The 56,903-nt window shown below is 69.3% G+C and carries 51 protein-coding genes (1 of these 51 running past the window's edge); 26 read left to right on the top strand and 25 right to left on the bottom strand.

The genetic code is table 11. The features are described 5' to 3' along the window. On the top strand, positions 1-705 hold the final stretch of the coding sequence (groL, locus tag Q9R08_RS19715) for a chaperonin GroEL (RefSeq protein WP_308869892.1). 915 nt of this gene lie to the left of the window's left edge; 705 of the gene's 1,620 nt are visible here — the last part of the coding sequence; its start codon lies off the left edge, out of view; the stop codon is at positions 703-705. Between the two features lie 75 nt (positions 706-780). On the opposite strand, the gene Q9R08_RS19710 is transcribed toward groL, so the two are convergent. The 4 genes from Q9R08_RS19710 to Q9R08_RS19695 all read right to left on the bottom strand — a co-directional run bounded on the left by Q9R08_RS19710 (position 781) and on the right by Q9R08_RS19695 (position 4,460). Next, a complete protein-coding gene (locus tag Q9R08_RS19710; RefSeq protein ID WP_308869891.1) occupies positions 781-1,068 on the bottom strand; it encodes a WXG100 family type VII secretion target in 288 nt (95 codons plus the stop codon). A 141-nt stretch (positions 1,069-1,209) separates the two neighbouring features. Next, a complete protein-coding gene (locus Q9R08_RS19705) occupies positions 1,210-2,793 on the bottom strand; it encodes a sensor histidine kinase (RefSeq protein WP_308869890.1) in 1,584 nt (527 codons plus the stop codon). Between the two features lie 190 nt (positions 2,794-2,983). Continuing rightward, the gene (locus tag Q9R08_RS19700; protein WP_308869889.1) at positions 2,984-3,676 is read right to left on the bottom strand and encodes a response regulator transcription factor; all 693 of its coding nucleotides are present in this window, start codon (positions 3,674-3,676) and stop codon (positions 2,984-2,986) included. A 64-nt stretch (positions 3,677-3,740) separates the two neighbouring features. After that, positions 3,741-4,460, bottom strand: coding sequence for a helix-turn-helix transcriptional regulator (locus Q9R08_RS19695; protein ID WP_308869888.1), 720 nt, complete (start codon positions 4,458-4,460; stop codon positions 3,741-3,743). A gap of 104 nt (positions 4,461-4,564) precedes the next feature. Here Q9R08_RS19695 and folE point away from each other — a divergent pair, with 104 nt between their 5' ends. Genes folE through Q9R08_RS19675 form a run of 4 tightly spaced genes read left to right on the top strand, consistent with a single transcriptional unit; the run spans position 4,565 to position 8,040 of the window. After that, positions 4,565-5,164: a GTP cyclohydrolase I gene (folE, locus tag Q9R08_RS19690; RefSeq protein WP_308869887.1), complete on the top strand. Its 600-nt coding sequence runs from the start codon at positions 4,565-4,567 to the stop codon at positions 5,162-5,164. Positions 5,165-5,192: 28 nt separating this feature from the next. After that, entirely contained in the window at positions 5,193-6,431 is a 1,239-nt protein-coding gene (locus Q9R08_RS19685; RefSeq protein ID WP_308869886.1) for an NAD(P)/FAD-dependent oxidoreductase, read from the top strand. Beyond that, positions 6,428-7,336 (top strand): dihydropteroate synthase, encoded by a 909-nt coding sequence (gene folP / locus Q9R08_RS19680; RefSeq protein ID WP_308869885.1) that lies wholly within the window; start codon positions 6,428-6,430, stop codon positions 7,334-7,336. Before Q9R08_RS19685 ends, folP begins: the two co-directional genes overlap by 4 nt. Beyond that, positions 7,336-8,040 carry a pyrimidine reductase family protein gene (locus tag Q9R08_RS19675; RefSeq protein ID WP_308869884.1) on the top strand — a complete coding sequence of 235 codons (705 nt, stop codon included), beginning with the start codon at positions 7,336-7,338 and terminating at the stop codon, positions 8,038-8,040. The genes folP and Q9R08_RS19675 overlap by 1 nt, the downstream gene beginning before the upstream one ends. Before the next feature lie 18 nt (positions 8,041-8,058). Here the strand turns inward: Q9R08_RS19675 and Q9R08_RS19670 are convergent, their stop codons facing one another. Beyond that, complete coding sequence (locus tag Q9R08_RS19670) at positions 8,059-8,610, bottom strand: TetR/AcrR family transcriptional regulator (RefSeq protein ID WP_308869883.1); 552 nt, start codon at positions 8,608-8,610, stop codon at positions 8,059-8,061. Between the two features lie 70 nt (positions 8,611-8,680). Between Q9R08_RS19670 and Q9R08_RS19665 the strand changes: the two genes are divergently transcribed. Next, positions 8,681-9,553, top strand: coding sequence for an alpha/beta fold hydrolase (locus Q9R08_RS19665; protein ID WP_308869882.1), 873 nt, complete (start codon positions 8,681-8,683; stop codon positions 9,551-9,553). A gap of 10 nt (positions 9,554-9,563) precedes the next feature. Here the strand turns inward: Q9R08_RS19665 and Q9R08_RS19660 are convergent, their stop codons facing one another. After that, positions 9,564-9,944: a VOC family protein gene (locus tag Q9R08_RS19660; protein ID WP_308869881.1), complete on the bottom strand. Its 381-nt coding sequence runs from the start codon at positions 9,942-9,944 to the stop codon at positions 9,564-9,566. 177 nt (positions 9,945-10,121) lie between these two features. Here Q9R08_RS19660 and Q9R08_RS19655 point away from each other — a divergent pair, with 177 nt between their 5' ends. Beyond that, positions 10,122-11,981, top strand: coding sequence for a bifunctional metallophosphatase/5'-nucleotidase (locus Q9R08_RS19655; protein ID WP_308869880.1), 1,860 nt, complete (start codon positions 10,122-10,124; stop codon positions 11,979-11,981). A 60-nt stretch (positions 11,982-12,041) separates the two neighbouring features. Here the strand turns inward: Q9R08_RS19655 and Q9R08_RS19650 are convergent, their stop codons facing one another. From Q9R08_RS19650 to Q9R08_RS19640, 3 genes are read right to left on the bottom strand one after another with little or no spacing between them, the layout of a single operon-like run. Then, positions 12,042-13,682: a DNA repair helicase XPB gene (locus Q9R08_RS19650; RefSeq protein ID WP_308869879.1), complete on the bottom strand. Its 1,641-nt coding sequence runs from the start codon at positions 13,680-13,682 to the stop codon at positions 12,042-12,044. Between the two features lie 50 nt (positions 13,683-13,732). After that, positions 13,733-15,454 (bottom strand): helicase-associated domain-containing protein, encoded by a 1,722-nt coding sequence (locus Q9R08_RS19645; protein ID WP_308869878.1) that lies wholly within the window; start codon positions 15,452-15,454, stop codon positions 13,733-13,735. A gap of 5 nt (positions 15,455-15,459) precedes the next feature. Next, positions 15,460-15,723: a multidrug ABC transporter ATPase gene (locus Q9R08_RS19640; RefSeq protein WP_308869877.1), complete on the bottom strand. Its 264-nt coding sequence runs from the start codon at positions 15,721-15,723 to the stop codon at positions 15,460-15,462. A 144-nt stretch (positions 15,724-15,867) separates the two neighbouring features. Here Q9R08_RS19640 and Q9R08_RS19635 point away from each other — a divergent pair, with 144 nt between their 5' ends. Both Q9R08_RS19635 and Q9R08_RS19630 read left to right on the top strand, forming a co-directional pair. Beyond that, on the top strand, positions 15,868-16,251 hold the full coding sequence (locus Q9R08_RS19635) for a cold-shock protein (RefSeq protein ID WP_308869876.1): 384 nt from the start codon (positions 15,868-15,870) through the stop codon (positions 16,249-16,251). After that, positions 16,235-17,365, top strand: a complete 1,131-nt coding sequence (locus Q9R08_RS19630; protein WP_308869875.1) for a DUF3027 domain-containing protein — start codon at positions 16,235-16,237, stop codon at positions 17,363-17,365. Before Q9R08_RS19635 ends, Q9R08_RS19630 begins: the two co-directional genes overlap by 17 nt. A gap of 77 nt (positions 17,366-17,442) precedes the next feature. On the opposite strand, the gene Q9R08_RS19625 is transcribed toward Q9R08_RS19630, so the two are convergent. From Q9R08_RS19625 to Q9R08_RS19600, 6 genes are all read right to left on the bottom strand, one after another. Continuing rightward, positions 17,443-19,737: an exo-beta-d-1,3/1,6-glucosidase gene (locus Q9R08_RS19625; protein WP_418001384.1), complete on the bottom strand. Its 2,295-nt coding sequence runs from the start codon at positions 19,735-19,737 to the stop codon at positions 17,443-17,445. A gap of 107 nt (positions 19,738-19,844) precedes the next feature. After that, positions 19,845-20,903: an ABC transporter permease gene (locus tag Q9R08_RS19620; RefSeq protein ID WP_418001382.1), complete on the bottom strand. Its 1,059-nt coding sequence runs from the start codon at positions 20,901-20,903 to the stop codon at positions 19,845-19,847. Positions 20,904-20,905: 2 nt separating this feature from the next. Next, positions 20,906-21,985: an ABC transporter permease gene (locus tag Q9R08_RS19615; RefSeq protein WP_308869873.1), complete on the bottom strand. Its 1,080-nt coding sequence runs from the start codon at positions 21,983-21,985 to the stop codon at positions 20,906-20,908. Beyond that, positions 21,982-22,791 carry an ABC transporter ATP-binding protein gene (locus tag Q9R08_RS19610; RefSeq protein ID WP_308869872.1) on the bottom strand — a complete coding sequence of 270 codons (810 nt, stop codon included), beginning with the start codon at positions 22,789-22,791 and terminating at the stop codon, positions 21,982-21,984. The genes Q9R08_RS19615 and Q9R08_RS19610 overlap by 4 nt, the downstream gene beginning before the upstream one ends. Continuing rightward, positions 22,788-23,612, bottom strand: coding sequence for an ABC transporter ATP-binding protein (locus tag Q9R08_RS19605; RefSeq protein WP_308869871.1), 825 nt, complete (start codon positions 23,610-23,612; stop codon positions 22,788-22,790). Before Q9R08_RS19605 ends, Q9R08_RS19610 begins: the two co-directional genes overlap by 4 nt. A 75-nt stretch (positions 23,613-23,687) precedes the next feature. Next, positions 23,688-25,340 (bottom strand): ABC transporter substrate-binding protein, encoded by a 1,653-nt coding sequence (locus Q9R08_RS19600; RefSeq protein ID WP_308869870.1) that lies wholly within the window; start codon positions 25,338-25,340, stop codon positions 23,688-23,690. Positions 25,341-25,543: 203 nt separating this feature from the next. On the opposite strand from Q9R08_RS19600, the gene Q9R08_RS19595 reads away from it, so the two are divergent. Then, positions 25,544-26,221, top strand: coding sequence for a TetR/AcrR family transcriptional regulator (locus Q9R08_RS19595; RefSeq protein WP_308869869.1), 678 nt, complete (start codon positions 25,544-25,546; stop codon positions 26,219-26,221). Here Q9R08_RS19595 and serC read toward each other — a convergent pair. Then, positions 26,197-27,312 carry a phosphoserine transaminase gene (gene serC / locus Q9R08_RS19590; RefSeq protein ID WP_308869868.1) on the bottom strand — a complete coding sequence of 372 codons (1,116 nt, stop codon included), beginning with the start codon at positions 27,310-27,312 and terminating at the stop codon, positions 26,197-26,199. The two genes, Q9R08_RS19595 and serC, sit on opposite strands and share 25 nt — an antisense overlap. A gap of 147 nt (positions 27,313-27,459) precedes the next feature. Between serC and Q9R08_RS19585 the strand changes: the two genes are divergently transcribed. From Q9R08_RS19585 to Q9R08_RS19575, 3 genes are all read left to right on the top strand, one after another. Next, the gene (locus tag Q9R08_RS19585) at positions 27,460-28,161 is read left to right on the top strand and encodes an iron-dependent transcriptional repressor DtxR (protein ID WP_308869867.1); all 702 of its coding nucleotides are present in this window, start codon (positions 27,460-27,462) and stop codon (positions 28,159-28,161) included. A 527-nt stretch (positions 28,162-28,688) separates the two neighbouring features. Next, the gene (locus Q9R08_RS19580; RefSeq protein ID WP_308869866.1) at positions 28,689-29,429 is read left to right on the top strand and encodes a M23 family metallopeptidase; all 741 of its coding nucleotides are present in this window, start codon (positions 28,689-28,691) and stop codon (positions 29,427-29,429) included. Positions 29,430-29,820: 391 nt separating this feature from the next. Beyond that, positions 29,821-30,318, top strand: a complete 498-nt coding sequence (locus Q9R08_RS19575) for an HNH endonuclease (protein ID WP_308869865.1) — start codon at positions 29,821-29,823, stop codon at positions 30,316-30,318. Positions 30,319-30,359: 41 nt separating this feature from the next. On the opposite strand, the gene Q9R08_RS19570 is transcribed toward Q9R08_RS19575, so the two are convergent. After that, the gene (locus Q9R08_RS19570) at positions 30,360-30,893 is read right to left on the bottom strand and encodes a MarR family winged helix-turn-helix transcriptional regulator (protein WP_308869864.1); all 534 of its coding nucleotides are present in this window, start codon (positions 30,891-30,893) and stop codon (positions 30,360-30,362) included. A 40-nt stretch (positions 30,894-30,933) separates the two neighbouring features. On the opposite strand from Q9R08_RS19570, the gene Q9R08_RS19565 reads away from it, so the two are divergent. The 6 genes from Q9R08_RS19565 to Q9R08_RS19540 all read left to right on the top strand — a co-directional run bounded on the left by Q9R08_RS19565 (position 30,934) and on the right by Q9R08_RS19540 (position 38,443). After that, a complete protein-coding gene (locus tag Q9R08_RS19565; protein WP_308869863.1) occupies positions 30,934-31,221 on the top strand; it encodes a hypothetical protein in 288 nt (95 codons plus the stop codon). Next, entirely contained in the window at positions 31,152-31,835 is a 684-nt protein-coding gene (locus tag Q9R08_RS19560; protein ID WP_308869862.1) for a DMT family transporter, read from the top strand. The genes Q9R08_RS19565 and Q9R08_RS19560 overlap by 70 nt, the downstream gene beginning before the upstream one ends. A 70-nt stretch (positions 31,836-31,905) precedes the next feature. Beyond that, positions 31,906-32,745 (top strand): hypothetical protein, encoded by an 840-nt coding sequence (locus Q9R08_RS19555; protein WP_308869861.1) that lies wholly within the window; start codon positions 31,906-31,908, stop codon positions 32,743-32,745. Between the two features lies 1 nt (position 32,746). Then, entirely contained in the window at positions 32,747-34,435 is a 1,689-nt protein-coding gene (locus Q9R08_RS19550) for a Y-family DNA polymerase (RefSeq protein WP_308869860.1), read from the top strand. 106 nt (positions 34,436-34,541) lie between these two features. After that, complete coding sequence (locus tag Q9R08_RS19545; RefSeq protein WP_308869859.1) at positions 34,542-37,946, top strand: error-prone DNA polymerase; 3,405 nt, start codon at positions 34,542-34,544, stop codon at positions 37,944-37,946. A 68-nt stretch (positions 37,947-38,014) separates the two neighbouring features. After that, on the top strand, positions 38,015-38,443 hold the full coding sequence (locus Q9R08_RS19540; RefSeq protein WP_308869858.1) for a VOC family protein: 429 nt from the start codon (positions 38,015-38,017) through the stop codon (positions 38,441-38,443). Between the two features lie 111 nt (positions 38,444-38,554). On the opposite strand, the gene Q9R08_RS19535 is transcribed toward Q9R08_RS19540, so the two are convergent. Together Q9R08_RS19535 and Q9R08_RS19530 are read right to left on the bottom strand one after the other, a co-directional pair. After that, positions 38,555-38,908 (bottom strand): hypothetical protein, encoded by a 354-nt coding sequence (locus Q9R08_RS19535; RefSeq protein ID WP_308869857.1) that lies wholly within the window; start codon positions 38,906-38,908, stop codon positions 38,555-38,557. Between the two features lie 134 nt (positions 38,909-39,042). Next, entirely contained in the window at positions 39,043-40,776 is a 1,734-nt protein-coding gene (locus Q9R08_RS19530) for an L-aspartate oxidase (protein WP_308869856.1), read from the bottom strand. Between the two features lie 76 nt (positions 40,777-40,852). On the opposite strand from Q9R08_RS19530, the gene Q9R08_RS19525 reads away from it, so the two are divergent. Further along, a complete protein-coding gene (locus tag Q9R08_RS19525; protein ID WP_308869855.1) occupies positions 40,853-41,785 on the top strand; it encodes a LysR family transcriptional regulator in 933 nt (310 codons plus the stop codon). 60 nt (positions 41,786-41,845) lie between these two features. Here the strand turns inward: Q9R08_RS19525 and Q9R08_RS19520 are convergent, their stop codons facing one another. Then, complete coding sequence (locus tag Q9R08_RS19520) at positions 41,846-43,240, bottom strand: glutamate decarboxylase (RefSeq protein ID WP_308869854.1); 1,395 nt, start codon at positions 43,238-43,240, stop codon at positions 41,846-41,848. 17 nt (positions 43,241-43,257) lie between these two features. After that, on the bottom strand, positions 43,258-44,703 hold the full coding sequence (locus Q9R08_RS19515; protein ID WP_308869853.1) for a glutamate/gamma-aminobutyrate antiporter GadC: 1,446 nt from the start codon (positions 44,701-44,703) through the stop codon (positions 43,258-43,260). A 218-nt stretch (positions 44,704-44,921) separates the two neighbouring features. Between Q9R08_RS19515 and Q9R08_RS19510 the strand changes: the two genes are divergently transcribed. Next, positions 44,922-45,815 (top strand): GAP family protein, encoded by an 894-nt coding sequence (locus tag Q9R08_RS19510; RefSeq protein WP_308869852.1) that lies wholly within the window; start codon positions 44,922-44,924, stop codon positions 45,813-45,815. A gap of 141 nt (positions 45,816-45,956) precedes the next feature. On the opposite strand, the gene Q9R08_RS19505 is transcribed toward Q9R08_RS19510, so the two are convergent. The 4 genes from Q9R08_RS19505 to Q9R08_RS19490 all read right to left on the bottom strand — a co-directional run bounded on the left by Q9R08_RS19505 (position 45,957) and on the right by Q9R08_RS19490 (position 50,705). Then, the gene (locus Q9R08_RS19505) at positions 45,957-46,274 is read right to left on the bottom strand and encodes a hypothetical protein (protein ID WP_308869851.1); all 318 of its coding nucleotides are present in this window, start codon (positions 46,272-46,274) and stop codon (positions 45,957-45,959) included. A 78-nt stretch (positions 46,275-46,352) separates the two neighbouring features. Beyond that, a complete protein-coding gene (locus tag Q9R08_RS19500) occupies positions 46,353-47,090 on the bottom strand; it encodes an alpha/beta hydrolase (protein WP_308869850.1) in 738 nt (245 codons plus the stop codon). A gap of 220 nt (positions 47,091-47,310) precedes the next feature. Then, positions 47,311-48,357: a LacI family DNA-binding transcriptional regulator gene (locus Q9R08_RS19495; protein ID WP_308869849.1), complete on the bottom strand. Its 1,047-nt coding sequence runs from the start codon at positions 48,355-48,357 to the stop codon at positions 47,311-47,313. A gap of 143 nt (positions 48,358-48,500) precedes the next feature. After that, positions 48,501-50,705, bottom strand: a complete 2,205-nt coding sequence (locus Q9R08_RS19490; protein WP_308869848.1) for an alpha/beta hydrolase-fold protein — start codon at positions 50,703-50,705, stop codon at positions 48,501-48,503. Between the two features lie 247 nt (positions 50,706-50,952). On the opposite strand from Q9R08_RS19490, the gene Q9R08_RS19485 reads away from it, so the two are divergent. From Q9R08_RS19485 to Q9R08_RS19465, 5 genes are all read left to right on the top strand, one after another. Then, positions 50,953-51,588: a DUF305 domain-containing protein gene (locus Q9R08_RS19485; RefSeq protein ID WP_308869847.1), complete on the top strand. Its 636-nt coding sequence runs from the start codon at positions 50,953-50,955 to the stop codon at positions 51,586-51,588. A gap of 240 nt (positions 51,589-51,828) precedes the next feature. Beyond that, positions 51,829-52,554: a Type 1 glutamine amidotransferase-like domain-containing protein gene (locus Q9R08_RS19480; RefSeq protein WP_308869846.1), complete on the top strand. Its 726-nt coding sequence runs from the start codon at positions 51,829-51,831 to the stop codon at positions 52,552-52,554. A gap of 176 nt (positions 52,555-52,730) precedes the next feature. Then, positions 52,731-53,819 (top strand): VanZ family protein, encoded by a 1,089-nt coding sequence (locus Q9R08_RS19475; RefSeq protein WP_308869845.1) that lies wholly within the window; start codon positions 52,731-52,733, stop codon positions 53,817-53,819. Positions 53,820-54,298: 479 nt separating this feature from the next. Next, a complete protein-coding gene (locus Q9R08_RS19470) occupies positions 54,299-54,829 on the top strand; it encodes a hypothetical protein (RefSeq protein WP_308869844.1) in 531 nt (176 codons plus the stop codon). Between the two features lie 145 nt (positions 54,830-54,974). Beyond that, a complete protein-coding gene (locus Q9R08_RS19465) occupies positions 54,975-56,735 on the top strand; it encodes a CocE/NonD family hydrolase (protein WP_308869843.1) in 1,761 nt (586 codons plus the stop codon). Positions 56,736-56,903 lie beyond the last annotated feature (168 nt).

Here is a 56,903-nt window from a genome sequence, read left to right as displayed (position 1 = left end):
AAGCTCGAGAACGCCACCCTCGACCTGCTCGGCCGTGCGCGCAAGGTCATCGTCACCAAGGACGAGACCACGATCGTCGAGGGTGCCGGCGAGGCGGACCAGATCGAGGGTCGCGTGACCCAGATCCGCCGCGAGATCGACAACACCGACAGCGACTACGACCGCGAGAAGCTCCAGGAGCGCCTCGCCAAGCTCGCAGGCGGCGTCGCCGTCATCAAGGCGGGCGCGGCCACCGAGGTCGAGCTCAAGGAGCGCAAGCACCGCATCGAGGACGCCGTTCGCAACGCGAAGGCGGCCGTCGAGGAGGGCATCGTCCCCGGTGGTGGTGTCGCCCTCATCCAGTCCGGCAAGAAGGCGCTCGACGCCCTCGAGCTGACCGGTGACGAGGCGACCGGTGCCAACATCGTGCGTGTCGCGATCGAGGCCCCGCTGAAGCAGATCGCCCTCAACGCCGGCCTGGAGCCGGGTGTCGTGGCGAACAAGGTGTCGGAGCTCCCCGCGGGCCACGGCCTCAACGCCGCCACGGGCGAGTACGGTGACCTGTTCGCACAGGGCATCATCGACCCCGCCAAGGTGACCCGCTCTGCGCTGCAGAACGCCGCGTCGATCGCGGGCCTGTTCCTCACGACCGAGGCCGTCGTCGCCGACAAGCCGGAGAAGGTCTCGGCTCCGGCCGGCGACCCGACCGGCGGCATGGACTTCTGATCCTGCCTTTCGCGTAACGCGTTCACAGAACGGCCCCTCCTCGCGGAGGGGCCGTTCTGCGTCCGCCTGGGGGGATCAGCGGAACAGGCTCGTCGTCGCCAGCTCGGTGTCGGCGTACTGCCGGCCGGCCGCGGCGAGTGACGCGTTGATGTTCGCGAGAGACTCCTCGACCTGTCGCTGGGTCGCCCGCCACTGCTCGACGACACCCGTGAACGCCACCGAGGCGGAGCCGGTCCACGAGGACTGCAGCTGGGTCAGCTGTGCGAGCATCGCGTTCGACTCCGCCTGCAGTCGGTCGATCGTGCCGCGCACCGTGGCGGTCGAGGTGAGGATGCTGTCGCTGTCGACGGTGAAGACGGCCATTCGGGACTCCTGATCAACGTGCGGCGGCCGGATGCCGAACCCGCGGTGCACGACACGCTAGGGGGCGGCGCTGCGCGGGGATCGGCATCCCTCGTCATCTGGGGAGGGAGCGGCGGAACCGCCGATGGGGGAGGAGGGGCTTCACTCCGACGCGTCGGCCAGGCGCGGCATCGGCTGCGTCAGGACGTCGAGGTGCTCCGAGGCGGCGCGGGCGTCGGCGAGCGGGAACGCGACACGGAAGGTCGCACCGCCGCCAGGCGTGTCGACGACGTCGACCGAGCCGTGCAGCGCCTCCACGATCGACGCCACGATCGACAGGCCCAGCCCGGAGCCGCCCGTCTCGCGCGTCCGCGACGTGTCGGCACGCCAGAAGCGCTGGAAGATCTTGTCCTTGATCTGGTCCGGCACGCCCTCACCGTGGTCGACGATCTCGATCCAGCCCATGCGGGAGCGCGCGTCGGTGCCCACGCGCAGCTCGATGGGCGAGTCCTCGGCGGTGAACCGTCGCGCGTTGCCGAGCAGGTTCGTCACGACCTGACGGATGCGGTTCTCGTCGCCGAGCACGATCGGCGGAAGCCCGTCCGCCGGCGCGGCGCCGTCGGCATCCGGCAGCAGCGGCGGCAGGGCGCCGGCCGCCGCGCCCGCTGCGGGCACCGGCTTCGGGCGCCGTCGCAGCAGCGACAGGGTGGCGCCGGCGCGGGAGATCGCCGAAGGCCCTCCGGCGCGCCGCTTCTCGTCGGCGGCGCCCGCCGATTCCTCCTCGACCGGCGGCGTCGGATCCTCGATCGTGGTGTCGATCACCGTGACCGGGCGTGCGGGGGAGGCAGCACGGACGTCGAGCGCGGCATCCCGGGCGACAGGGCGCAGATCGACCGGACCGATGACGACGTCGCGGCGCTCGTCCAGGCGAGCGAGGGCCAGCAGGTCCTCGACGAGCAGCCCCATGCGGATCGCCTCCTTCTCGATGCGCTCCATCGACTGCGCGACGTCCTCGTCGCCGCGGACGGCCCCCATGCGATACAGCTCGGCGTAGCCGCGCACGGTCACCAGCGGGGTGCGCAGCTCATGACTGGCGTCGCCGATGAAGCGCCGCATCTGTCGCACGGTCGCGTCGCGCTGCGTGATGGCGGCGTCGACGCGGTCGAGCATCGCGTTGATCGCGGTCTTGAGGCGCCCGACCTCGGTCGTCGTCGGCTCGATGTCGGTCATACGCAGGCTGAAATCTCCCGCGGCGATCGCGTCGGCGGTCGATTCGACCTGGCCGAGGCTGCGGAAGGTGAGGGTGACGAGGTAGCGAGTGGCCACCGCCCCGCCCACGAGGATCAGGATGGCGAGGATGCTGTAGATGCCGATGTACGAGGCGATCGTGCGGTTCACCGTCGCGAGGGGGACCGCGACCATCTGCGTGTAGAAGAGCCCGGTGTTGCCGAGTTCCTCCACGGTCACGGTGCCGCGGAACTCGGTGTCGCCGTCGACGGATGACAGCGTGACGATGTCGAGTTCCTTCGGCAGCGCGTGGTCGAGCGGATAGGTCTCGGGGAACGCCGGTTCCGGGCCGCCACGACCACCCGCGACCGCGATGAGATCACCGTTCTCCGGCTCGTACACGGCGACGAAGTAGTCGGTGGACGGCGGATTGTCGACCGGCTCGGCGACGAGTCTGCCGTTCTCGGAGGTCAGTTCGAGGAGCGGGCTCGCGGCATCCGTGCTGGCGAGGGCGTCCACCTGTGTGTCGACGCCGTCGATGAGCGAGTTGCGCAGGAACGCCGCCGTGCCGACGCCGGCGGCGATGAGGCCGACTGCGAGGAGCGCGACAGTGACCCCGGTGACCTTCGCGCGCAGGCTCGTGCCGCGCCACCACCGGGTGATCGCGTCGGGCTTCTGCGCCAGAACGTCTCCCTTGCTCGCGGCCGCGCTAAGCGGTCTTGCCGGCCTTCAGCATGTACCCGAAGCCGCGCTTGGTCTGGATGAGCGGCTCCGACGAGTGTGGATCGATCTTGCGTCGCAGGTAGGAGATGTAGCTCTCGACGATGCCGGCGTCGCCGTTGAAGTCGTACTCCCAGACGTGGTCGAGGATCTGCGCCTTCGACAGCACGCGGTTGGGGTTGAGCATGAGGTAGCGCAGCAGCTTGAACTCGGTGGGGCTGAGGTCGATGGAAGCCTCGCCCACCTGCACGTCGTGCGTGTCCTGGTCCATCGTGATCTCGCCCGCGCGGATGACGGACTCCTCGTCCGCCTGCATCGTGCGGCGCAGGATCGCCTGGATGCGGGCCACGATCTCGTCGAGGCTGAAGGGCTTCGTGACGTAGTCGTCGCCGCCGGCGTTCAGGCCGGTGATCTTGTCCTCGGTCTCGTCCTTCGCGGTCAGGAAGAGGATGGGCGCCGTGTAACCGGCGCCGCGGAGGCGCTTGGTGACGCTGAACCCGTTCATGTCGGGCAGCATCACGTCGAGGATGATGAGGTCCGGCTCCTCTTCGAGGACGGCCGAGATCGTCTGAGCGCCGTTGGAGACGGCCCGTACCTGGAATCCGGCGAATCGCAGGCTCGTGATCAGCAGGTCGCGAATGTTCGGTTCGTCGTCCACGACGAGGATGCGCGGTGCGGTCATGCCCTCATTATGTCGGCGGAATCCATGTGGCGTCTGGATATCTACGACGCGGCCCCGAATTCGTTCACTCGTCGTCGCGGCGGATCTCGACGCAGCAGCGGCCCGCTGCGGGCGCGAGGACGGCGGTGCGCGGGTCGGCGGTCGCGCTCACCAGGCCGCGGACGAGCTCGAGGTTCGCGCCGCAGATGAGGTCGGTGTGCCGGGTCGCCAGGGCATGGAACGGACAGTTCTCGAGCACCAGATCGGGCGACGCCTCGCTGCGTGCAGCGCCCGTTTCGGCGGGAGGGGCCGAGCCTGTATGCGGCTCGGTCGCCGGGGTCGCCCGCGGTTCGTATCCGCACGCCGTGAGCGCGTCTTCGAGGCCTTCGCGTCCGGCGCCGATCGCAGCCCCGGCAGCGAAGGCCTCGGCGGCGAGCGCGATGCGCACCGGGATGCCGTTCTCGTCCGCCTGCTGCGCGGCGGCGGCCAGCAGCTCGCTCGCGAGTTCGTAGTGGCGTTCGGGGATGGTGGCCGCCAGCTCCGCCACGCTGGCGCGGTAGAGCTTCGCGGGGCGCCCGGCGCCCGGCCCGCTCCGGCCGGAACGCCGGACGTACTCGACGGTCAGGAGGCCGGCACCCGCGAGCCTGTCGAGGTACAGCGCCGCCGTGCTGCGCGGGATGCCGAGCGCTGACGCGGCGTCGTCGCGGCTGATGGCGCGGTGCGCCGCCAGGCGATACAGCTCGCGTCGACGCGGGTCGCTCAGCGCGGCGACCGCATCGGCGCGGTTCGGAGTGAGACTGCTCACGGTGCGAGTCTACCTCTAAAAGCAGGATCCTTGACAAAAGAATGCGCAGGTCCTAGCGTCGAGGCCAGGCGAGCCTCTCGTGCTCACACCAAGGAGTGGCGATGATGTCGACCCCGGTTTACGCGACGCCGCTGCACGCCCTGACCGACGATGCGCGGGTCGATCGCGACGCCGCGATGACGGCCGTCGCGGACCTGCTCCTGGCGCTGGGGCACGATCCCGACGCGGGTGACCTCGTCGAGACGCCGCGCCGGGTCGCCGACGCCCTCATCGAGATGCTGTCGCCCGAGCCGTTCGAGATGACGACCTTCCCGAACGACGACGGCTACGACGAGGCCGTCGTGGTGCGCGGCGTCCCGTTCGTCTCGCTGTGCCGTCACCACCTCCTGCCGTTCCGCGGCACGGCAACGATCGGCTATCTGCCGGGGGACCGGCTGGTCGGGCTCTCGAAGCTCGCCCGCGTCGCCCTGCACCATGCGCGCGGGCTCCAGGTGCAGGAGGCTATGACCATGCAGATCGCCCGCACTCTCGAGACGGCGCTGACGCCGCGCGGCGTCGGGGTCGTCGTGGAGGCGGAGCACCTGTGCATGTCCGCGCGCGGCGTCCGCACCGCCACCGCGACGACCGTGACCACGGCGTTCCGCGGCGAACTCGCCCACGACGACGCCCTGCAGGCTCGACTCATCGGGGCGCGCACCAGCTGACGCCCCGATGTCGACGAGAGGAGTCGTGATGAGCCACATGCTGATCATCGGAGGGGGCCTTGCCGGCGGCACGGCGGCCGAGGCACTGCGCGACGAGGGCTTCGACGGCGAGATCACCGTCGTGGCCGCAGAGCCGCACCCGCCCTACCAGCGACCGCCGCTGTCGAAGGGATACCTCGCGGGGAGCGAGGGGACGGATGCCGTCATCCTCCATCCCGCGCAGTGGTACGCCGAGCGCGGCATCCGACTGATCATCGGCACCGCCGCGAGTGCGCTCGACCCCGTCGCCCACACCGCGGCGCTCGAGGACGGGACACGGCTGGACTACGACGCCGTGCTGCTGGCGACAGGCGCGACGCCGCGCATGATCCCGCTCCCCGGCCACGAGCTGCCCGGCGTCGTGACGCTGCGTCGCCTCGACGACTCCGACGCGCTCGCCGCCCAGCTGCGCGACGGCGGCCGGCGACTCGTGGTCATCGGGGCGGGGTGGATCGGCATGGAGGTCGCCGCCACCGCCCGCGGCTTCGGCAACGAGGTCGCGATCCTGGAGCGCGACGACGTGCCTCTCGCGGCCGCGCTCGGCCCCGAGATGGGCGAGGTCTTCCGGGATCTGCACCTGGAACACGGCGTCGACCTCCGCACGTCGGTCGCGGTGGAACGCATCGTCGGATCCGACCGCGCCGAAGGCGTCGTCGTCGACGGTGAGACGCTCCCGGCAGATCTGGTGCTGGTCGGCGTCGGGGCCGCACCCGACACCGCGCTAGCCGAGTCGGCCGGCCTCGACATCCTGAACGGCGTTCTCACCGATGCGGCGCTGCGCACCAGCGCACCCGACGTCTATGCGGCGGGGGACGTCGCCAACCCGTTCCACCCGGTGCTGCAGCGGCATCTGCGCAGCGAGCACTGGGCCAACGCGCTGAATGCCGGCAAGGTCGCGGCGCGGTCGATGCTCGGCAAGCCGGCATCCTTCGACGAGATCCCGTACTTCTACACCGATCAGTACGACCTCGGCATGGAGCTCTCGGGGTACGCGCCCCTCATGACGGATGCCGAGCTCGTCGTCCGCGGCGACCTCGCGGCTCGCCGGTTCATCGCGTTCTGGGTCGACGCCCCTGATTCCACCGGAAGGGGTCGTGTGGTCGCGGGCATGAACGTCAACGTCTGGGACGTCAACGAGACCGTGCAGGCGCTGATCCGATCGGGCGAGCGGCTCGACGCGGAGCGCCTGCGGGATGCGGACGTGCCGCTGGATAGCCTTCTCCCGTGACCCTCGCTCCCCATTCGACCTCCGCGCTGTTCACGGGAGTGCTCGATCTTCCCGGCGGCGCTCTCGACCTCTCGCAGCACGTCGCCGTCATGGCGATCGTGAACCGTACGCCGGACTCCTTCTACGACCGGGGTGCAACGTTCGCCCTCGACGCCGCGGTGGCCGCCGGGGTCGCCGCCGTCGAAGCGGGGGCGGAGATCGTCGATGTCGGCGGGGTGAAGTTCGCGCCCGGACCCCCGCTGCCGGTCGAGGAGGAGATCGCGCGCGTCGTGCCCGTGGTGCGTGAGTTGGCGCCGATCGTGCGGGTGAGCGTCGACACGTTCCAGCCCGAGGTGGCACGCGCGGCCATCGCGGCCGGTGCCGCGATCATCAACGACACGACGGGCCTGCACGATCCGGCGATGGCCGACGTCATCGCCGAGGGCGGCGCCGGCGTCGTCATCGCCCACAGCCTCGCCGCGCCCCGGACCCCGCATCCGCTACCGCGGTACGACGACGTGATCGGCGACATCGCGGGCTTCCTGGCCACCCGGCGCGAGCTCGCACGCGAACGGGGCGTGCCCGACGAGCGGATCGTGCTCGATCCGGGCCACGACCTGAACAAGAGCACGCGGCAGACGCTCGAGCTGACCCGCCGGCTCGGTGAGTTGGCGGGCCTCGGCGCGCCGCTCCTGGTCGCCCTGTCGAACAAGGACTTCGTCGGCGAGACCCTCGACCGTGCGCGCGGCGAGCGACTCTCGGGCTCGCTCGCGGCCGCGGTGTTCTGCGTGCTGCACGGGGCTCGCATCGTGCGGGCGCACAACGTGCGCGAGACGGTCGACGCGATGCGCATGGTCGAGGCGATCCTCGGCTGGCGAGAGCCGGTCCTCGAGCTGCACAACGCGCGCGCCGAGGGGAACGCCTGATGCCGACCCGTCACGAGCTCTTCGACGCGTATGAGCTGCCCGGCCGCACCGAGTCGCGGGTGCGCATGAACTTCGTCTCGAGCGCCGACGGCGCCGTCACGCTCGGCGGGCAGAGCGGCGCCCTCGGCGGCGCCACCGATCGCACGCTCATGCAGGTGCTGCGCGCGATGGCCGATGTCGTGGTGGTAGGCGCCGGAACTGTGCGCGCCGAGGGCTACGGCGGACTGCAGGTCGATGCCGACCACGTCGAGTGGCGTCGTGCGCACGGCCTCTCCGATCACCCGGCGCTGGCGGTGGTGAGCGGTGGCCTGCATCTCCAACCCGAAGATTCCGTGTTCTCCCAGGCGGTGGTGCGCCCCCTGATCATGACGACGGATGCCGCCGCCGACGTCCGCGGCGATCTCTTCCAGGCCGTTGCCGAGGTGGTCCGGTGCGGTGCGGAGGCGCTCGATCTCACGGCGATGCTCGACGCGTTCGCCCGCCGAGGATGGACCCAGGTGCTGTGCGAGGGCGGCCCGCACCTCTTCGGCGCGCTGCTCGAGGCGGGTCTGGTCGACGAGGTCTGCCTCACCCTGGCACCCCGGTTCGTGGGTGGGAAGGCGGGACGCATCGCGCAGGGCGCCGCAGAGTCCGATCGCCGGCTCTCCCTGGCGGGTGTCGTGACGGACGAGGACGGATTCGTCTTCCTGCGCTACTCGCGCTGAGAGTCCGCGTCTGCGGTGTCACGCCGACAGGCAGCCGTGCACGGCGACGGCGACGCTCGCGCGCACCGGCACCTGCGGGTCGACGCTGAGCCGGTGGAGGACGATGCCGTCGCCGAAGGCCATGAACGCATGGAGTGCGGCGTCCGGATGCGGTGCCCCGAGGGCGACCAGGAGACCCCGGGTCCAGGCGGCGATGCCCTCCCGCTGGACGCGCAACGGCGCGAGGAGCGCCGGATCGGAGGCCGATTCGAGGAACAGCGCGTACCGCGCCCGCGTGCGCACCGCGTGGGGGCCCGTGAGGAGCTCGATGCCGGCGGTGAACATGTCGATGAAGCCGTCGAGATCGTCGAACGGCCGGCCGAGGGCGGCGCCCAGGTCGCGCGTCTCCTGCGCGGCGATCCATTCGGAGACACCGGAGACGAGTGCGGCGCGCGTGCGGAAGTGGTTCGATGTCGAACCGCGGGGGAGTCCGGCGTGCGCGTCGACCCGCGCGTGGGTGAGCGCGCGGATCCCCTGCGTTCCGACGAGTTCGACGGCGGCGTCCAGCGCGCGTTCGCGGGTGGTGCTCATCGATCGGGCCTCCTCTGTGCTCACTGCGGATGCAGTGACAAGTCACTATAGTCGTAGTATCGTCTGCACCATGACCGAGATCGCCGGTATCCGCTCGCGGACGGTCACCGCGAACGGATTGCGGATGCATGTGACCGAAGCGGGCGTGGGCGAGCCCGTGCTCTTCCTGCACGGATTTCCCCAGAGCTCGCGAGAGTGGGCGCCGGTCATGACGGCCCTGGCGGACCGCGCCCACCTCATCGCCCCGGATCTGCGCGGTGCCGGGGACACGGACGCGCCGCGGGACGGGTACGACGCGCCGACGGTGGTGGGCGACGTGGTCGCGCTGCTCGATGAGCTGGGAATCGACCGGGTAGACCTCGTAGCGCACGACTGGGGAGCGCTGGTCGGCTTCGATCTGTGCCTCGAGCACCCCGATCGGATCCGACGCTATGTCGCGGTCGCCGTGCCGGCACCGTATCTCCGGATGACGCCCGCCCTCATGGTGGGAATGATGAGGGCGATGCCGCACCTGTGGTTCCAGTGGGTGATCGCCACACCAGGACTCGGGCCTCGACTTCTGTCGCGCGGACGCCAGCGTCTCGCTCGCTGGCTGATCCACGGATTCGAGCATCGGCCCATGGCCGAGTCGGATGTCGATGCCTACGTGGAAGCGCTGCGCGACCCCGCGCGCGCGAGAGCGGCCTCCAAGCTCTACCGTGGGCTCATCCTGCCGGCATTCATGAAAATCGTGAGGGGTTCCTATCACGGCAGGGTGCTCCGTACTCCGACGCTGGTTCTCTTCGGCGCCGACGATGCGCTGCTGCCCAAGGACGCGCTCACGGTGAGTACGGACGACGCGCCGCACACGACGGTCGAGTTCGTTCCCGGCGGCGCGCACTTCCTCGTGGACGACAATCCCGGCGAGGTGACCCGACGCGTCGCGGCGTTCCTCCTGACGTGACCCCCGCGCGCTACTGCTGCGCGGGCGGGGCATCGGGATCGTGCGACCACACCGCCAGCTCGTTCCCCGCAGGATCCACGAAATGGAAGCGGCGCCCGCCCGGGAACGCGTAGATGTCGTGGCGGATCGTGCCGCCCGATTCCAGGACCCGTGTGCGTGCCGCCTCCAGATCGTCGGCGAACAGCACCGTCAGCGGAGCAGCCTGCTGCGTCGCGTCGGCCGACCCGTTGAGGCCGAACGTGACGCCGCCGGAAGTCGTGTCGGCGTAGCCGTCGCCATAGGCGGTGAAGCCCCAGCCGAACACCGCCTCATAGAACGAGCGCGTCGCGCGAAGGGCGGCAGGGTCGGGGACGGGGAGCTCGACGAGATCGATGCGATTGTTCTCTGGCATGTGCCAGGTCTACTCGCCTCGTGCGACATCGGCCACCTCGCGGCGATGTCTCCGATAACAGGTGCACCACCGCCCCTGTCGCACCTGCGTGCTCTGCATTAGGTTCATCGTGATCGCGCCCACGAGGACGCGTGCACGCGGCGGGCTATGGCGTCCGCCAGAGAAGGGGAGGGCCCTGTGCACACGCGCACGACATCCATCTCGCGCCTGGCAGGAGGAGCGGTCATCGCCGCGACTGCCGTGGCGCTCGCACTGGCCGGTCCCGGAGCGGCCACGGCCGCGCCGGGCGACAAGAACACGCCGAACGGCCCGACGATCGACATCCAGCTGCTGTCCTTCAACGACTTCCACGGCAATCTCGAACCGCCGACGGGGTCCAGCGGCCGTCTCGTGCTGGATCACGCGCTTCCCGCAGGTGCGGCCAAGCCGGTGGATGTGACCACAGACACGCTGACGCCTCCCGGTGTCGGCGGCGTCGAATACCTCGCGACCCACCTCGCGCAGGCTCGCGAAGGGCACCCGTACTCGCTGACTGTCGCCGCCGGCGATCTCATCGGCGCATCGCCGCTGCTGTCGGGCGCGTTCCATGACGAGCCGACGATCGAGGCGCTCAACGCGCTCCACCTCGACGTCTCCGCGGTCGGCAACCACGAGTTCGACGAAGGCTACGTCGAGCTCCAGCGAATGGCCGACGGCGGCTGCATCGACGACGGCGACGGGGCGAACAACCAGAACTCGTGCCCCGACGGCACATTCGACGGTGCGGATTTCGACTACCTCGCGGCCAATGTGGTCTACGAGGGCACGAACGAGACGATCCTGCCCGCCTACTCGATCGAGAACATCAAGGGCGCCAAGATCGGCTTCATCGGCATGACGCTGAAGGAGACCCCCGACATCGTCACCGCTTCCGGGGTCGCCGGCCTCGAGTTCAGGGACGAGGTCGCCACGGCGAACGCGCTCGTGCCGGTGCTCAAGGCGCAGGGCGTGAACGCCATCGTCGTGCTGCTCCACCAGGGCGGGACGCCCGGTCAGGAGACGTGGTACGGGCCCGACAACAAGCCGTACCAGGTGAATCCGTCTTATGACGCGGCGTGCGGCAACGGCGCCGAGCTCGACCCGATGAGCCCCGTCATCCCGATCGCGAAGGGCCTCGACCCGGCCATCGACATGGTCGTGTCCGGCCACACGCACCAGCCGTACATCTGCAGCATCAAGGACCCGGCCGGCAACGACCGCATGGTCACGTCGGCGTCGTCGTTCGGCCGCCTCTTCACCGACACGACGCTCACGTACGACCGCCGCACGCAGGACATCGTGCGGACCTCGGTGCAGAGCGAGAACCTGCTCGTGACCCGCAACGTGGACAGGGACCCCGTCGAGACGCAGCTGATCGCCAAGTACAAGACACTGGTCGCACCGATCGCGAGCGAGGTCATCGGACAGATCTCGGCCGACATCACGCGGGCGCCCAACGCCGGCGGCGAGACGGCGCTGGGCGACCTGATCGCCGATGCGCAGCTCGCCGATCCGAGTGTGATCGGACCGTACGCGGCACCGGTCATCGCGCTGATGAACCCCGGCGGCATCCGCACCGATCTCACGTACAGTGCGTCGGCGTGGGGCGAGGATCCCGGCGACGTCACCTACGAGGAGGCGTTCAACGTGCAGCCGTTCAACAACTACCTCGTGTCGCTGGACCTCACCGGCGCCCAGATCAAGGAGCTGCTGGTACAGCAGTGGACGGGCGTCAATGCGGCTCAGCCGAAGGTGCTGCAGGTCAGCGCCGGGTTCGCGTACACCTATTCGGGCACCACGCTCGGGCAGGTCACCCTCAACGGGCAGCCGTTGGTCGACACGACCGTCTATCGCGTCGTGACGAACAACTTCCTGGCGGGCGGCGGTGACGGCTTCCCGACATTCCTGGCTGCCGGAAACGTGTACTACGGCGGCCTCGACATCGACGCGTTCGCGGCGTACCTCACGGCGCACAGCCCGTACGCGCCGGTGGCGCTCGACCGCATCATCAAGCAGTAGGTCAAGAGACGGAGAAGGCCCGGGGCTGCAGCGCAGCGCCGGGCCTTCTCGGTCGCGGTGTCAAGCCGCCAGCGAGTGCGCGTCGAGGATCGTGTAGGCGTAGCCCTGCTCCGCGAGGAACCGCTGCCGGTTCTGCGCGAAGTCCTGGTCGACGGTGTCGCGGGCGATCAGCGTGTAGAAGCTCGCCGTGTGGTTCGACTGCTTGGGCCGCAGCAGGCGTCCGAGCCGCTGCGCCTCCTCCTGGCGAGAGCCGAATGACCCCGAGACCTGAATGGCGACGGATGCTTCGGGAAGGTCGATCGAGAAGTTCGCGACCTTCGACACCACCAGCACCGAGATCTCGCCGACACGGAACGCCTGGTACAGCTGCTCCCGCTCATCGATCGGGGTCTGGCCCGTGATCTTGGGGGCGTTCAGAGCCTCGGCGAGCACGTCGATCTGGTCGAGGTACTGACCGATGATGAGGATGCGCTCGCCCTCGTGGCGTGCCACCAGGTCGCGGACCACGCCGATCTTGGCGGGCGCCGTCGCAGCGAGCCGGTAACGCTCGTCATCGGCGGCCGCGGCGTACTCGAGCCGGTCGCCCGCGGGCAGGTCGACCCGCACCTCGTAGCAGACGGCGGGCGAGATGAAGCCCTGGGCCTCGATCTCCTTCCAGGGCGCGTCGAACCGCTTGGGGCCGATGAGGCTGAACACGTCGCCCTCGCGGCCGTCCTCGCGCACGAGCGTCGCGGTGAGCCCGAGCCTCCGCCGTGCCTGCAGGTCGGCGGTGAGCTTGAAGACGGGCGCGGGCAGCAGGTGCACCTCGTCGTACACGATGAGACCCCAGTCGAGGGCGTCGAGCAGGGCGAGGTGGGCGTACTGTCCCTTCCGCTTGGCGGTGAGGATCTGATACGTCGCGATCGTGACCGGCTTGATCTCCTTGGCCTGACCGGAGTACTCGCCGATCTCCTCGGCGGTGAGCGACGTGCGCTTGAGCAGCTCGTCGCGCCACTGCCGGGCGCTGACGGTGTTCGTCACGAGGATGAGCGTCGTGGTCTTGGTGTCGGCCATCGCCGCGGCCCCGACGAGGGTCTTGCCGGCGCCGCAGGGCAGCACGACGACGCCCGACCCGCCCTGCGTGAAGATGTCGACGGCCTGCCGCTGGTACGGCCGCAGGTGCCAGCCGTCCTCAGCGAGGTCGATCGGGTGGGGCGTGCCCGGCGTGTAGCCCGCGAGGTCCTCGGCAGGCCAGCCGATCTTCAGCAGCTCCTGCTTGATGTGGCCGCGCGCCCAGGCGTCGATGACGAAGGCGTCGGAGGACGGGCGGCCGATCAGCAGTGGCTGGATGCGCTTGTTCTTGGACACCTCGGCCAAGACCGCGGCATCCGTCGACCGGAGGATCAACTCGCCGTCCTCGTTGCGCTCGATGACGAGGCGGCCGTAGCGGCCCACGGTCTCGGAGATGTCGATCGACACCGACGGCGGGACAGGGAAGCGCGACCAGCGATCGAGCGTCGCGAGCATGTCCCCGGCGTCGTGGCCGGCGGCGCGCGCGTTCCAGAGCCCGAGCCGCGTGATGCGGTAGGTGTGGATGTGCTCGGGGGCGCGTTCGAGCTCGGCGAAGATCGCGAGTTCGTGCCGCGCGCTCTCGGCATCGGGGTGCGCGACCTCGAGGAGAACCGTGCGGTCGCTCTGGACGATGAGGGGGCCGTCAGCCATAACGTGCCAGTCTACCGGCGCTCGCCGGCGACCGGCGCGCGGCGGATGGACTACGCAGCGCCGACGCTCACGATGCTCGACACCGGGAGGGTGCGCTCGATGTCGGCGGCGCGATCCCGGCCGCGCAGGCGTCCGCCGCCGAGGCCAGCCGCTTCCAGCACGAACGAGCGCTCCGAGCCGTCCGGCATCCGCACGACAACCATGATCTCGGCGCGGGCGCGCACGGCCTGCTCGAGCTCGCGCTCGAGCCAGCCCGCCTCGCCCTGGGTGCCGTGACCGCCTCGCAGTGTGCGGATGAGGCGCGCGTACGTCGTCTCCGGCGCTGCGGGGGGCACGGACGGCGCGACCGCGGCGCGGCGATGCACCGACTCGGCGGCCCCGGTCGGATCGATCGCGACGACGGGGTACCGCGCGTCGGCGAGGCTCCAGTAGACGGCGTCGCGGGCGACCCGCGACGTGAGGAGTCCGCCGTCCGCGATGAGGCCGAGCGGTCGCAGTGCCTGGTCGATCGCGATCGCGTCGAGGAGGCCCGCGTCGGAGCTCTCCACGCGTGTGCGGCCGGTGGCGTCGTCGGAGCTCACGCGCACGAGCCCGTGCCGCGCGGCCGTGCTCTCGATGAGATAGTCGAGCGGCTGAGGTATGCCGGTCAGCGAGAGCTCGGCGAGGAAGGCCCGCATCGATTCGGCGGTCTCGCCTTCGGTCATGCCGGCGCCCACCGACGCGGCGGTGAACCGGTACGTCGATGCCTGCGCGCGGGACTCGCGCACGGCGATGGACCGCAGTCGCAGGTCGAGGGCGGGCGCGAGCGGGCCCGGCGCGATCGCGGTGAGGTCGGCCTGCAGATAGACGCGGTCGATCTCGGCGGGAAGGTAGGCGGCCATGGTGCCGGCATCCGCCGGCTGGCCGGCGCGCAGCGCCGTGGTCCAGGCGAATTCTGCGGAAGAGTCGTCCCTGGCGAACAGCCCCCAGCGCACGCCGATGCGGCGCAGCCGGTCGGCACGTGCCGGCCACTCGGGGTCGAGGGGGTAGACGTCGGGCCACGCGTCGGGCACGAGGAAGCCGTGCGCCGGGGTGCGCAGCCCGTCGGGCAGCGCGGCACGGAATCCCTCGGCGATGGTCTCCCAGCGTTCGGGCGTCGGCGCCTCGAGCCACCGCTCGCCCGCCTCCGTGACGGTCCACTCCCGCTCGCGAGCGTCCGCGAGCCCGGCGTCGGCTGCGGAGGCGAGGAGGTCTTCGAGGTCGTCGGCGAACTCGATGGCTCCGGCATCCGTCAGTCGCCGGCGGTCCACGGCACTGACCGGTCCCGCCCCCGTGCGCGCGAGCGGAGCGTGCAGGCACGCCAGCAGGATATCGGCGAGCGAGCCGGCGGTCGTGAACGCGCGCTCGGCGGCCGCCGCCGCCGCACGCGGCTCGGCCGGCGCCGGCTCGGCGGGCGTGGGGGTGGGGTGGAAGGCGTCCGGGGTCGCGTCGGCGGCCGCAGCGACGCGGTCGACGACCGCCGTGTAGGCGACGCCCTCCGCATCCACGAGCGCGAGACGCGCGGGCGCGCCGTCGAGTGGACCCGCTCCCGTGTGGAGGGCGATGAGGTCGCGCCGGTCGAGGCGCGTCAGCGCGCGGTCGACCGATGCGGGATCGAGAAGCCCCTCGGCGGCGTCGAAGAAGTCGTGCCAGCCGCTCTGAGCCGAGACGCCGCGCGCCGCGAGCGTCCGGGCGAGCGCGGCGTCACCGAGTTCGGCGAGCCGCGTCGCAAGAGCGCGCGCGTCGGAGACCAAGCGTGTCAGCCTCCTCGGTTGGCTCGAGCCCTCCGCACGAAGCTCATGATCAAGACCGCGAGCAGCAGTGCGAACGCCACGAGTGGAGCGACGTACACCAGCACGCCCACGAGGGGCCAGACGCCGGTGCTCATGTCGGCGCCGGCGGAGGACGCGATCATGATCGCGAAGAAGCTCAGGATCGAGAGCACAAGCAGGCCCAGCGACATGAAGGCCAGGATGCGGTCGATGCGGCGTACGGGAACGTCGCCGGCGGGGTTCGTGCTCATCCGCTCCAGCCTACTCGCTGGCGTCGCCGCCACGATCCGAATGTGCACCGGTCCGTTAGGCTGGGTATCGGGGTTGGAAGACCCCGGATTTGTCATGCTCTGTTTCGCCGCGGTGTTCGCGGCGACCGATCCAGCGAGGTTTCGATGCCCACCGGCAAGGTCAGGTTCTACGACGAGGAGAAGGGGTTCGGCTTCATCACCTCTGAAGACGGTCAGGACGTCTTCCTGCACGCCACGGCCCTGCCCCCCGGCACGCCCGCACCCAAGGCCGGCACGCGGCTCGAGTACGGCATCGCCGACGGCAAGCGCGGCCCGCAGGCGCTGTCCGTGCGCGTGCTCGAGGCTCCGGTGAGCCTCGCCAAGCGCTCCCGCAAGCCCGCCGACGACATGGCGATCATCATCGAGGACCTCGTGAAGCTGCTCGACGGCATCGGTGGCGACCTGCGCCACGGCCGGTACCCGAGCGGCGCGCACGGCAAGAAGGTCGCCGCCGTGCTGCGCAAGGTGGCTGATGAGCTCGACGCCTGATCCGGCCGATCGCGTCGACGTCGCCACTGAGGGCGACGGCGAGTACGTCGCGCCCGCGGGGAAGCCGACGGTGACGGATGCCGCACCCGCCGCCGAGGGCGAGGCTCCGGCCGCCGAGTCCGAGGACTCTGGCGGCGCGGTCGACATCGACGCGTCCGGTGAGGATGCCCGCGACGCAGCCGAGGGGCCCGACGCTTCCGCCGAGGACTCCGCCGACGCGGTCGAGGAGGCCGACGACTCGGGTGCCGAGGCGCCCGCCGAGGGGACCGACGCCTCCGCCGAGGACTCCGCCGACGCGGTCAAGGATGCCGACGACGTGGCGACCGAGGCGTCCGCCGAGGCGGACGCCGCGCCGGTCGAACCCGACCCCGAGCTGCTGGCAGCCCACGACCTTGCGCTCGCCGCGCTCCGCGAGATCACCCCGGAGGCGACGATCGGCGAGCCTGCGGGCTATCGCGTCGAGGCCGAGGGCGTCGTCTCGCTGCGGTTCACCAACCGGCTCTCGGGCTACCCCGGGTGGTTCTGGACGGTGAGCCTCGCGCGCGTCGAGGGCGCCGAGCCGACCGTGCTCGAGGTCGAACTGCTCCCCGGCGACGGCGCGCTGCTCGCTCCGGACTGGGTGCCGTGGGCGGTGCGGCTCGCCGACTACCACGCCGCGCAGGCGGCGCTGGCCGAGGCGGCGCACGACGAGGACGAGGCAGACGACGAGGACGAGGATCTCGACGACGTCGACGACCTCGACGCGTCGGACTTCGACCAGGACGGGTCGCCCATCCTGCACGCCGGCGACGTGGACGGAGTCGACATCGACGAGCTCGCCGAAGCCGGCCAGGACGGCTCCGACGACGAGTACGACGACGGGGACGACGATCTCGACGACGACGATGAGGACGACGAGGAGTCGGAGGACGACCTCGATGAGGACGACGACTCCGATGACGACTCGGACGACGACATCGATGAGCACGACTCGGACGAGGACGACTCGGACGACGACCTCGATGAGGACGACGACTCCGATGACGACTCGGACGACGAGTTCGACGACGAGGATTCGGACGACGACTCGGACGAGGACGACTCGGACGACGAGGACGACTCCGACGAGTCCTGACACCTCGTCACCCTGACATGACGAAAGGGTGGGTTCCGCCGCCCGCAGCGCGGCGGAACCCACCCTTTCGCGTCCTGTCAGCGGTGCTCGACCGCGCGATATTCGGGCGAGGCCGTCGTCGCCGCAGCGTCGACGACGCGGAAGCGGGCGCTGAGGAGCGCCTCGTCGCGTGAGGACGGCCCGACCAGCAGTTCGAACTCGCCGGCCTCGACGAGACGGTGGCCCGCGGCATCCACGATCGTGCAGTCCGCCACCGGCAGCGAGAGCTCGACCGTCGCGGTCTCGCCGGGCTGCACGTCGACGTGACGGTAGGCCTTGAGCTCCTTGTCGGCCCAGCTGACCGAGGTCACGCTGTCGCGCACGTAGACCTGCACGATCTCGTGAGCGGGGCGCGCGCCGGTGTTGCGCAGCTCGACGAGCGCGCGCACGGTGTCGTCGCGGCCCCGCTCGGGCTCGACGATCCGCAGGTCGGAGTACTCGACCGTCGTGTACGACAACCCCTCGCCGAACGCGAATGCGGGGCTCTGCGTGAGGTCCGCGTAGCGGTCGCCGTGCTGGCCGCGTATCTGGTTGTAGTAGATCGGCAGCTGACCGGCGTGGCGTGCGAACGAGATCGGCAGACGCCCGCTCGGCTCGATCAGGCCGAGCAGCAGCTCGGCGACGGCCTGTCCGCCGCGCATGCCCGGGCTGGCGGCCCACACCAGGGCTGCAGCATCCGTCACGGCCGGCGGGAGCACGTGCGGCTTCGAGGCGAGCAGCACCACCACGAGGGGCGTGCCGGTCGCCGCGAGCGCCTCGAGCAGCGCGACCTGGCCGCCGATGAGCTCGAGCGTCGCCGTCGAGCGGCCCTCGCCGACCAGCTCGATGCGATCGCCGACGACTGCGACGACGTAGTCGGCGTCCCGGGCGGCGGCCACCGCCTCCGCGATCAGAGAGGCGTCCGGCGCGGTCGGCACCACGACCTGGGGGCGCGGCTGACCGTCGGGGAAGAAGGCGCCCGCCGGGTCCTCTTCGAGGGTGAGGATGTCGGCGCCCCGCGCGTGCGAAATCTCCCAGTCCGCGGGGGCGTGGGCGCGCAGGCCGTCGAGCACCGTCGTGATCATCTCGCGGGGATGGCCGTCGGGGATCCAGTCGACCTGGCCCGACGATCCCGCCCAGTCGCCCAACTGGGTCTGCGCGTCGTCCGCGAGCGGGCCGACCACGGCGATGCGGCGGGGACCGGACGCTTCTTCTCGCTCCTCGCTCAGCGCGGCTGCCGGGGGCAGTGCGCGTCCCGACGCGTCGGCGACGAGCCCGCCCGAGAAGGGGAGAGTGCCGTCGTTGCGCAGGAGCACGAGGGATCGCCGCGCGACCTCGAGGTTGAGTGCTGCGTGTTCGGACGAGCCCACGGTTGTGGCGATGCGCTCGCGGTCTGGGAGCCGCGGGTCCTCGAAGAGCCCGAACTCGAACTTGAGCAGCAGGATGCGTGTCACCGCGCGGTCGAGCGCCTCCTCGGTCATGAGTCCCTGGGCGAGCGCGTCGAGGGCGCCCTGGAAGAACCCGGGCGTCGTCATGATCATGTCGTTGCCCGCGAGCACGGCGGCCGCCGCGGCGTGGGCGTAGTCGGGCTGGACCTTCTGCTCCCACACCATGCGTCCGACGTTGTCCCAGTCGGTGATGAGGGTTCCGGTGTAGCCCCACTCGCCCCGCAGCACGTCGTTGAGCAGCCAGTCGTTGACCGTGATCGGCACGCCGTCGGTGCTCTGGTAGCCGAGCATGAAGGTGCGGCATCCCTCCTTCGCCACTCGTTCGAAGGGCGGCAAGAACCACGACCGGAGCTTGCGGCGCGAGATGTCCGCCTCGGTCGCGTCACGCCCGCCCTGCGTCTCGGAGTAGCCGGCGAAGTGCTTCGCGGTCGCGAGGATCGCGGTGGGGTCGTCCAGCCCGCCGCCCTGGTAGCCGCGCACCATCGCCGACGCGAGTTCGCCGATGAGGAACGGATCCTCCCCGAAGGTCTCGTCGACCCGGCCCCAGCGGAGGTCCCGGGCGATGCAGAGCACCGGCGAGAAGGTCCAGTGGATGCCGGTGGCCGACACCTCGACGGCAGTGGCGCGTGCGATGCGCTCGGCGAGTCCGGCATCCCACGACGCCGCCATGCCCAGCTGGGTGGGGTAGATCGTCGCACCCTCCCAGAACGAGTGGCCGTGGATGCAGTCCTCGGCGACGAGGAGCGGGATCCGCAGCCGCGTCTGCAGCGTGAGCTCGCGCGCGCGCAGCACCTTCTGGGGAGAGGCATGCAGGATCGACCCGGCGTGCATGCGCACGACCTGATCCTCCAGGTCGTCGCGCGCATCGAGCTGCAGCATCTGGCCGATCTTCTCCTCGACCGTCATACGGCCCAGGAGGTCGGCGATGCGATCGGCGACCGGAAGCGAGACGTCCAGATAGGCCGGCTGCCCGTCGAGGGGGCCTCGCCCGGGCGGGCGGTGGTGGGCGTCGGTCACGGGGTCTCCTGCGTCTTCATGTCTGTACGCACGACGGTGACGGTGTCGTTCACGTTCATGCCCTTCTTCTTCATGGCGCGGGCGCGCTCGCCGGCGGACCGCAGGCGCGGGTTGACGTACTCGTCGATGCCGAAGTTGATCAGCGAGAGCGCCACGCCGATGGCGGCGATGCACAGCCCCGGGGGCAGGAACCACCACCACTGGCCCTGGCGGAACGCGCCCTGCGCGCTCGCCCAGTTGAGGATCGTGCCCCAGTTGTAGGTCGTCACCGGGATGATGCCGATGTACGACAGGGTCGTGAGGCCGATGATCGCCGCCGTCACGGTTCCCACGAAGCTCGCTGCGATGAGCGCCATGAGGTTCGGGAGCATCTCGACCGTGATGATCCGTCGCAGCGGCTCGCCGTTGGCCTTCGCAGCCTGGACGAAGTCCCGGCTGCGCAGCGACATCGTCTGGGCACGGAGCACGCGTGCGCCCCACGCCCAGCCGATGAGGCCGAGCACTCCGGCGATGAGGATGAGCGGCGGGTCCTCGAACATCGACGCCACGATGATGATCAGCGGGATGCCGGGGATCACGAGGAACACGTTCGTGAGCGCCGAGAGGCCCTCGCTGCGCCATCCGCGGAGATAGCCCGACATCACGCCGACCACGACGGCGAGGACGGTGGCGATGATCGCGGCCAGGAATCCGACCACGATCACGCCGCGCGTGCCGTGGATGACCTGGCTCAGCACGTCTTCCCCGATGTGGGTCGTGCCCAGCCAGTGCGCGGCCGAGGGCGGCTGGAGGCGCGCCGTGTTGTCGACCTTGGTGGGCGAGTAGGGGGCGAGCACGTCGGCGAAGATCGCGACGAGCACGAAGAATCCGAGGATAGACAGGCCCGCGATCGACTTCCCGTTGCGGAACATCGCAAACGCGGCGCCGAGCTTGGACCAGAAGGTGGGCTTCTTCGGGGCGGCGGTCCTGACGACGGGGGAGGGATTGCGCACGGTGGCGGTTGCGGGCGCATTCGCCGAGCGCTTCGCTGTGGTCTCGGTGATGGTCGTGTCCATGTTCAGGCCTCCGTCTGGCGCGTGCGCGGGTCGAGGAATGCGTAGGCGACGTCGGCCAGCAGGTTCGCCAGGAGCACCGAGATGGTGAGCACGAGGAACACCCCTTGCATGAGGGCGTAGTCCTTCGCGTTCGTCGCATCGAGCAGCAGTTTGCCGACGCCGGGGTAGCTGAAGACCATCTCCATCACGATCGTGCCGCCGACGATGAACCCGAGCGCGAGTGCGAAGCTCTGGATCTGGGGCAGCACGGCGTTGCGTGCGGCGTAGCGCCAGAGGACCCGGTCGTTGGGCATGCCCTTGGCCTGCGCGACGGTGACGTAGTCCTCGTCGAGCACCGTGAGCATCATGTTGCGCATGCCGAGCATCCAGCCGCCGAGCGAGGCGATGATGATGGTGGCCGCGGGCAGGAAGCCGTGGTGGACCACGTCTCCGATGAACTCCCACGACCACTCCGGCGTCACGCCGACGCCGTAGGCCTTGCCGATCGGGAACCACCCCAGCGCCACCGAGAACACCGAGATGGCGACCAGGCCGAGCCAGAAGTAGGGGATGGTGCTCAGGAAGGTCGTGATCGGGATGAGGGCGTCGAGCCGGCTGCCGCGGCGCCAGCCGACGATCGCACCGCCGATCGTGCCGATCGCGAACGCGACGAGCGTCGCGAACCCGACCAGCCCGACGGTCCAGATCAGCGACTGGCCGACCACCTCGGTGACCGGGCGCATGCCGTGCAGCAGTGAGATGCCGAGATCGCCGCGAAGGAGCAGACCCCAGTACTCGAGGTACTGCTGCCAGAGCGACTTGTCGGTGTCGAGGCCGAGCAGCGAGCGCAGCGCCTCGGCGGCTTCGGGCGACACGTTGCGGTTGCGGGCGAGGTAAGCCGTGACCGCGTCGCCCTTCATCAGGCGCGGCAGGAAGAAGTTGATCGTGATCGCGGCCCACAGCGTGAACAGGTAGAACAGGGCGCGGTTGCCGAGGAAGCGCCACGGGATGCGGACGCGGCCCTGGACGACACCGGTCGCCGTCGTGCCCGCCTCGATCGCGTCGAAGTCCGGGGCCGGAAGCTGGGGTGCGACGGCGCTCACTTCTCACCTCCGAGGATGCCTGCTGCGTGCGCGAAGTACGAGTCGGGATCCGGGGATGCCGCGCGCAGCTCTTGGGTGTACGGGTTCTCAGGACGCAGGATCACGTCGTCGGCGGGTCCGCGCTCGACGACCCGCCCCTGGTTGAGCACGAGGATCTCGTCGCTGAAGTGGCGGGCGGTGGCGAGGTCGTGCGTGATGTAGAGGACTCCCAGCCCCTCCTCGCGCTGCAGATCCGCGAGCAGGTTGAGCACCCCGAGGCGGATCGACACGTCGAGCATCGAGACGGGCTCGTCGGCGACGAGCAGCTTCGGGCGGGATGCGAGGGCCCGGGCGATCGCGACGCGCTGGCGCTGACCGCCCGAGAGCTCGTGCGGCCGGCGGTCGATCACCGCGTCGGGCTCGAGCCGGACGCGGCCGAGGAGCCGGCGCACCTCGTCGTCGAGCTGGCCCTTCGGGACGACGTCGTGGAGCTGGAGGGGCCGCTGGATGGCGTAGCGGATCGAGTGGTACGGGTTCAGCGACGCGAAGGGATCCTGGAACACCATCCGCAGCTGCTGACGGTACGCGCGCAGGCCCTTGCCCCGACGGGGGATCGGCTCACCGTCCAGACGCACCTCGCCGCTCGTAGGCGTCTCGAGCTGGGTGAGGATCTTCGCGATGGTCGACTTGCCGCTGCCGGACTGGCCGACGAGGCCGATCGTCTGGCCGGAGTGCAGCGCGAAGCTCACGTCGTCGAGCGCTTTCATCTGGCCGGCGCCGCGCACGGAGTACACCTTGGTGACGGCGTCGAATTCGAGGACGGTCATCGGTGGACCACCCCTCTCTCTCCGGTGAGTCTGGGGAACGAGGCCAGCAGCGTCCGGGTGTACTCGTCCTGGGGGTCGGTCCAGATCCGCTCCGCGGTGTCGAGCTCGACGATCTCGCCGTCGCGCATGATCGCGATGCGGTCGCTGATCTCGAGCAGCAGCGGGAGGTCGTGGGTGATGAAGATCACAGAGAATCCGAACTCGTGACGCAGGTGCGAGATCTGACGCAGGATCTCGCGCTGCACGAGCACGTCGAGGGCGGTGGTCGGCTCGTCCATGACCATGAGCTGCGGGCGAAGCGCGAGCGCCATCGCGATCATGACGCGCTGTCGCATGCCGCCGGACAGCTCGTGCGGGTACGAGCGGTAGCGCTGCGCGCCGACCTTGACGATCTCGAGCAGCTCGACGACGGCCGCGCGGCGCTGTGAGCGGGAGAGAGCGGGGCGGTGGACCTCGAAGACGTCCTCCAGCTGGGCGCCGATGGTCGCGACCGGGTTCAGCGAGTTCATCGCGCCCTGGAAGACCATCGAGACCTTGTCCCAGCGGAAGCGCCGCATCTCCTCGGCCTCGAGGCTGTTGATGTCGACGTCCTCGCCGGTCGCGTCGTGGAAGACGACGGAGCCGCTCGTGATCACGGCCGGGGGCTTGAGCAGGCGCTGGACGCCGTAGGCGAGGGTCGTCTTGCCGCATCCGCTCTCGCCGGCGAGTCCGAGGATCTCACCGCGCTGGAGTTCGAGGGTGACGTTCTTGACTGCCCGTACCGGGGGATCGACGTCGTAGACGATCGAGAAGTCGTGGACGGAGAGCAGCGATTCGGTCATCGGTGCTGGTTCGCTTTCGTGAGGAGTGACGCGCAGGCGGGACGGATGCTGCGCATCCGCCCCGCCTGCGGTGTGTCATTCGGCGGGCTGCAGCTGCGTGAGGATCTGCACGATCGCGGGCTGCGTCGGGTCGGCCGAGGCGTACTGGTCGTCCTCCGACGGCCATCCGACGTAGTTGCGCGTGTTGAACTCGCCCAGGAGCGGGTGCGCGCCGAGCGGGATCGCCGGCACGTTCTCGACGAACGCCTTCTGCATCACTGCGAGAGCGGCTTCACGATCGGCGTCGGACGCCGCGTTCGCGTAGGTGTTCAGCGCGTCGGTGACCGCGGGGTCGTCGAAACGGCCGAAGTTGAACGCGGCCTTGCCGTCGACGATCCACTTCGGGTCCATCGTGGAGGTGTACAGGCCGTACGCGTTGCCGGTGTCCTCCAGCCAGTGGATGATCGCCTGGAACGTGCCCTCCTGGCGTGCGGCATCCCAGCCACCCCAGTCGGGCTGGTCGACCTTGACGTCGATGCCGAGGCCTTCCTTGAGCTCCTCGGCGATGAGCGCCTGCTCGGTGTTCCAGTCGCTCCAGCCCGCGGGGACCGAGATGGAGAACGACACCGGCTCGCCGTCCGGGTCGATGAGGGCGTCGCCGTCCCAGGTGTAGCCGGCGTCGGTGAGGATCGCGCGGGCCTTGTCGACGTCGACCGAGTAGTTCTGGTCGGCGTACTCGGGGAGGATCTCGTCGTCCAGCAGCGTGCCCAGACCGGTCACGCTCCAGACCACCTCGCTCGCGCCTTCGCGCGCGATGTCGACGTAGGCCTGACGGTCGATCGTCCAGGCGAGCGCCTGACGCAGCGCCGGGTCGTTGAAGGGCTTGGTCTGCAGGTTCATGAACAGCGTTCCCGCGCCCGCGGTGGGCGACGCGAGGAACTTGTTGTCGGGGTCGGCCGACAGGTAGCTGTCTTCGATCTGGGGGATGAACGCCTGCGCCCAGTCCGCCTCACCGGTGGCGAGCGCGGTCGTGAGGGCCGCGTTGTCGCCGTAGGAGACGTAGTGCAGCTCGGGCACGGCCAGCTCGCCGCCCCAGTAGTCGGGGTTCGCGGTGAGGGTGACCGACTCGGTCGTCCACGAGTCGAGCACGTACGGACCGGTGCCCACGACCTGGCCCTCGCCGGTGAGCGGGTCGGTGTTCGGGTCCTCGATCTCGCTCCAGATGTGCTCCGGCACGATCTGGAAGTGCAGCACGCGGGCCTGCTGGGTGTACTTGGAGCTGTTGAAATCGATGGTGACGGTGTCGCCGTCGACGCTCACGCTCTTGATGTCGAGTGCGTTGGTGTCGTTGAGCTTGCCGTCGAGCACCTGGTTGAAGGAGAACGCGATGTCGTCGGCGGTGAAGTCCTCGCCGTCGCTCCACTTCACTCCGCTGCGGGCGACCGCGGTGAGCTGGGTGTAGTCCTCGTTCCACGTCACGGACTCGGCCAGCCACGGTGTGGTGCCGAGGTCGCCGGTCGGGTTGACGAGTGCGAGGGACTCGAAGATGACCTTGCCGTAGGCGTACTTCGAGGCGGACGAGTCGCCCAGGTAGGGGTTGTTCGACTCGGTGGTGATCGCGCCGTCGGGCTTGGCGATCGTGAGCGCCGCTCCGGCGGAGTCCGCGTCGTTGCCACCGCCACCGGCGCAGCCGGTGAGCACCAGCGCCGCGGCGACACCGACGGCGGCGAGCGTTGTTCTGAGCCTCATTGCTTCTCCTTGATGTGTGAGCACGACGTCGTCTCTCCAGGGAGGTGACGACGGCGTCAGAGTGATTGCCGCATCAACTTACAATCAAGTAAGTAACTTTTGCAACTAGGGTGTTCGGGAGCGCACGCGAAGGCCGTGCGTAGACTCACAGGCGCCGGCGAAGTCGCACTCGCGACACCCGGCGAAGAAGGGGGTGCCGACACATGGCAGGACAGCGTCGGCAGCCGCGCTCGCGGCCCGAGACACTCGCCAAGCGACGCGACATCCTCGATGCCGCCGTCGAGATCTTCGGCAGCAAGGGGTTCACCGGAGGCACGCTCCAGGAGATCGCCGACCAGGTCGGCATGACGCACGCGGGCATCCTCCATCACTTCGGCTCGAAGCACGAGCTGCTCCTCGAGGTGCTGCAGCACCGCGACGAGACCGATGTCGCAGACCTCGACGAACAGCACATCCCCGACGGGCTGGCGCTCTTCCGCCACCTCGTGCGCACGGCCTTCGTCAACGCGCACCGGGCCGGCATCGTACAGGCCTACGTCGTGCTCTCGGCTGAGTCGGTGACCGACGACCACCCCGGGCGAGACTTCTTCGAGAAGCGTTACCAGACGCTGCGGGCCGAGGTCGCGCACGCATTCGAGGTCGTCTGCGCCGAACGCGGCATCACGGCGCCCGACACCGTCGGCTACGCGTCGACGAGCATCTTGGCGGTGATGGACGGGCTGCAGGTGCAGTGGCTGCTCGCCCCCGACGCCGTCGATCTGGCGCACGCCTCGGAGTTCGCGATCGAGGCGATCGTCTCCGCGGTGCTGTCGCCGTCGCCCTCACCGCTCGGCGGCACCGCCGACGAGGACGCGGATCAGCCCAGTCGCTCGACCGTGTAGTCGATGCAGCGGATGAGCTGACGCACGTCGTCCGGCTCGATCGACACGAACGTCGCGACGCGCAGCTGGTTGCGACCGAGCTTGCGGTAGGGCTCGGTGTCGACGATGCCGTTCGCGCGGAGGCTCTTGGCCACGGCGGCGGCATCCACCGACTCGTCGAAGTCGACCGTGACGACCACGGGGGAGCGGTCGGCCGGGTCTGCGACGAACGGCGTCGCGAAGGTGGATGCCTCGGCCCAGTCGTAGAGCGCCTGCGACGACTCTCGCGTGCGGGCGTCAGCCCACTGCAGGCCACCGGACGAGAGGATCCAGTCGAGCTGCTTGTCGAGGAGGAACAGGGTCGCGAGAGCGGGGGTGTTGAGCGTCTGGTTGAGACGTGAGTTGTCGAGGGCGTTCTTGAGGCTCAGGAACTCCGGGATGTAGCGGCCCGACGCCGCGATGCGCTCGATGCGCTCGATCGCCGCCGGCGACGCGAGCGCGAACCACAGGCCACCGTCGGAGCCCAGGTTCTTCTGCGGAGCGAAGTAGTAGACGTCCGCCTCGTGCACAGAGAAGTCGATGCCGCCCGCCGCACTCGTGGCGTCGATGACGGTGAGGGCGCCCTCGTCGCCGTGCACGCGCGTGACGGGGGTCGAGACGCCGGTGGACGTTTCGTTGTGCGGCCAGGCGTAGACGTCCACGCCCTCGACCGCTTCGGCGACCGTGCGCGTGCCCGGCTCGGCCTTGCGGACGTCGGGAGCCTCGAGCCACGGCGTCTTCGCCGCGGCGGCGAACTTGCCGCCGAACTCGCCGAACACGAGGTTCTGGCTGCGCTTCTCGATCAGGCCGAAGGCCGCGGCATCCCAGAACGCCGTCGAGCCGCCGTTGCCGAGGAGGACCTCGTAGCCGTGCGGCAGGCGGAACAGCTGGCTCAGCTCGGCGCGCACCTGGCCCACCAGGTCCTTGACGGGCGCCTGACGGTGCGACGTGCCCAGCAGCGCCGATCCGGGCCCTGCGAGCGCCTCGATGTGGGCGGGCGCGATCTTCGACGGGCCGCACCCGAAGCGTCCATCGGCGGGAAGGATCTCACGGGGCAGAAGGACGTGGGCCATGCGTCGATTCTAGAGAGCCGCGCGGCGCCGCCCCGTCCCCGTGACAGCCCGTGACGCTGCGGCTCGGGGATCGTCGGGCGCCGGCCTGGGCGTCGGGGGCACAGGATAGGCTGTCCTCAGCCCCTTGACAACACTGAGGACACCGCGATGACCGATCTGATCGACACCACTGAGATGTACCTGCGCACGATCCTCGAGCTCGAAGAGGAGAACATCGTGCCGCTGCGGGCACGGATCTCGGAGCGCCTCGGGCACTCGGGTCCCACGGTGTCGCAGACCATCGGTCGCATGGAGCGCGACGGGCTCGTCGTGGTCTCTGAGGACCGCTCCCTCGAGCTCACCGCCGCCGGCCGGCAGAAGGCCGTCGACGTCATGCGCAAGCACCGGCTCGCCGAGCGCCTGCTGTCGGACGTCATCGGGCTGGACTGGGCCTACGTCCACGAAGAGGCCTGCCGCTGGGAGCACGTCATGAGCGAACAGGTCGAGCGCCGCCTCGTCGAGCTGCTCGGCCACCCCACCGAGTCGCCGTACGGCAACCCCATCCCCGGTCTCGACCAGCTCGGCGATGTGCCGACGAACGGCTTCGAGCAGGGTGTCGTGGGCCTTGTGCGCCGGCTCAATGACGCCGGCGAGCCCATCACCGGCACGGTCCGCCGTCTCGCCGAGCCCGCGCAGGTCGACCCCGAGCTGCTGCAGCAGCTGAAGGGCGCCGGCGTCGTGCCGGGGGCCGTGGGCGACTATCGCTACAACGAGGGCTACGTGCTCGTGCAGATGCAGGGCAATGACGAGGGCCTCGAGCTTCCGGTCGAGATCGCGTCGCACATCTTCCTCGTCGACGAGACCCGCTGAGGGAAGCGAACGCCCGGCCGGGCGTGCCCGTGACGCAATGCGGATGCCGAGGCCGAGCGCCCCGCTGACGGAAAGCGGATGCCGAACCGAGCGTCCTGCGGAGGGCGCCTGCTGCCGGTGCCGCGGGCATCCGTGTACGCACTGTGCGGAGATTGCCAGGCGTGGAGCGTGACATAAACGTGACCTTCGGGTAGCCTCGAGAAGTCCACCAGGCGAGAAGCCCGCCGACCGGACCCCACGTGGATTGCCTCACCGGCTCGTCGTCCACGCGGTGCAGCCCGCACATCGTGCCCCGACATCGAGTGCTGACGAGCCAGGCGCCTCGGCGCAGAGGCGCCGGAGGACCCAGTTTGGCTGAAGAGATAGATTCGCACGCGATCGTGCCCGAGCACGCGGCGGCGGACCCTGACCGTCGTGAGCGCAACCGGAAGACCCCCGTGCGACGCTCCCGAGCCGTGCCGCCCACCAAGACCAAGCCCACGACCGGGCGCCCGAGTTCTTCTTCGGCGCCATCGAAAAAGGGGCGCGTGGTCAAGCCGCTGCGCAGCCTCGTCGTGCTGAGCATGGTCGGCGGTCTCGTCGCGACGGTGGCGATCCCCGCGTTCGCGGCGACCGCCGGTGCCGGACCGGCAGATGCCGTCACCATCCAGCAGATGGCGGTCGATGACGCGCAGACGTTCGTCGCGGCATCCGATGCGAATGCCACCGAGCTGTCGCGCGAGAGCTACGCCGCCACCACCGCGGCAGAGATCGACAAGAAGAAGGCGGAAGAGGCTGCGGCCGAGCGCGCCCGTCAGGTCGCCGCCGCCGCGGCAGCCGCTGCTGCCTCGCGCGGCTCGGTCCCGACGAACATCGCGCTCACGTCACCTGGGACGGGCGAGGTGCGCTGGCCGCTGCTCAACTTCACCAAGGGGCGCGGACTCTGGGACTCGGGCTACCACCAGGGCGTCGACCTCTTGACGTCGTGCGGCACGCCGATCTATGCGACGGCCGCGGGCGTCGTGAAGGTGTCGCAGGAGAGCTACGGCGGCTACGGCGTCGGAGTCTCGATCGACCACGTCATCGGCGGCCAGCAGGTCAACTCGCTCTACGGGCACATGACCTACGGCAGCCGCCAGGTCTCGGTCGGCCAGAGTGTCGAGGCGGGTCAGCTCATCGGCCTCGTCGGCAGCACCGGCAGCTCGACAGCGTGCCACCTGCACTTCGAGGTTCACATCAACGGTTCGGTCGTCGACCCGTGGGCGTGGCTGCAGGCCAACGCCGGCTGAGCCGGACGAAGCCCGAGCCTGTTGAAGGCTGACAACGGTCCCTGCGATCGCAGCACCACGGATGCCCACTGCCCGGACTGGCAGTGGGCATTCGTTGTTCGACACGCCCGCCATCGTTCACCGGCTTCATCGCCCCGGTGTCCGCTGGGTGCGTTAGCCTGAATCCCGACGCTGAGAGAGCGGAGGGAGCCGATGGGCTGCACACCACGCATCCGAACCATGGATGCGCTTGGACGCCTCGTCCTTCGGCATTGCACGAGTGGATGCCGCGGCATTGCCGTGGCGCCAAGGCGCTGTCTATAAGACAGCGCCTTTTTTCATGCCCCTGCGCCCTTGATCGTCGCATGTCGAATAACCGAGAAGCCGTCCCGGCCATTCGAGAGGATGATCAATGCGCACTCTGGTGCTGAATGCGGGCTACGAACCGCTCGCGGTCGTGTCGTTCAAGCGGGCGCTCGTGCTCGTGATGAACGAGAAGGCCACCGTCGTGGAGCACACCGAGACAGATCCGGTGTGGGGCACCAGACGCTCGTACGAGCGCCCGGCCGTGATCATCCTGACCCGCTATGTGCGGGTGCCGGGTGGTCGCCATGTGCCGGTGACGCGGCGCGGCGTGCTGCGTCGTGACAACCACCGCTGCGGGTACTGCGGCAAGGCCGCGTCGACGATCGACCACGTGCTCCCGCGTTCGCGCGGCGGAGCGGACTCGTGGGAGAACCTCGTCGCGTGCTGCCTGCGCTGCAACAACGTCAAGGGCGATCGCACGCCGCAGGAGATGAACTGGGAGCTGCGCATCCTCCCGCGCCCGCCCCGGGGCGGCCAGTGGACTGTTCGGGGCACCGAGCGGACCGATCCGCGGTGGGAGCCGTATCTCGCGCTGGCGGCGTGATCCTGGGGCGGCACACCCGGCGATGAGGGGTCCTCGTCGGGTCAGTCCTCGTCGAGCAGTCGCAGCCAGCGGGTGAGGATGGGCTCGAGGGCTCCGGCATCCGTCGCCCCGAGCTCGTCCAGGATCCGGTGCTCGTTGTCGAGGTGCGCGGCGATGGCGCGATCGATGAGCTCCACGCCCTCCGGGGTCAGTCGCACCAGGCGCTTGCGGGCGTCGGATGCCTCGGCTCGGCGTTCGACGAGTCCTCGGGCCTCCAGGCGGTCGACGCGCTTGGTGAGGCCTCCGGTCGTGACGAGGGTGTGGTCGGCGAGCTCGCCCGCGGGGCGCTCGTACGGCGCACCGGCACGCCGCAGCGTCGCGAGGACGTCGAACTCGCCCTCGCTGAGGCCGAAATCGCGGTAAACGGCGACGAGCCGCTCGGTCAGCCGGAGGGCGACGCGGTGCAGGCGTCCGATGACGGCCTGGGGTGAGGGGTCCAGGTCGGGTCGCTCGCGTCGCCATTCGGCCTGGATCTCGGCGACCCGGTCGGGCGGTCCGGCGAGTGCGTCGTTCGCCGGAGAGGGGGATTCGGCCATGGGAGCCATCTTATCTTCCCGGTAAGATAATGTATCTTCCATGGAAGATAAACGATGGACCTGGATCCTCGTGACGGCGATCGCCCCGATCGCGTGGGGAAGCGGCTACGTCGTGACGCGCAATCTGCTCCCGGTCGAGGCGCCGCTGTGGGGCGGAGTGCTGCGGGCGCTGCCGGCCGGTCTCATCGTTCTGCTGCTGGCGCGCCGGCTTCCGCGGGGATCGTGGTGGTGGCGATCGCTCGTGCTCGGCACCTCAACGTGGGCGGCTTCTTCGTGCTCGTCTATGTCGCCGGGCAGCGGCTGCCGTCGAGTCTCGCCGCGACGCTGATGTCGGCATCGGCTGCCTGCATGCTGCTGTTCGCGTGGCTGCTGCTGCACCGGCGACCGCGGGCGGCGGCGGTCGTGGGTGCCGCGGTCGGCCTCGTGGGCGTCGCGGTGATGCTGGGGTTCGACGCCGAGGGCGCGGATGCGTGGGGAGTCGCGGCGTCGCTCGGGGCGATGGTGGCCTCGTCGATCGGATTCGTGCTCACTGTGCGGTGGGGCTCGGACGTTCCGGCGCTGCCGATGACGGCGTGGCAGCTCATCGGCGGCTCGCTCGTGCTGCTGCCGGTGGCCGTGCTGGTCGAGGGAGGTCCGCCCGCGATGACGGTGCCGTCGGCGCTCGGCTTCGCCTATCTCACGCTGGTCGCGACGGCTCTCGCGTATGTGGCGTGGTTCTCGGGTCTGCGGCGGCTCTCGCCCGGCGCGGTGGGCGTGATCGGACTGCTCAACCCGGTCACGGGCGTCGTGCTCGGTGTGGTTGTCGCGGGGGAGGCGTTCGGGCTGCCCCAGGGCATCGGCGTCGCGCTCGTCCTTATCGGGATCGTGCTCGGGGCGGCGCCTCCGCGGCGGCCCCGCGAAGTATCGGCGGCGGTGCGACCGGCGCTGCATTCTCGAACATAACTGTCGGAAGTGGGGGGTACGCTCGTTCCCAGCGATTGATCGACTAGAACATCTGTTCTAGCATGGGGGAATGGGGGCGATCGTGCAGCTCACGGCACAGCACGTGCACGAGACCGTCGGCCAGGAGCCGACGGTCCCCGAACCTGCCGCCCTCCGCGCGGGAAGAACGGCTTCGGCAGATGTGGGCAGGGGCCCAGGGCCGACCAACACCGTCGCACAGTTGCGCGCCCAACTCGAGCGGGTGCAGGGGCGCCGGCTCGACGCGCCGGTGCTGCCGGTGCATCCCGCCCTCGCCTCGCTGCTTCCCGGCGGCGGCCTGCGCCCCGGATCGGCCTACTCCCTCCCGCGGTCGACGTCGGTGCTGCTGGCGCTGCTCGCCCAGCCATCGCAGTCCGGGTCATGGTGCGGGGTGATCGGGATGCCTCGGCTCGGCGCCGAGGCGGCCGAAGGGCTGGGGGTCGACCTGTCGCGGCTCGTGCTGATCCCCGATCCCGGGGCGCGCTGGCTCGCGGTGACCTCGACCGTCGCCGAGGTGCTGCCGGTGGTCGCGGTGCGTCCGTCCGGGCGCGCTGCCGACGGCGAGATCTCACGCCTGGCGGCCCGGCTGCGCGATCGCGGTGCGGTGCTGCTCGTGCAGGGGCCGTGGCCGCAGGCGGAGGCAGTGATCGAGGTCGGCGAGCCGGCATGGGAGGGCGTCGGCCGCGGGCACGGCTACCTCTCCGGTCGCGAGGTGACGCTCACCTCCTCGAGCCGCCGCTGGCCGCGATCCCGGCGAGCTCGCGTGATGCTCCCGGATGCGGCGGGCCACGTCTCCGCGCCCGAGCGGATGCGTCCCGTCGAGTCGCTGCATCCTGCCGCCGCCTCGGCGTACGAGGTCTCGCTCGGTCATCGGGTCAGGGCGGTGGGGTGACATGACGCCGGGAACGCCCGTTCGGAGCCTGGTGCTGTGGTTTCCCGACTGGCCGGTCACGGCTCTCGAGCGGGAGGCGGGTGCGGCCGCGCAGCGGCCAGGCTCGGGACCGGACGCGGCGTCTGGTGCGCAGCACAGGTGGCGGCATCCGATCGCGGTCGTCGAGCGCAATCTCGTGGTCGCGTGCTCGGCGTCCGCACGGGCCGAGGGGGTGCGCCGCGGGCAGCGACGGCGCGACGCGCAGGCGCGGTGTCCGGGGCTGACGCTGGTGAACGCGGATGCCGCGCGCGATCACCGCGCGTTCGCGCCCATCGTGTCGCTGATCGAGGAGCGGGCACCCGGCGTTCAGCTGGTGCGGCCGGGGCTGTGCGCGCTGCGCGCACGCGGCCCGGCGCGGTACTACGGCGGCGAGACCGAGGCCGCCCGCATGCTGATCGGCGCGCTGCGCGATGCCGGCCTCGAGGGGGTCCGGGCGGGGATCGCCGACGGCCCGTTCACGGCTGAGCAGGCAGCGCGCGGCGGCACGAGCGCCGACGACCCGGTCTTCGTCGTGCCCGCCGGTGGGGCGGCGGGGTTCCTCGCGCCGCTGTCGGTCGCCGTGCTCGACGCGTCGGCGATGATCGGCGCGGGCGCGGCCGGGACGAAGGATGCGGCGGACCTCGCGGGACTCCTCGCACGACTGGGCGTGCAGACGCTCGGCGGGTTCGCCGCGATGGAGCCCGACCGTGTGCGCGAGCGGTTCGGTGAGCGGGGCGTCCGGCTGCATGCCCTTGCCGCGGGGCACGACTCGCGACCGGTGCAGCCGCGCACGCCTCCGCCCGAGCTGCAGCGGGAGGTCGCGTTCGACCCGCCGCTCGAGATCGCCGAACAGGTGGCGTTCGCCATGCGCGTGACCGCCGACGACTTCATCGCGGGGCTGGGTGCGGTGGACCTCGTCTGCACCGAGCTGCGGGTCGAGCTCGTCGGCGACCGGGCCGAGCGCAGCGAGCGGGTGTGGCTGCATCCCGGCTCGTTCGATGCGCCGGCAGTCGTCGACCGCGTGCGGTGGCAGCTCGCCGAAGACGTCGGAACCGGGGACGCCGCGGGGCGCGGTCTGCGCAGCGGGGTCGCCCTGGTGCGGATCTCGCCCGAAGCGGTGGACGCGGCATCCCATCACGCCCCGGCGCTGTTCGGCGGCGGCCCAGAGGAGCGGGTGCACCACGCGTTGTCGCGCGTGCAGGCGATGCTCGGGCACCGCGGTGTGCTGACCCCGGCGATCGGCGGCGGGCGGTGGTTGGCGGAGCGCCAGGTGCTCGTGCCCTGGGGCGACCGCGACGAGCGCGACCGGCAGGCGACGGGCGCCGGCGGCCTCGCGGCGCAGCGCGCGCGACCGTGGCCGGGGAGCCTGCCCGACCCGCTGCCGACGACGGTGTTCGCCGATCCGGTGCCGGTCGACGTGCGGGCGCTCGGAGGCGAGCTCGTCGATGTCGACGAGCGGGGCAACGTCGCCGCCGTGCCCGCGTTCTTCATCGAGAGCGGACGCCGGCGGGCGATCGAGGCCTGGGCAGGCCCGTGGCCGGTCGTCGAGCGGGGATGGGATGCTGCGCGTTCGCGGCGTGCGTACCGGTTCCAGGTCGTCGACGCCGAGGGGTCGGCGTGGCTGCTGGTGTGCGACGGCGACGCGTGGACCGCGGAGGCCACCTATGACTGACGAAACGTCCCGGCTACCGACGGCCCCACGGTCCCTGGGCTTGTCGAAGGGCGACGGCGGGCGAGATGAGACGCCTCGACCATCGAGCGGCGGCGGGTGAGGGCTGATGGGCTTCAACAACCCCGGCGTTCCGTGGTCCGAGATGGAGCGCGTGCTGAGCGGTCGCCGGAGGCCGGAGGCGCCGCCGGTCGGTGCGGACGGCGGCGACAGCCCGGCGTGGTCGCGCAAGCGCGGACCGTACGTCGCACCCGAGATCGAGCGTCCCGCAGACGCCATCCCGTACGCCGAGCTTCACGCCCACTCGTCGTACTCGTTCCTCGACGGCGCCTCCTCACCGGAGGAGCTCGCCGAAGAGGCCGAGCACCTCGGGCTGCACGCCCTCGCGATCACCGACCACGACGGCTTCTACGGCATCGTCCGGTTCGCCGAGGCCGCCGAGGCGCTGCAGCTGAAGACCGTGTTCGGCGCCGAGCTGTCGCTCGAGCTTCCGAAACCGCAGAACGGCGAGCCCGATCCGGCCGGCGCGCATCTGCTCGTGCTCGCCCGCGGCGAGGAGGGCTATCACCGGCTGGCGGGTGCGATCACCCACGCGCAGCTGCAGGGGGCCGAGAAGGGGCGTCCGGTCTACGACCTCGACGAGCTCGCCGCGCAAGCCGCCGGGGAATGGGCGGTGCTCACCGGATGCCGCAAGGGCGCCGTGCGCCGTGCGCTGGCCTCGGCTCCAGGGAAGGCGGGAGCGGATGCCGCCGCCCACGAGCTCGACCGTCTCGTGACGCTGTTCGGGCGCGATGCCGTCCACGTCGAGCTCATCGACCACGGCAATCCGCTCGACACCCGCGACAACGACGTGCTCGTGGGGCTCGCACGCGAGCGCGGGCTGCCGCTGCTGGCGACGAACAACGTGCACTACGCCGTGCCGAAGCGGCAGCTGCTCGCCGCGGCCGTCGCGGCGGTGCGCGCCAACCGCGGGCTCGACGAGCTCGACGGCTGGCTCCCGGCCCACGCCGGGGCGCACCTGCGGTCGGGCGCAGAGATGGCGGAGCGGTTCGTGAGGTTCCCCGATGCCGTGGCACGCACGGTGACGCTCGCCGACGAGCTCGCCTTTCCACTGCGCAAGGCCAAGCCCGCGCTGCCGAAGCAGAAGGTCCCCGAGGGGCACACGCCGATGTCGTGGCTGCGCAAGCTCGTGTGGGATGCGGTGCCGCGCAAGTACCCCCACCTGACCGAGGAGAACCGGGCGCGCATCGAGAAGGAGCTCGGCGTCATCGAGTTGAAGGACTTCCCCGGCTACTTCCTGATCGTTCACGGCATCGTCCAAGAGGCGCGGCGCCGCGGCATCCTCTGTCAAGGCCGGGGGTCGGCGGCCAACAGTGCGATCTGCTATCTGCTCGACATCACGGCGGTCGACGCGATCGGCTACGACCTGCCCTTCGAGCGCTTCCTGTCGAGCCTGCGCGAGGAGGAGCCCGACATCGACGTCGACTTCGACTCCGATCGACGGGAGGAGATCATCCAGTGGGTCTACCAGGAGTACGGGCGCGACCGCGCCGCGCAGGTCGCGAACGTCATCCAGTACCGACCCAAGAACGCCGTGCGCGACATGGCCAAGGCGCTGGGACATTCGCCTGGCCAGCAGGACGCCTGGTCGAAGCAGATCGAAGGGTGGGGTGCTCTTCTGGAGACGGGCGCCGGCCATGACATCCCCGATCAGGTGCTCGAGTTCGCGTCCGAGCTGCTCAAGGCGCCGCGGCACCTCGGCATCCACTCCGGCGGCATGGTGCTCACCGACCGGCCGGTGGGCGAGGTCGTGCCGATCGAGCACGCCCGCATGGAGAACCGCACGGTGATCCAGTGGGACAAGGACGACGCCGCCTGGATGGGGCTCGTGAAGTTCGACCTGCTGGGGCTCGGGATGCTGGCCGCCCTGCAGTACTGCTTCGACATGATCCGCGCCTCGACGGGGGAGGACTGGGAGCTGTCGACCATCCCGAAGGAGGAGAAGGCGGTCTACGACATGCTGTGCCGCGCCGACTCGATCGGGGTGTTCCAGGTCGAGTCGCGCGCGCAGATGGGCCTCCTCCCGCGCCTGCAGCCGCGGCGGTTCTACGACCTCGTGATCGAGATCGCGCTCATCCGTCCCGGACCCATCCAGGGCGGGGCCGTGCACCCGTTCGTCAAGCGAAAGCTCGAGCAGGAGAAGGTGACTTACGCCCACCCCAAGCTCGTGCCGGTGCTCGAGCGCACGCTCGGCATCCCGGTGTTCCAGGAGCAGCTCATGCAGATGGGCATGGCCGTCGGCGGGCTCACCGGCGAGGACGCCGATCTGCTGCGACGGGCGATGGGATCCAAGCGCGGAGTGGAGCGCATCGACTCGCTCAAAGAGAAGCTGTACGCGGGCATGGCCGAGAACGGGCTCGTGGGGGAGGAGGCCGACGCGATCTACGCCAAGATCCAGGCGTTCGCGAACTTCGGGTTCGCCGAGTCGCACTCGCTGTCGTTCGCGCTGCTCGTGTACGCCAGCTCGTGGATCAAGCTGCACTACCCGGCGGCATTCCTCGCGGGGCTGCTGCGGGCGCAGCCGATGGGCTTCTACTCGCCGGCGACGCTCGTGAGCGATGCGCGCCACCACGGCGTCGAGGTGCGTCGGCCCGACCTGCACCTGTCGGGCGCCGAGGCCGTGCTCGAGCGCGTCGACGGCGCCGGGCACTCGGGCCTGGACTCCTGCCTCGAGCGCGACCAGCCGCCGGTCGGGCTCTTCGACCTCGACGCGCCCGATGAGTCGGCGGCGCATCGGCGAGACGGCGGGTACGCGGTGCGGCTCGGCCTCGCCGGGGTCAAGGGCATCGGCACGACTGTCGCGCAGCGTATCGTCGCGGCTCGCGAGGCCGGCGGCCTGTTCCGCGATCAGCGCGACCTGGTGCGGCGCACCAGCATCACGGCCACGCAGGTCGAGGCGCTCGCCACCGCAGGGGCGTTCGAGTGCCTCGGTCTCAGCCGGCGAGAGGCGATCTGGCTGGCCGGATCCGCAGCGCAGGATCGCCCCGAGTTCCTGCCGGACTCGCTTATCGCGGTACAGCCGCCGCTGTTCACCGATCCCACCAGCTACGAGCGCCTGGCCGCCGACCTCTGGGCCACCGGCATCTCGACCGACGACCACCCGCTGACGCACTATCGCTCCGGGCTCGACGGTCGCGGCGTCCTGACATCTCGCGAACTGCGCAGCCACGAGGTCGGGCGCCGCGTCGAGGTCGCAGGGCTCGTGACCCACCGGCAGCGGCCGGCCACGGCATCCGGAATCACCTTCCTCAATCTCGAGGACGAACACGGCCTCGTGAACGTTGTGTGCTCGCTCGGCGTCTGGAACAGGTATCGCCGCGTCGTGCGCGATTCGCCCGCCCTCATCGCCCGCGGAATCCTGGAGCGTTCGGCCGAGGGAGTGACGAACCTGATCGCCGACCGCTTCGAAGACCTCCGCGTGGGTGTGCAGCACCGCGCGAGAGACTTCCGCTGACGTGTGTCCGGGGAGAGGTCTAGGGTGACGGATGTCGCGGCGACGACGCCGTGGGAGAGAAGGTCGTCATGACCGGCAAGCTCGGGAACATCACGTTCTATGCCGACGATCCTCCGGCGCTCGCCCGCTTCTGGGCCGCCGTTTTCGGCTATCCCGAGGCCACATGGGACGAGCCGCTGAAGAACGAGCTGCTCGCCTCCGGACTGACGGAGGCGGATCTGGCCAAGCGCGGGCTGGCCGAGGATCCCGAAGGGGTGGGGCCGAGGCTGTTCTTCCACCACGCCGACGAGACGAAACGCGGGCGCAATCGGCTGCACCTCGACATCAGCGCCACACCCGGCCGGCGTCCGACGCGGGAAGAGCTCGACGCTGAGAAGGATCGTCTCGTCGCTTTGGGAGCTGAGGTCGTCCGCCTCGTCGACCAGACGTGGGGTCCATGGCCCGAGAGCTACTTTCAGATGAAAGACCCCGAGGGGAACGAGTTCTGCCTGCAGTAGCGCGCGATCCGACGGGGGCACCGTCGGTGCCCCGCACGCGCCGGCATCCCGCTCGCTCGGGAGCGGGATGCCGGCGCGTCACATCGTCAGGTCGTCAGATCTTCGCACCCGTCAGATCTCGCCGTCCCAGGACTGGCTGCGATTGTCGCCGTCCCAGCCGTCACTCCGACCGTCGACGTCGAAGGCCGCGACCGGCCTCAGACGGCGTTCGATGGCATTGAGCCGGGCGATCGCAGAGACGTCGATGAGTTCATCGGCGTCGACATGCGCTTCTTGGACGACGATCTGGCTCGCCGGGCCGATGAGCACCATCACCCCGGTGATCGTGCCGTCCTGCTCCCATGACGGAACTGTCACGGCCTCGGCCTCGCCGGCCTCCGCCAGCGCCCGACCGCAGCTGAGCAGTGCCGACGCGATGTCATCCCCGGTCACGAATTCGCTTCCCGCGTACGTCACTCTCTTCACTCTGCCTTTCTACTCGCATGGCGCCCAGACACCTCTGGGGGTTGCAGCATGTCGGCGAACGGGCTACAGATCACCGAAGGCGCGGTGGGGCCGAGTGTGACGAGTGGAGGCGTGCTGCGGTGGCGGCGAAATCGCTACTCGACGAGCTTGCCCGCGACCGACACCTCGCGCATGAGTGCGGCGATCTCGGCCGGGATCGGCGGGATCGGCTCGCGGACGACACCGGTCTCGGGCGACCAGACGAGGTTCACCTGCAGTTCGGGGTCGATGTCGGGGTAGTCGCTGCGGTTGTGGCAGCCGCGGGTCTCGCGGCGTTCGAGTGCCGCTTCGAGGGTCGCCCGTGCGGCGAGAGCCGCCGACTTCAGGTCGAAGGCGTGGGCGAGGTCGTGGTACCCCGCAATGTCGGGGTGCACGCCGATGTCGGCCATCCGCGCCTCGATGGCGTCGAGCTCCGCGAGACCGGCCAGAAGTCCCTGCTCGTCGCGCACGACGCCGGCGTGCTCGGTCATCGTGTCGCGGATGGCGCGCTGCAGCGCCCGCACGTTCTCGGTTCCCGATGCGGCGAGCAGGTCCGAGATCTCGGACCGCGCGGCGGCCACGGCGGACGCCGAGCGACGCTGTGCCGGCAGCGACGCGGAGTAGTCCGCGGCCGCCTGCCCGACGATGCGCCCGAAGACGAGGAGCTCGATGAGCGAGTTGCCGCCCAGGCGGTTCGCGCCGTGCAGGCCGGAGGAGGCCTCGCCGATGGCGTAGAGGCCGGGCACGTCGGTGGAGTGGTCCGACGAGCGCACCCAGACGCCTCCCATCGAGTAGTGGGCGGTGGGCGCGATCTCGATCGGCTCCTGGGTGATGTCGAGCATCTGCAGCTCGAGCATCGTCTGGTACACGCGGGGCAGCCGCGTCATGATCGTCTCGCGCGGAAGGTGCGAGACATCCAGCCAGACGCCGCCGTTCGCAGTTCCGCGCCCCTCCTTGATCTCGGTGTAGCAGGCCAGCGCGACGCGGTCGCGCGTCGAGAGCTCGAGGCGCTCCGGGTCGTAGCGATGCATGAAGCGCTCGCCGAGGCCGTTGCGCAGGATGCCGCCCTCGCCGCGTGCCGCTTCGGAGATGAGCGTGCCCGCCGCGTTCTCGGGCTCGATGATGCCGCTCGGGTGGAACTGGACGAGCTCGGGGTCGCGCAGCCGGCCGCCGGCTTCGACGGCGAGGCGGAAGGAGTCTCCGGTGTTCTCGTCGCGTCGAGAGGAGGTGCGACGCCAGATGCGGTTGTGCCCGCCGGCCGCGAGGATCACGGCGTCCGCGTGGATCAGATAGCGCGTGCCGTCCTCGAGGTCGAAGCCGTACGCGCCGAACACGGCGCCGTCGTCGTTGACGAGTATCCGCGTGACGTACACGGTGTCGAGGATCGGCACCTGCAGCTGCGCCGCCCGGTTGATCAGGGTGCGCTGGATCTCGAGACCGGTGTAGTCGCCCGCGAAGGCGGTGCGACGGTAGGTGTGGGCGCCGAAGAAGCGCTGCGAGATGCGGCCGTCCTCCTCTCGGGCGAAGGGCATGCCGTACCGCTCGAGGTCCTCGATGCCGCGGGCAGCGCCCGAGGTGACGATCTCGACGGTGTGGGGGTTGGCGAGCAGGTAGCTCTCCTTCAACGTGTCCGCCGCGTGCTGCTGCCAGCTGTCGTCGGCATCCATCGTGCCGAGCGCGGCGTTGATGCCCCCGGCAGCCAGGGAGGTGTGGGCGTCCGACTTCGGACGCTTGCCGAGGGCGATGACGTCGACCCCGGCTTCGGCGAGTTCGATGGCGGCGCGGAGACCGGAACCCCCGGTGCCGATGACGAGGACGGTGGTGGAAAGTTGGCGCTCTGAAGTGCTCACGATCCCACGGTAGGTATCGGACGACGATAACTCCAATGCATCTTCCTGCTCAAATCGATAGCGCTACGCTATGAGTATGAATCTCGAGCAGCTCCGCGCCTTCGTCACCGTCGCTCGACTCGGCAACTTCACGCGGGCCGCCGAGCAGCTGCACCTCGCCCAGCCCTCGCTCAGTCGTCAGATCGGCACGCTCGAGCAGGATCTCGGCGCCGAGCTCTTCCACCGTGCTCGAGCGGGCAGCACGCTCACCTCGGCCGGTGAGTCACTGCTGCCGCTGGCTCGCCGCATGCTGGCCGACGCGGAATCCGTCCGACGCGAGCTGGACGCGCTCGCCGGGCTGCGGCGCGGACGCGTGCGCCTCGGTGCCACGCCTACGCTCTGCATCAGCCTGGTCGCCGAGGTGCTGGGCGCGTTCCATAGCGCGCACCCCGGGGTGGAGCTGCACATCACGGAACGCGGTTCACGCGGACTGCTCGACGCTCTCTCCGGTGGCGAGCTCGACCTCGCGCTGATCACGACGTCGGGCGGGGCATCCACCGACAGATTCACCGTGACCCCGCTGCTGCTCGAAGAGCTGGTCGTCATCTCGTCCGGCGACGCACCGCCGCTGACCTCGCGCGACAGCATCACCCTCCGCGAGGTCGCGGAGCTGCCGCAGGTCGTCTTCAGTTCGACGTACGACCTGCGCAGCACGACGGATGCCGCCTTCGAAGCGGCAGGGTTGTCGCCCCGCGCCGTCATCGAGGGCGCGGAGATGGATGCCGTGCTCAGGTTCGTCGAGCGAGGGATCGGCGTCGCCATCGTGCCCGCGATGGTGATGATCGAGCGCAAGGGCCTTCGGGCGGTGCGTCTCGCGGAGCCCACGCTGACCCGCACGATCAGCATCGCGCGAGTGACCGACATCGCTCCGACGCCGGGGGTACAGGTCATGCAGCAGACGATCGTGCGCACCGCGGCCGCACTCGCAGCGCGGCCGGAGGCGACCACCCGCCTGGCCGACCCCGCATGAACGACGAAGCCGGGCGCTGCCCCTATCGACTCGATGGAGGTCACCGCCCGGCGACGGTCGTCAGTGGTGGAAGCTGCCTGCTTCCTCCTCGGTCATCGAGTTGACGATCGGGTGCTTGTCGAAGTGCTCGATCGCCGCGCGGTAGTCGGCCATGAGCAGTGACGCCTCGTCGCGCCCGAAGCCCTGGCGCACCAGGATCCGCTGCACGGGTAGGTCCTGCCGATCGGCCGGCATCGTGTACGCGGGGACCTGCCAGCCGCGCGTGCGCAGCCGGTCGGCGAGGTCGAAGAGCGTGAACGGGTGATCGACCCCGTCCTTCAGCTTCCACGACACGGCCGGGATGCCGGACTCGGCGCCGCCGTTGTTGATGATGTCGAAGTGGCCGAGCTTGGCGATCTCCTCGGCGAGGAACATCGACGTGTCGTGGCAGGACTGATGCACCTTGCGGTAGCCCTCGCGCCCGAGTCGCATGAAGTTGTAGTACTGCGCGACGATCTGACCGCCCGGCCGCGAGAAGTTCAAGGCGAACGTCGGCATGTTGCCGCCGAGGTAGTTCACGTTGAAGATGAGGTCCTCGGGCAGTTCCGCGGCATCCCGCCACACGACCCAGCCGACGCCGAGCGGCGCCAGGCCGAACTTGTGGCCGGACGTGTTGATCGACTTCACGCGCGGCAGGCGGAAGTCCCACACCAGCTCGGGCAGCGTGAACGGGGCGATGAAGCCGCCGCTCGCGCCGTCGACATGGATCGGGATGTCGAGCCCCTTCTCCTCCTGGAGCTTGTCGAGCGCGTCGCTCACCTCGTGCACCGGCTCGTACTGGCCGGTGAAGGTGACACCGAGAGTCGGGACGACGCCGATGGTGTTCTCGTCGACGCGCTTGATCACCTCCTCGGCGTTCATGATGAAGCGGTCGCCCTCCATCGGGATCTCGCGCAGTTCCACATCCCAGTACCGGGCGAACTTGTGCCAGCAGACCTGGACCGGGCCGCAGATCATGTTCGGCTTGTCGGTCGGCTTGCCGGCCGCGCGCTGCCGCGCCCGCCAGTTCCACAACAGCGCCATCCCGCCGAGCATGGCCGCCTCGCTCGATCCCGTCGTCGACGTGCCGAGCGTGTTCTCCGCGTCGGGCGAGTTCCAGAGGTCGGCGAGGATGTGGACGCAACGCGCCTCGATCTCGGCGGTCTGCGGGTACTCGTCCTTGTCGATCATGTTCTTGTCGAGCGTGTCGGCCATGATCGCGCGGATCTCGGGCTCGAGCCACGTCTGGCAGAACGTCGCGAGGTTCTGGCGGGAGTTTCCGTCGAGCATCAGCTCGTCGGTCACCACCTGGTAGGCGTGGGCGGCGAGATGCTCCTTCTGCGGCATCCGATACTTCGGCAGCGATACCGAGAGGTCTCCCGAGGCGAAGACCTCATCGAGAAGCTCGTCGCGGACGTCGTCCTTCTTGTGCAGCATTTTCGTGGTCTCCGGTGTCAGTTCGCGGTCTTGGGAGTGGATGCAGGGGTCGGGGCCGCGGCGTCGGTGGCGCCCGCCTCCTCGGCCGAGTGCTCATGGACTTCGTCGGGATAGACCTTCCAGCTGTCCTTTCGGAACATGTAGATGATGAACGGCCAGATGCCGAGCACGACGATGCCGCCGATCAGCAGCAGGGTGTACCCGAGCTGGCCCATCGTGCTGCCGGTGGGTTCGACGAACCCGATGAGGAACGCGAGCAGGCTGGCGAGGAAGCCGAGCCATCCGATGAGTCCCATGGCCGGCGTGCGGAAGCCGCGCTTCACGTCGGGGTGCGTGCGTCGCAGCTTCATGGCGGCGAGGAACATCATCATGTACATGATCAGGTAGAGCTGTACGGCCATCGCCGAGAAGATCCAGAACACGGATTGCACCGATGGCACGACGGCGAACAGGATGGCCAGGATCGTCACGATCACGCCCTGGACCACCATGATCGGCACCTGCATGCCGTTCTTGTTCGTCCGCTGCAGGCTCGGCGGGAGGTAACCCTGGCGTCCCACCAGCAGGAGGCCCTTGCTCGGGCCGGGAATCCAGGTCACGACGGAGGCGAGGATGCCGAACACGATGAGCAGCGCCATCACCGTCGTCATCCACGGCATTCCGAGCTGGCCGAAGAACACGTCGAACGCCTGCAGCACACCCTGTGTCAGATTGACGCTGGACGGCGATACCCCGACTGAGATCGCGAGGGTCGGGAAGATGAACACGATCAGGATGACGATGGAGGCGAGCAGGATCGCCTTCGGGAACTGCTTGCCCGGCTTGTCCATCTCGTTGACGTGCACGGCGTTCATCTCCATGCCGGCGTACGAGAGGAAGTTGCTGACGATCAGCACGATGCTCGCAATTCCCGTCCATGTCGGCAGCCATTGCCCCTCCGACGCGGGCGGCAGCTCCGATTTGCCGCCCGAGGTCAGGAACAGGATGGCGAAGAGCACCAGACCGAGCGACGGCACGATCGTGCCGGCGAGGAAGCCCCACTTGCTGACACCGGCGAAGGACTTCACCCCGCCGAAGGCGATGAACGTCGACAGCCAGTAGACCACCAGGATCACGAGCCCGGTGAACAGGCCGTTCGACGCCAGGTCCGGATTGAAGACGTAAGCCAGCGCCGACGCGAAGAACGCCAACTGCGCGGGGTACCAGACGACGTTCTGCATCCACTGCTGCCAGATAGCGCTGAAGCCGATCCGATCGCCGAAGGCTTCCTTCACCCAGACGAATACGCCGCCCTTCCAGCCGCTCGCGAGTTCCGCGGCGACGAGCGCCACCGGGACCATGAACACGATCGCCGGAAGGACGTACAAGAAGATCGAGGCCCAGCCATAGCCGGCCATCGCCGGGAGCCCTCGAACACTCGCGACCGCGGTGGCGATCAGGATCGCCATCGTGATCCAGGACATTCCTGTGGTCTTCGCGTGAACCGACGTAGTCGGCCGCTTTACGCCGTCAGCCATCTTCAGTTCCCCTGCCGTCGAGGACCCCCCAGGGTCCATTTGGGTCGACGGCGGACTCTTGGCGAGGGTTCGTCGACGACGGTACGGACCATGCCTACTCCCGGTTTCGATGTGCTGTCAATCAAATTCGCGGGGCATTCACAATGCCAATTGCACCCTGCGGCGTGAATATCGATCACACTTCACCAGTCACGGGTGATGACAATTGCCACATCCTATTGCGACGCATCGACCGTGGCATTTGGATGCGGCGGGCTTCATTGCGCATTGCGGGGGCCATTCGTGCCCGTCTCTCGCCGCGCCGTCGATCCGGGCCGCCCGGGAGCCACATTTTGTGCTTCACTTCGATGAGGAGCCGGGCTCATGGACCGGGGCTGGGAAGGGCGGTCGTGTCGACTATCGGTCACCTGCTGATCATCGCTGCCGCGGTGGCCATCAGCTCCGTCCCCATCGTGATGACGATCCTCATCCTCCTGTCTCCGAACCGCACCCGTTCGGCGGTGCCGTTTCTGATCGGCTGGGTGATCGGCATCGTCGTGACGGTCTCCATCGCCGCGCTGTTCGCGACCGTGCTCCCCAGTTCGCGCTTCGAGCGGCAGCCCGACACCGCCGTCGCCATCGTGGAGATCGTTCTGGGTGTGGCGGCGATGGTGCTCGGGGTGCTCTCCTGGTTTCGTCGACGCAAGAGCGGAGTGGTGGCGACGACCCCGAAGTGGATGCGCGCCGAGGCGAACATGGGCGCCTGGTCGGCGTTCGGGCTGGGGTTCATCCTGAATCTCCGGCCCAAGGGCATCGTGCTCGCCCTGGCCGCCGGCTTGACACTGTACGCCGACGCGGGCTCGGTCCGCCTGGCGATCATTCCGGTGATCATCTACACCGTGGTCGCGGCGTCCACCGTCGCGTTTCCGATCATCGTCACCGCCGCCTCGCCGACGCGGATGCAGCCGAAGCTGATCGCGGCGCATCAGTGGATGGAGACCAACGGCGGCCTGCTGACCAGCGCGATCCTCGTGGTGATCGGTCTGCTCATCGTCGGCATGGGGATCTCGCGGCTGTAGCAGGCCCGCCGCTCCTACGATGGCGGAAGCGGCGGAAGCGGCGGGACGACGCGCGGAGCGCCAGAAGCGATGGCGGTGGCCGGGCGTCGACGCGGCCCGGCGGCATCCGTCAGAGATTACACGGATCGTGTGACGCCGGGATCAGCTGCGCTGCACGTAGTGGCGCACGGTGTCGTCGCGCTCGATGAGGAACCGGTCGTCTTCGGGGTAGTAGACCGCCTTCCCGATGTCGTCGCCGGCGAAGCCGCGGATGCTCTCGAGGCTGTCCCACCGCGAGACCGTCACGATCTCGGTGAGGCCGTCGGGGAGTTCGCGCGTCAGCGTCCACGCGTCTCGGTTCCCCGGCACCGAGCGGTACTCGTCGATGCCGGTGCGCTCGACGTATTCGACGTATTCGTCCCGGTCCGAGGTGCGGATCACTCCACGCCACATGCGGACGATGCTCTGCTCATCGCTCATACCGACATCCTCTCGGCCGGGCTCGCTGAACGGGAGAGGGTCCGCCGCCTCCTGTCGGAGCCGGCGGACCGCCCGCCGCTAGCTCAGGTGCCGGGCGAAGAAGCGGGCGGCGTCTTCACCGGCGAACGGCGGAACGCCGGTGTGCCCGCCCATGTTGGCCTGCAGCGTCTTCTCCTTCGAGCCGAACGCGTCGAAGAGGTCGAGCGCCATCTGCCGGTCGTTCCCCTGGTCGTCCCACTGCAGCAGCACGTGCAGCGGGATGGTGAGCTGCCGCGCTTCCTCGAACGTCGAAGCGGGCACGTAGCTGCCCGCGAAAAGTCCGGCGGCAACGACCCGCGGCTCGACAACGGCCAGACGGATGCCGATGGCGATCGGCCCGCCCGAATAGCCGACGGGGCCGGCGATCTCTGGCAGCGAGAGCGCGGCATCCAATGTGCGCCGCCATTCCGGGACGGCCAACTCCACCAGGGGAAGGACGAGACGGTCCACGATGTCGCCGGTCACGGGCTCGCCCGCCTGCAGCGACAGACGCAGGTCGGCGCGGGCTTCGTCCGCGCCCGCGAGACGCGGCCGGTCGCCGGCACCCGGCAGCTCGATGGCGACGGTGGCGAAGCCCTGCGCGGCTGAGCTCTTCGCCCGGGCGGCCAGGCGCGGGTACATCGGGCCGAGTCCGCCGGGGTGGCCCATCAGGATCAAGGGGACAGGAGCGGAAGCGGATGCCGTTGCCGGCGTCCAGAGGGTGCCGGGGATGCCGCCGAGGAGGAATTCGCGCTCGATGACGGCGTCGTCGAGTCGCTGTTCTGAAGTGAAGTGCATGGTCGTGCCTTTCGGGAGTGCGCTTTGAGCGGCGCCCCCGAGCGACCTATCGCCCGACCGTGATCCTGGAGAGGAGCACCCACGTCGATTCGTTCATGGGTATCACCTCCTCGCTCTGTCGCACGGCGGTCTGGAGCCTAGCAGCGCAGGCTTGGTGCGGCACCCCCCGCACCGCGCCGCGCCGCTCTCGCGCGCCACCGCTCCGGCAGGACCGGCGCCGTCAGCGCAGCGTCGACTGTCGTTCGACCAGGCGGAAGTCGACGACGATCTTGCGAGGAGGGGGCTGATCGTCCTTCCCGACGCCGTCGAGCCGAAGGCGAATGCGTTCTTCGAGGAGAGCGACAGCGCTGGCGGCGACGGCCTCGCGGCCGAGGTCGATCGTTGACAGGGGAGGGCTGGAGTAGTTCGTCTCCTCGATGTTGTCGAAGCCGATGAGCTGCACGTCGTCGGGAACCCGGAAGCCTCGGTCGGTCAGCGTCGAAAGCGCGCCGAGTGCGAGGGTGTCGGTGAAGGCGACGACGGCGTCGGGCGTGACGCCGCGGTCGAGGATCTCAGCCATGGTTGCGGCGCCTGTCGCGTGGAAATAGTCGGGCACCCCGATGATCGCGCGCGGGTCGACCTCGAGACGGTGGGCCTCGAGCGCTTGGAGGAAGCCCTGCATGCGCAGCGTTCCGCTGCTCGTCGACTGATCCGCTTTCGCGCCGAGCGGCACGATGGTGCGCGCCCCGCGCGCGATGACGTGTTCCGCGGCAGCCTTTGCGCCGTCGACGTTGTGCATCGTCACATGATCGACGCCGACGTCGAAGACACGCTCTCCGAGCAGGACCATCGGAAAGTCCACGTCGAAGAGCGCGGCATCCTGCTGTCCCAACGCCAATGGTGAGTAGATGACACCATCGACCATCGAGCGGTAGCTGCCGTTGACCACTCTCAATTCGCGATCCCGCTCGTCGTTCGTCTGCTGGATGAAGACGGTCAAACCGACCTTGGCGGCCTCGCGCATGATGGTGTCGGCGAGCTCGGCGAAGTACACGCCCCGGAGGGCGGGCAGCGCGAGCGCGATGACGCCGGTGCGTCCGCGGCTGAGGTTCCGTGCCGAGACGTTGACGTGGTAGCGCAGTTCGCGGATCGCGTTGCGGACGCGCTCATCGGTCTCGGGCCGGATGTAGGGGTAGCCGTTCAGCACGTTGGAGACCGTCTTGATCGACACGCCTGCGAGTTCCGCGACATCGCGGATCGTCGCGGACCCGCTCGCCTTGCGTGCCATGGCTCTACCGCCTCCCGTCGGGTCAGTGGTCAGCGTATTACAGCGCTGCCTCGCTGCCGCTTGACCGAGCAGGCCAGGCTCGAGCGCAGATAGAGGAGTGCGGGGGCCGACGACGGCCGGCACCCCGCACACCTGTCGATCGGCTAGAAGAGCCGCGGCAGGAAGTCGATGAGACCCTGCCACCACACGTCGAAGCCGTGCGGTCCGGGAACGACCGTCTTCGCAACCGGGATCCCGTTGGCACTCATCGACGACTCGATGCCGTTGATCGCGTTGACGGCACCGGTGTCGACGTCGCCGGCGAACAGCGTGACCGACTTCGTTGTGGCGATGGCCGTCTGGCCACCGGGCGTCGACGGATCGAGCGTCGCGGCGGTGAACGGCGGCGAGAACATCCCGAAGTAGCCGAACTGACCCGGGTGGTTCACCAGCGTGCCGTGGGTGAGGAAGCCGCCCCAGGACAGACCCGCCATCGCGCGCTGCGCCGGGTCTTCCGACACGTTGTACTGCGACTTCACCAGCGGCATCACATTGCCCGACAGTTCGTTCCAGATGTCGAAGGGCGCACCCGAGTACCCCGGCATCACCACGACCATGGGCTTGATCTTGCCCTGCGCGTAGAGGTTGTCGAGGATCTGGCTTGCCCTGCCGATCTCCGTCCATGCGGCGTAGTTCTGCCCGAAGCCGTGGTACAGGTACAGGACCGGATACGGCTCGGCGCGGTTCGGGTCGTAGTCGACCGGCGTCCACACCTTGAGCTTCGAGGCGCCGAACGCACCGTTGTAGCTGAGCGTCGCGAGCTGTCCGCTCTCGTCGGCCGGGGCATCCGCCAGCAGCGGCGTGCGCACGCCACCCGGGACGAACAGCTGGCTCTCGACGTTCACGACGTTCTTCGTGTCCTGAGGGTCGTGGAATGCGACGCCGTTCACCTCGTAGCGCCAGTAGTAGTAGCCGTCGATCGGTCCGATCGTCGTGCGCCAGCGGTCGCCCTCCTTGGTGAGCGGGATGCGGAACCACTGCCCGTTCGGAGCCCAGTCGCCCCACAGCACGACGTCTTCGGCGTCGGCCCACTGGGTGCCGGTCTCGAAGGTGACCATGCCGTTCTCGTCGATGTTCGGGGTCGTGATGCTCCCCGCCTCGGGCGCGGTGTAGGGCTCGGTGAGCGGTCGGTGACCCTCGCTGAGTCCATGGTCCTTGACGCTCGGCTGGAAGGCCCGCGACGCGAAGTCGCGCAGGTTCTCACGCCAGGTGTCCCAGACCCCGCCGGTCTCGGGGTGCACGCCGTCGAACTCGAGCCGAACCCCTGCCTGCTGAAGCGCGGTCATGGCCTCGTAGGTGCCGTTGTAGTTCGGGTCGAGCGTGTTGCCGACGTAGAAGCGCAGCAGATCGGTCTTGGCGTTGATCTTGCGAGCCAGATCGGCGGTGACCGCGGTGCTGTCGGATAGGTAGCCGGACAGCGAGCCGACCGAACCGAAGACGCCGGGCTTGGCGGCTGCGAGCTCGAGAGCCTGCGCCGCGCCGCGCCCTATGCCGGCGATCGCGGTCTCCTTCACCTTGCTCGACACGTTGTACGCGGACTTGACGGCGGGGGCGATCCCGTCCAGCAGCTCCTTCCCCGGGTTCGCGTCACCGGCGTCGGCCATCACCACGACCATCGAGGTCAAGTCGTCGTTCACCGCGAGGTTGTCGAGGATCTGGCGCGCGCGGCCGAGTTCGAGCCATTCGCGGAACGACTGGCCCTGATCGGACAGCAGGTAGAGCACGGGGAGCGCCTTGGCTGTCTTGGTGGTGTACCCCGGCGGCGTCCACACCGCCACCGACTGCTCGGACTGGGTCACCGGTGACTGGTACGTCAGTTCGGCGACGGAGCCGCCTCCCGCGGCGACGTCGTCCATCCAGGCGACCTCGGGCCCGGGAATGAAGAGGGTGTTCCAGTCGGGGTGCGACGTGACCTCGACAGGGGTGTCGGGGTTGCGGAAGGCGACCCTCGATCGGTCGGCCATGGTAGCGACGTACTGGTAGTAGTACAGGCCGGGCTGGAGCGGGCCGATGTTCGCGGAACAGTTCGAGCCGCTCGCGTCGAGCCCCATTCGCGCCCACGTGTTCGACGGCCCGAAATTGCCCTCGATCTCAGCGCCCGCACCCGTCGAGTTGCCGCAGGCATTCGACGGAACGGTCGACTTGGGAACCGTGAAGCGGTGATAGATGCCCGACTGCGATTCCCACGGATCTGGAGCGGCTGAGGCGGGGGCCGCCGTCAGTGCTACGAGCGAAGCAGCGAGGACGAGTCCCGTCGCTGCCCGAGCTCGCAGGCCACGCGGCCAACGAACCCCGGTTTCATTCTTCATTGAACAGCCTTTCTTCGAAGGATGCAGCGGCAACTCCGCACACCCGCTGCTCGGCGCACGAGCTCCCCGCGAGCAGCCTTCTGCGGCTGGAATGGCGAGGTAGTACACCGGTGTAGTACGAGCGAAGGTACACCGGTGTACTACAACGTTGCAATAGTGGATTGGTCCATGAAGGAGGCGCGGCTATATCACAGCGCGAGTTCGCAGACCAACCCATATGCGATTGGCGGGTAGGGGAGCGACGCTCATGAACATGTCGCCGACAACCTCCTCGAAGCGCGCCATCGCGCTCGCCGCCGTCCCCTTGGCGCTCGCGTTGACGTTGGCTGGGTGCGGCAGCCCCGACGGTGGTGACTCGCCGCCCGGGATGAACAGGGAAGAGGTGCCAGGGTCAGCATCGCCGACGGTCGAGACGGGCGGCGAATTCAATGACGCCGACGCGATGTTCGTGGCGATGGTGATCCCGCACCACGAGCAAGAGGTGGAGATGAGCGAGGCGATCCTGGCCAAGGACGGCATCGACGAGCGGGTGCTGACCATCGCCGAGCAGATCCGGGACGCCGAGGAGCCCGAGATCGAGCGGATGGAATCCCTGCTCGACCAGTGGGAGATCGACGACGATGCCGAGGGTGACGACGATGACGACGATGACGGCGGCTGGATGTCGGAAGGCGACCTGGAAGCACTCGAGGCTGCGGACGGCTCGGCAGCCGAACGGCTCTACCTCGAAGGCTTGATCGAGGGCCACGAGGCGGCCGTGGAAATGGCCCAGACCGAAATGGATGAGGGAATCAACCCAGACGCCCTCGAGGTGGCGCAGGGGATCATCGATGTGTACACCGCCGAGCTCGCGACCCTGCAGGAACTGGTCGCCGAGATCTGACGCAGCGGCGCTCGCGCAGTCACTCAGAGCTGCAACTCCGCCTTCGATCGCTGCCCCCGACGGTTGACGCGGACCGGCGCGGGCGCCGCCGAGACTCCCACCCGCGTAGGCTCTTCGGATGACCTTCGATGGGAACGACGCGGGCTCCGGCATCGACGGAATCCGCCGCGAGATCCTCACTTCGGACCATTTCCGTGATGCGGCACCAGCGCTTGCGGTCGCAGCTGGGGGCGATGCCGCATGAGCGTGCACCTCATCGGCGGCGGCGCGACCACGGCCGCGGATGCCCCGCTTTACGCGCCGTTCGTCGCCGAAGCGGCGCTGCGAGCGGGCCACGCCGGCCGCGCGCGCCCGCGCGTCGCCGTGATCTCACTGCACCCCGAGGCCGAGGAGAAGGCGGCGGCGCTCGGCGAGCTTCTGGCCGGCGCCGGAACGGGACCCGCGATCGAGGTGCACCTGACCGCCGGGCGGCGCGGCGAGCCGATCGGGCTCGACGCGATCGCCGACGTCGACGGCATCGCGGTGGGCGGCGGCGTCGTCGAGGACGTGCGCGCGGGGCTCGAGCCGGTGTTCGGCGAGTTGCGCCGGCTGGTTGCCGGCGGTGTGCCCTACCTCGGCGTCTCGGCCGGAGCGATGATCGCAGCGGAGGGCTCGCTCGGAGGCGGCTCGCGCATCGGCGGCGTGGTGGTCTCACCGGAGGACCCCGGCGAAGCGGGCGACGAACTGGAGATCGAGGCAGGCATCGGCCTCGTCGACGTGGCCATCGAGGTCCACGTGGCCGAGCGCGGAATGCTGTCCCGATTGGTCGCCGCCGTCGAGTCCGGGCTGGTCGCGGGCGGGCTCGGCGTCGACGAGCGCACGGCCCTGATCGTGGGCGACGGCGGGCTCCGGGTCGAAGGCAAAGGCAGCGTCTGGCGTGTGCTGCCGGCCGAGGGCGGCGTGCTGGTCTCCACGATCGGCGGTTGAGGGCGTCCCGAAGTCCCTCGCATCTGTCGGGCCTCCCACCTTTCGCGCGGATTCCGCCAGACCAACGCGAGACGAGAGCGGGACCGCGCTGCGTGGGCACGGTTGACGAGAGTGTCGTCGCCAGACCTGAGCGGGCACGTCACGAGTCCCGGGCAAGCTGAAATAAAGTTGCTCTGATGGAACAGGTCACGCTCGGAGTCGTCGCCATTGTGCTGGGCGTGCTCGCCGGGCTCGTGTTGTTCGTGCCGTTCGTGGCCGTGAGTTACCGGCGACGCGGTGGACTCACGATCGGACGCTTCGTCCTGTGGGGGGCCTTTCTCGTCTACTTCTGGGCGATCTGGACTTACACGCTGCTGCCGCTTCCGGACCCAGATGCCGTCGTCTGCGTGGGAACGAACATCAACCTGCTGGAGTTCGTGGACGATATTCGCGGCGCTATTGCCAGGCCCGGCAACACCCTCACCGATACCGTCGTGCTGCAGTTGCTCATGAACGTGTTGCTGTTCATGCCCCTCGGCTTCTTCCTGCGCGTTCTCGGCGGGCGTGGCATTTTCACCGCTCTTCTCGTCGGGCTCGGACTATCCGTATTCATCGAGACGACGCAACTCACCGGCGTCTGGGGCCTGTACCCGTGTGCGTACCGGGTGTTCGACGTCGACGACATGCTGACCAACACCATTGGTGCACTGCTCGGCTCTGTCGTGGGACTGGTCGTGCCGCGCCGATACCGTGGAATGAGCAAGCGCGCCGATGCGAGCGAGCCCCGCCCGGTGACCCGCGGTCGCCGCTTCACCGCAATGCTCTGCGACTGGCTCGGCGCATCGCTCGTCGCCCTGACCGCGGGCATCCTGACTCAGCTGTGGCTGGAGTACATTGCGCACGACCACCCTGCAGTCATCGCGGGAGACATCGCGTCCGCTATGGCAGCTTGGGTACCCGTTGTCGTATGGCTCATATTGGTGCTGCTGACAGGTCGCACGCTGGGGGACATCGCAGTTGACCTGCGTTACGAGGGTGGATCTGTCCCGGGCCCGATCGCTCGGGTACTCCGCTACCTTGGCGGTATCGGCGGCTATCTCCTCCTCGGACTTGTCCCGGCGCCAAGTACCGTCTTCATGGGATCCTTCGCGCTCATCAGCCTCATTCTCATCTTCACGACAGCACGTGGCCGAGGCCTGCCAGGCCTGGCATCCGGGCAGCAGATCGTTGACGCGAGAGAGGGCGCAACAGCACTCCCCTCGACCAGCGACCGTGTCGATGCGTGACCACTGCGCCGCTGTGCGCACGAGGATCCGCTTACGTACGGCCCGCTGGTGAACGGACGCCTTCGGGACGCGCGATACCGGGCGAAGGATCGCGCATACAGTCCGGCGATCGCCGCACGCTTCTCCGGATCGGTGATGACGATCCAGTGCCACGTCTGAGCGTCAGACGATGTCGACCGGCACGGGTCGTTCGAGGTCGAGCCGTCGCCGCACGGAGCGGGTCGTCGTCAGCAACTCGTCGGGACTCAATGGGAGTACGTCGCTCATAGCTCGACGTTATCCGGCGTTCGCGATCCCCTCGGCGGTACTTCACCGCCGCGCTGATGCCTCTTCATCAATTCTGTGAGAAGAGGACAATGAGAACAGACGCCTTGGCCGCAGCAGCATCCGACCCGGCATGCGTGGCGTCCCGCCTGTGCTCGAGACCAAGGCCGCTCGCGACCTTCGCGTGCGAACAACTCGATCACTGGGGAGGGACCGTGGTGTCCAACATCAAACCCTTGCGGACATTGGCCGTAGGACTGGCCTTCGCCACCGCAACCGCACTGGCAGTGGCAAGTCCGGCCGGGGCCGCGGTGCCCGCCGGCGACGGCGTCGCGGCCGCCGACGTCGGCCAGGTCGGCCACCGCGGGACCTTGGTGCTCAATCTGCAGGAAGCTGAACCGCCGGTCACCGAAGTCACAGTGAGCGTCGACTCCGGCACCGTCACCCACGACGGCGTGGTGACTCTGCAAGGAGCGGTCACCTGCGACCACGCCGCCATCGCTTACGTCGAGGTCAACGTGGTGCAACGCCGGGGCTATCGTGTCGCCGAAGGGACCGGATCCAGCCTGCTCGAATGCGGACCGACACCGAGCCCGTGGACGTTCGAGATCGGATCCTCCAACGGAGTCCTCTTCAATCCCGGGAACGCTGCTTTCAACGCGTTCGCCAGCGCCTACGGCTACGGCGGCGGCTTCGCCAACACGAGCCTGATCGACCAGTCGGTGAAGCTGCGGCCAGCCCGTTAGCTGCGCGGCGGCCCCCCCCCGCGCGGCTGCAGTCCGCATGCGGATCCCGGTATGACGCCAAGACCGTACCGTGATGGCCGGCTTTGGGGGGAGACCTGTGGGTATCCGTACGGGCGGTATGGTCGCACCACGGAAGGAGGCGTGCATGAGAGCGACCACGCCGTGGCACCGTCCCGGCGCGGTCGGCTACGCGTTGGCGCGCGTGCGCGGCATCCTTCGCCCTCCCGTCACGGTCCACCCGCCCGGCGATCACTTGCGCGCTGATCGCGACGTGCCGATCGAGATGCCGGACGGGGTGGTGCTGAGAGCCAACGTGTACCGCGGCACGGGCGAGGCGCCGACACCGGTCATCCTGTGCGCTCACCCCTATGGCAAAGACGTGATGCCCGTGAACTCGCGGTCGGGTCGGCGCCTCAACTTCCAGTTCCGGATGCTGAGGCAACCGGCGCCCGTCCGCATCTCAGCCGAGACCAGCTGGGAGGCGCCGGATCCTGACTGGTGGACATCTCAGGGATACGCGGTGGTCAACCTCGACGTGCGCGGGGCGGGCACTTCCGGTGGGCGGGGTGCGGTGCTGTCCGATCAGGAGGCGGACGACATCCGGGCGGTGGTCGACTGGATCGCCGATCAGCCTTGGTGCGATGGCAACGTCGGGATGCTGGGGGTGTCGTACCTCGCGATCTCGCAGTACAAGGTGGCCGCGCTGCAGCCAACTGCACTCAGAGCGATCGTTCCGTGGGAGGGGTTCACTGACGCGTACCGCGACCTCTTCTACCCGGGCGGGGTGCGGGAGATCGGATTCTCGAGGATCTGGACCACGATCACCCGCCGCACCACCAGGCAGACTGTCGACATCGGGGCACGGGCCCGTGCGCGCTCACTCGACGACGAGTGGTGGAGATCGCTGGCGCCGGATCTCGAGCGCATCCTTGTGCCGATGCTGGTCTGCGGCAGTTTCTCCGACAACAACCTCCACTCCCGTGGGTCGATGCGCGCGTTCGCCCACGCCTCGTCCGCCGAACGGCACCTCTACACACATCGGGGCGGCAAATGGACGACCTTCTCAGGGCATGATGCCCGGGCCGCGCAGAAGGCCTTCCTCGATCGTCATCTCAAGCGCGCCGACATCCCCGCCCTGCCGCCAGTGCGTCTGGAGATACGCGACCGCGGTGACCATGTCGTGGAGATACGCGACGAACAGGAGTGGCCTCTCGCGCGGACCCAGTGGACTACCCTCGCCCTCACCGAGCGGGACGGCAACCGCGTACTCACCGCTTCCGACGTGGTCGACGGGTGGGCGACTTTCGCGGCGCGACGAAGGGCCCTCTCCTTCCGTCACGTATTCGAACGAGACACCGAAGTCACCGGCCCCATGTCGGCACAGCTGTGCATCTCGAGGACAGGAGGGCATGACCTGCCCCTGTTCGTCGCCGTGTCGAAGGAATCGGGCGGGAGGTTCGTGCCCTTCGAAGGGTCGTACGGCTTCGGTCGGGACTTCGTGACCACCGGCTGGCAAGACGGACGCTTCCGCGACCAGACGAACACCGATCCGCACATCCCCGACCACGACTACCGAGCGCGGCGACCGGTCCATCCGGGCGAGATCGTCAAGGTGCGCATCGAGCTCGGACCATCCGCCACACTGTTCCGCGCCGGCGAAGCGCTCGTCTTCCATGTGTCCGGACGCCAACTCTCACCCCGGAACCCGCTCACGGGCGCATTCCCCGCGCTCTACCGATCGTGCTCTCGCGGAACCCGGTACACCGTCCACTGGTCACGAGAGAACCCCTCGCACCTCGTGATCCCCATCATCCCCGCACCCCACGTCACGAACGGCTCCGATTCGGCTACATCACGCACAGCGGCACCGATAGGGCGCGCCAGAGCGAGCCGCAACGGCTCGTGAGCGGGGGACCGGTCCGGTATCTGTTCGCAGGCGCCGCCGACGGGAACACGGGGGCGGATGTGGACCACTGCGCTCGAGGCCGAACGAGCTTGCGCCGATACTCGAACCGTCGTTGATGCCGGTCTTGATCTGATCCTCGACTTCGAGCCTCACCAGCTGCGCGGGGGG

Source organism: Microbacterium psychrotolerans, assembly GCF_031085295.1.
Taxonomy (GTDB): Bacteria; Actinomycetota; Actinomycetes; order Actinomycetales; family Microbacteriaceae; genus Microbacterium; species Microbacterium psychrotolerans.
The sequence above is the reverse complement of the archived record's forward strand: the minus strand, read 5'-3'. Positions and strand labels throughout refer to the sequence as shown.

Excerpts from the sequence above, each read along its gene's own strand:
- Q9R08_RS19630 (WP_308869875.1), top strand. The coding sequence starts at position 16,235 with ATGAGCTCGACGCCTGATCCGGCCGATCGCGTCGACGTCGCCACTGAG.
- Q9R08_RS19675 (WP_308869884.1), top strand. The coding sequence starts at position 7,336 with ATGCCGACCCGTCACGAGCTCTTCGACGCGTATGAGCTGCCCGGCCGC.
- Q9R08_RS19620 (WP_418001382.1), bottom strand. The coding sequence starts at position 20,903 with ATGGACACGACCATCACCGAGACCACAGCGAAGCGCTCGGCGAATGCG.
- Q9R08_RS19670 (WP_308869883.1), bottom strand. The coding sequence starts at position 8,610 with ATGAGCACCACCCGCGAACGCGCGCTGGACGCCGCCGTCGAACTCGTC.
- Q9R08_RS19465 (WP_308869843.1), top strand. The coding sequence starts at position 54,975 with ATGAGAGCGACCACGCCGTGGCACCGTCCCGGCGCGGTCGGCTACGCG.
- Q9R08_RS19555 (WP_308869861.1), top strand. The coding sequence starts at position 31,906 with ATGGGGGCGATCGTGCAGCTCACGGCACAGCACGTGCACGAGACCGTC.
- serC (WP_308869868.1), bottom strand. The coding sequence starts at position 27,312 with ATGGCCCACGTCCTTCTGCCCCGTGAGATCCTTCCCGCCGATGGACGC.
- Q9R08_RS19685 (WP_308869886.1), top strand. The coding sequence starts at position 5,193 with ATGAGCCACATGCTGATCATCGGAGGGGGCCTTGCCGGCGGCACGGCG.
- Q9R08_RS19575 (WP_308869865.1), top strand. The coding sequence starts at position 29,821 with ATGCGCACTCTGGTGCTGAATGCGGGCTACGAACCGCTCGCGGTCGTG.
- Q9R08_RS19570 (WP_308869864.1), bottom strand. The coding sequence starts at position 30,893 with ATGGCCGAATCCCCCTCTCCGGCGAACGACGCACTCGCCGGACCGCCC.
- Q9R08_RS19515 (WP_308869853.1), bottom strand. The coding sequence starts at position 44,703 with ATGTCCTGGATCACGATGGCGATCCTGATCGCCACCGCGGTCGCGAGT.
- Q9R08_RS19480 (WP_308869846.1), top strand. The coding sequence starts at position 51,829 with ATGAGCGTGCACCTCATCGGCGGCGGCGCGACCACGGCCGCGGATGCC.
- Q9R08_RS19495 (WP_308869849.1), bottom strand. The coding sequence starts at position 48,357 with ATGGCACGCAAGGCGAGCGGGTCCGCGACGATCCGCGATGTCGCGGAA.
- Q9R08_RS19635 (WP_308869876.1), top strand. The coding sequence starts at position 15,868 with ATGCCCACCGGCAAGGTCAGGTTCTACGACGAGGAGAAGGGGTTCGGC.
- Q9R08_RS19520 (WP_308869854.1), bottom strand. The coding sequence starts at position 43,240 with ATGCTGCACAAGAAGGACGACGTCCGCGACGAGCTTCTCGATGAGGTC.
- Q9R08_RS19525 (WP_308869855.1), top strand. The coding sequence starts at position 40,853 with ATGAATCTCGAGCAGCTCCGCGCCTTCGTCACCGTCGCTCGACTCGGC.
- Q9R08_RS19540 (WP_308869858.1), top strand. The coding sequence starts at position 38,015 with ATGACCGGCAAGCTCGGGAACATCACGTTCTATGCCGACGATCCTCCG.
- Q9R08_RS19700 (WP_308869889.1), bottom strand. The coding sequence starts at position 3,676 with ATGACCGCACCGCGCATCCTCGTCGTGGACGACGAACCGAACATTCGC.
- Q9R08_RS19565 (WP_308869863.1), top strand. The coding sequence starts at position 30,934 with ATGGAAGATAAACGATGGACCTGGATCCTCGTGACGGCGATCGCCCCG.
- Q9R08_RS19505 (WP_308869851.1), bottom strand. The coding sequence starts at position 46,274 with ATGAGCGATGAGCAGAGCATCGTCCGCATGTGGCGTGGAGTGATCCGC.
- Q9R08_RS19605 (WP_308869871.1), bottom strand. The coding sequence starts at position 23,612 with ATGACCGAATCGCTGCTCTCCGTCCACGACTTCTCGATCGTCTACGAC.
- Q9R08_RS19490 (WP_308869848.1), bottom strand. The coding sequence starts at position 50,705 with ATGAAGAATGAAACCGGGGTTCGTTGGCCGCGTGGCCTGCGAGCTCGG.
- Q9R08_RS19475 (WP_308869845.1), top strand. The coding sequence starts at position 52,731 with ATGGAACAGGTCACGCTCGGAGTCGTCGCCATTGTGCTGGGCGTGCTC.
- Q9R08_RS19500 (WP_308869850.1), bottom strand. The coding sequence starts at position 47,090 with ATGCACTTCACTTCAGAACAGCGACTCGACGACGCCGTCATCGAGCGC.
- Q9R08_RS19600 (WP_308869870.1), bottom strand. The coding sequence starts at position 25,340 with ATGAGGCTCAGAACAACGCTCGCCGCCGTCGGTGTCGCCGCGGCGCTG.
- Q9R08_RS19625 (WP_418001384.1), bottom strand. The coding sequence starts at position 19,737 with ATGACGGTCGAGGAGAAGATCGGCCAGATGCTGCAGCTCGATGCGCGC.
- Q9R08_RS19610 (WP_308869872.1), bottom strand. The coding sequence starts at position 22,791 with ATGACCGTCCTCGAATTCGACGCCGTCACCAAGGTGTACTCCGTGCGC.
- Q9R08_RS19660 (WP_308869881.1), bottom strand. The coding sequence starts at position 9,944 with ATGCCAGAGAACAATCGCATCGATCTCGTCGAGCTCCCCGTCCCCGAC.
- Q9R08_RS19595 (WP_308869869.1), top strand. The coding sequence starts at position 25,544 with ATGGCAGGACAGCGTCGGCAGCCGCGCTCGCGGCCCGAGACACTCGCC.
- Q9R08_RS19585 (WP_308869867.1), top strand. The coding sequence starts at position 27,460 with ATGACCGATCTGATCGACACCACTGAGATGTACCTGCGCACGATCCTC.
- Q9R08_RS19485 (WP_308869847.1), top strand. The coding sequence starts at position 50,953 with ATGAACATGTCGCCGACAACCTCCTCGAAGCGCGCCATCGCGCTCGCC.
- Q9R08_RS19550 (WP_308869860.1), top strand. The coding sequence starts at position 32,747 with ATGACGCCGGGAACGCCCGTTCGGAGCCTGGTGCTGTGGTTTCCCGAC.
- Q9R08_RS19665 (WP_308869882.1), top strand. The coding sequence starts at position 8,681 with ATGACCGAGATCGCCGGTATCCGCTCGCGGACGGTCACCGCGAACGGA.
- folE (WP_308869887.1), top strand. The coding sequence starts at position 4,565 with ATGTCGACCCCGGTTTACGCGACGCCGCTGCACGCCCTGACCGACGAT.
- Q9R08_RS19640 (WP_308869877.1), bottom strand. The coding sequence starts at position 15,723 with ATGAGCACGAACCCCGCCGGCGACGTTCCCGTACGCCGCATCGACCGC.
- Q9R08_RS19710 (WP_308869891.1), bottom strand. The coding sequence starts at position 1,068 with ATGGCCGTCTTCACCGTCGACAGCGACAGCATCCTCACCTCGACCGCC.
- Q9R08_RS19545 (WP_308869859.1), top strand. The coding sequence starts at position 34,542 with ATGGGCTTCAACAACCCCGGCGTTCCGTGGTCCGAGATGGAGCGCGTG.
- Q9R08_RS19650 (WP_308869879.1), bottom strand. The coding sequence starts at position 13,682 with ATGGCTGACGGCCCCCTCATCGTCCAGAGCGACCGCACGGTTCTCCTC.